The sequence below is a fragment of the Methylophaga pinxianii genome (genome assembly GCF_020447225.1).
Taxonomy (GTDB): domain Bacteria; phylum Pseudomonadota; class Gammaproteobacteria; order Nitrosococcales; family Methylophagaceae; genus Methylophaga; species Methylophaga pinxianii.
Map to the genome: position 1 here is coordinate 1 of NZ_JAJAEO010000170.1, position 57,434 is coordinate 57,434.

Below are 57,434 nucleotides of genomic sequence, written 5' to 3' on the forward strand. Positions count from 1 at the left end.
AAAAAAATGAAACCGTCAGTGTGAGTTTTGAACATTTTCCAGATGGACATAATGCTGAGCCAACCCAGATTGCTTTTGATATTACCCGTCTGGATCATGAAGAACAACGAACCACGGCTGTCATGCGTTTTAATGATTCGGTGGGTGATGATATTCGTCAGGCATGGCAAAACTGGTTAAGCAATCAAAACCAACACAGCCAGACTGAACTCAATAACGAAATTCTCAACTTAACCCAAAACTGCCTATTACGTTTATATAGCCAGCATTTTCCCAGCATTCTCTGCTGGATGGGTGAGTTACTTACCCCAACTGTTACGGCCATACATAGTAGTTCGACTTGTGATCAGATCTTTATCGATACGCCCAATTTACTGTCGACCACAAAAAGAGTACTCACCCATATCGAACAGAGTAAATCAGCTCGTGGATTTGTGGCTCTTCATCCAGATGGCATAATGGTCATAGATGGCAATGACGCTCAGCGTCTTCAGAAGTTTTGGCCTTGGCAGAATCATATCCGTTTATGGTATTTCAGCACGACCGCACTGAATATTGATGAAACGTTATATCACCCACATTTCGACATAATGGCCCAGGTCGATCCACGGATTGCTGATGACTTCTCTCGCAAAATTTCCAATTTAAAAAAACTGGTTGAAATCACTGATATTACGGCCTGTTTACAGCAGACCAGTCGCGATGAAGCGCAGACTGATGCCGATGTGGTAATTGATAATAAGGCAGCAACTTTCGATTTGCCCCCGGTCAGTTCTTTAAAAGCCTTTATCCGACGTCAACAAAGCCGATATACCGTACTGACCCCCGTCAATTTATTTTTAAACAGTCAGGAATACGCTTCGCAGACTAACGAGGTTTCGGTTAACGGATTATCACTCTCGGTAAACGCCGACTTACCGGTGCGCATAGGTAGTCGGGTGACACTGCACTTTACCCGTTGGCAGGCTCACCGTCCGCTATTAAATTTACGTAGCGTGCCCTATGAAGTAAAACGGGTACAGAAGTTTGCCGAGCAAACCGAGCTCGGCTTACAACGGCTGGTCACACAATGTCCACTGGCACTGAATCAATTCTTTGAAAAAGCCATCAGTAATAACCAACAATCACTGGCAAGAAGAGAAGATGATTTATTACAAATGCAGTTCAGCCGGGTATACCTCGATCTGTTGAGTCATGCCCCTCTAAACACGGCATTATTCTTTGGGTTGGGTAACCAGCAAAAACGTATACTACAAGCAGTAGCGGGACATTCTCAGATATTGGATCAGATCGATAACCGGTTATGGCAGGCTATTTCTAATGCGATTCCACGCATTACCTTGCAGTTGAAAACCGTGACGACAGATAATCTCGTCACACATGGCATGGGGCTATACTGCTATCGTTCAAATCAACAGCCCTGGCAAATTATCTGTGAACATGAACTGCAATCCAGCGAAGCCAAAAATCTGTTATTACACCGTCTGTTTAAATCAGAAAGTCACTATGTCTTCCACTGCCAGCTGGTCAATAGCAAAACAGACTGGCTGCAGGATGAGCAGGATTTGATTCGCCAGATCAACGCTTTACGCAGTCACAGCCCTCACCGGATAAAAAACCTGCGGCAGATGTTATTTTCGATATTTGCAGTAGCCTATTTGACGGATATTACGGGTTTGATTCGCGATAGTTTCAACTCGTAAGTTACGCTGCCACCATCATTTTATCTATCCAGACCGAACCACTACGAATATTGCTGCGTAAGTCCACATCATTGGCGACTGCCTGGATACCTTTGAACATATCCTGCAGCTGACCGGCAATGGTAAATTCGTCGATAGCATATTGAATTTCGCCATTTTCTACCCAGAATCCAGCTGCGCCTTGCGAATAATCCCCGTTCACAATGTTGACACCCATGCCCATGGTTTCGGTGACGATGACCCCTTTATCCATGGCTTTGAGCATGTCTTTAAACGACAAGTCATTACTGTCAACCGTCAGGTTATGTACTCCACCTGCATTGGCAGTGGTTGTCATACCCAGACGCCGGGCCGAATAACTGTCCAGCACATAGCCCTGCAATACACCGTCTCGTATGATATCCCGGTTTTGTGTTGCGACACCTTCTGAATCAAAGACAGCACTGCCCAGCGCTTTAAAAAGATGGGGTTGCTCATGAATATGCATAAATTCCGGGAAAATCTGCTCACCGAGTTTATCCAGCAGAAAACTGGATTTACGATACAAGGCACTACCGCGAATACCAGCGACCAATTGACCAAACAATGAAGAAGCGATTTCCGCTGCAAAAATGACGGGATAATGGCCGGTTTCAATTTCTCTTGCATTCAACCTTTTTAAAGTCTGTTCTGCAGCTTTGCGCCCCACTGAAACTGCCGAAACCAGGTCCTGACTATCACGGGCCACATCATACCAATAGTCCCGCTGCATACCCATGTCGTCGCGGGCAATTAATGTGCAGGATAAGCTGTGTCGAGTGGACTGCGTCTGCCCAATAAAACCATGGCTATTTGCATAGATTCGTTGCCCCTCATGTGAAGAAACACTAGCCCCTTCAGAGTTGCTGATCAGCGAATCAAAATCCCGACCGGCCTGTTCACACTCCATGGCTAATGCAATGGCCTCCTCGGGCGACAAGGACCATGGGTAATACAATTGCAAGTCGGGAAATGATGTCGCCATTAATTCAGCATCGGCTAAACCGGCAAATTTATCTTCCTGGGTGTGTTTGGCAATGCTACAAGCCATTGCTACCGTTTCGTGGATGGCTTCAGGTCGCAAATCGGATGTACTGGCAGAGGCCTTACTTTGCCCCAGATAAACCGTGACACCGAGTCCGGTATCCTTGTTATGTTCCAGCGTTTCTATTTCAGCCTGACGGACATTTACCGATAAGCCAAGACTTTGACTGATACCGACTTCAGCAGCGGTCGCACCCAGTTTTTTGGCAGCATCCAGCGCTTGCTGTGCTGCATTTTGAAGTATTGATGCGTCCAGTTTACTCATATGATCAAATTTACCTCTTCGATATTCTCTTCATGCTTTTGAAAACCACGCATTTCTAATACGCCGCGTGTATTCAATGAAATGATGAGATACAGGGCCTCCGGGTAATCCGCCATATCTTCGTCAACCACCGAAGGCAAAGCCGGCGCATCGGGATGTGAATGATAAATAGCAAATAATTCCTGATTCCGTTCTTTCATTTCTTTCAATGCTGCCAACTGCTCGCTGGCGCTCAATGCGAATAAAACGCTCGCATCCGTTTTCACACTGTCCACCGGATAACAGACACACCGCTGCCCATGGCGGCCGATTAATCCGGAAATTTGTTGATTAGGTGAAAGTTGAGCCTGATGTAACAGATCATTCACTAACGTACGCGGTAAACGTATAGTCGTTGTAACTGTCATTTAGTTATTCTCTTTATCGTGACATACCGGGCAAGCCGGATCCTGTTTTAAGTTTATTTCCCGAATCTGCATTGACAAAGCATCGACTATCAGCAACCTACCATTCAATGAAACGCCTGTGTTGGCGAGTAATTTGAGGGTTTCAATTGCCTGTATAGAGCCCATCATACCCAGCAATGGTGAGAGCACCCCGCTCTCGGCACAACTTTGTTGAATATCTCCGCCATTGTCGTCGTATAAGCAACGATAACACGGCGCGTCAGCTTGTCTAGCATCATATACCGAAATCTGTCCTTCCCAGCGTATTGCGGCGGCTGATACCAGGGGTGTTTCGGTTTTTTTACTAATTCGGTTAAGTTGAAAGCGACTAATGAAATTATCCGTACAATCGACAATGACATCCGCCAGTCGGGCTTGCTCGGTTAGTTCGTCATCGCTCAGTCGATGGTCAATCGTCTCAACCTTAATGGTGTCGTTCAAAGTTTGTAAAGTGGTTGCGGCAGAATTGGTTTTGGTTTTGCCTATAGTGGTTTGTCGGTGCACGATTTGCCGCTGCAGATTGGTTAACTCTACAATATCATCATCCACCAGCACCAGATGACCAACTCCTGCAGCAGCCAGATATAATGCGACAGGAGAGCCCAAACCTCCCAACCCGATCACCAGAACACGACTTTCCAGCACGCGCTGTTGACCAGTAATATCAAAACTCGGCAAAAGAATATGTCGACTGTAGCGTAGCAATTGTTCATCATTCATTTGCAGTATCTTACCTGAAATAGCTGCTTATCGAACGTCACGCCCGCTTGCCAATCACCACACGATCTTGCTGACCGTAATCGCGATGGGCTTGAATATCTGTAAATCCATTTTGCTGAAATATCGCTTGAACCGCTGACGACTGATCATATCCATGTTCAACCATTAACCAACCATGAGATTTTAATATCTCTGCAGATTGTTGAACCAACTGACGTATATCTTCCAGTCCATCAGCTCCTGATGCCAGAGCTGACAGCGGTTCAAACCGCAAATCACCCTGCGTTAAATGCGGATCATCGGCACGTATGTATGGCGGGTTGGAGACTATAATATCCAGACTTTGTTGCTGAATCGCTGTCAACCATTGGCCTCGAACAAAATGCACTGATAAGTGATTTTTATCAGCATTGTGTTTTGCCATTTTCAAAGCATTTTCTGAATAATCGGTGGCCAACATCCAGATATCCGGGCAGTCAGATTTAATCGCCAACGCAATGGCTCCACTGCCAGTACCCAGATCAGCTACCCGCATACCCGGCTGAAGTTTGTCCAAAGCCAACGATACCAATAACTCCGTATCCGGGCGAGGAATCAAGGTATGCTGGTTCACTGCAAGATCTAATGTCCAAAAGCCCCGAACCCCGGTTAAATGGGCGACGGGTAGACCTTGCTGACGCTGTTCAAGCAATATGCTGAATTGCTGTTGTTGCTGTAATGTGAGTTTTTGTTGCGGATGGGTGATAAAACGTAATGGCTGACATTGCAGAACATGACATAACAAAACCTCACTATCCATGCGGGCTGTTGGGCTTGCAGCCAACTGAGTTTTGGCCCACTGCAAAGCCTCCTCAATGGTCATTGTTTACCACGCCATCATGTCAAAATAAATTAATTTGTAACAAGGCAAATACAGTTGCCGCCAGAGTGATCATTAGCAATGCGCTGTTCATCCGTTGACGTTTAATTAATTGCTTTTGCATTAACTGTAATTGTGCAAATTCTTCTTGAAGCGTTTCTATTATTGGGTCAACTGAATTTGGAACAGCAGCAAGTTGTTCTGCAATTGCGCTCTCAATCTTCGGAGCTAATGCTGTCATCAACTGCTGCTGAATCTGCTGTTGTTGAAGGGCTAACCAATCTTCTGTCTGCGAGCTGACCTGCTGTTGCCAAAAGGCTGAATGATTCAGGTTTTGCATGGCCGTCTCGGCAGCATCAGCAGCTTTTTCGGAGAGTACCGTCTGCATTTGTAAGGATTGCGTTGCCAGTTGTTGTTCAACCTTGTCTTGAACACTTGTGCTGACTTGCTCTGTCAAACGGGCAGTAATACGCTGCGTTAATTCATCCAGTTTGGCATCTATTTCTTGTGAGACAGCTTCTTCAGCCATGCGCTGACTGATTTGTTCAGACGCATTCTGCGTTTGTTGCAGCCAGTTTGGCAATAACTGCTGCTCTACCTGAGCAAGAATCTCATCAATACTCGGTGCCACGGAAATTTCAGAAACAGGCAATTGTTCAACTAAAGGCTCACGCTTTTCTGTCTCTTCTTTAATCGCGAAGAGATTATTGATAATCGTTTGTAATTGTTGGGCTTCAGGTGGCTTGGATAACAAGGCCAATACACCACTTTCATGAGCAGACAATTTATCTGCTTCACTGTCATTACTGGTACATATAACCACTGGGACAGCTTGCCAGCGTGCCGTTTTTTTGATTTGGCGGGTAGCCGTCAGTCCATCCATTCCCGGCATCATCAAATCCATAAAGATGATCATCGGTAACTGTTCGGCGGTATCCAGCCATGCCAAAGCCTCGTCAGCACTGCCTTGTTCAACCACCACAAATCCGGCCGTTTGCAGCAATTTGCATAACATCATGCGGGCAACCCGAGAATCATCTACCACCAGCGCAAGTTTATCCGTCATACCAGTTCCTCTGATAACTTAGCTGAAACGGTGCGGATCCAACTGGATCGACTTTACCCGTTTCCCTAACATAATGATTTCACCACGATAACGCTGTTGCATATCGCTGGCAAACTCAAAAAAATAGGTCCGTTCCAGTTGCATCCTGCCGTTGGCGCCCCGTTTCAGCCGAATTTTTTGCCAGGCCACCGTATCATTAAGAAAACTGACGCCCATTGATTGACAATACTGACTCGCTACACGGCTGGCATGTTCAGCAGCGCCTCTACTGTCCCACCAAATCCAACCGATAACAGCCAGAATCAACAATACAATGGTGCTGTCATTCATCCGATATCTCCCCAGCCAGCTTGTACCATGGCTAGTGCCGCGGCAGATGCCGTTTCCGTTCGGAGTATTCTCGGTCCCAAACTAATACCGATAAAACCGGCCTCAACCGCTTGCGACACTTCTTCGTCACTCAAGCCCCCTTCAGGCCCAATCAATAATGCAAGTTGATGCGCTTTTTGCAAACTGGAAAAACTTTGCTGTGCATCGGGTGCCAGCACTACTTTGCAGGCATCACTACAATGAGATAAAGATTCATCAAGCGTGGTAACAGGTAATAATTCCGGCAGAAACTGGCGGCCACTTTGCTCACAAGCGCTGATAATCACCCCTTGCCAGTGCTTTAATCTTTTTTCCGCGCGGTCACCGGACAACTGTACGTTACAACGTTCGGTAATGATCGGCATAATCCGTTTGACACCTAATTCCACCGCTTTCTGAATGGCGTAATCCATCCGCTCCCCTCGTGAGATGCCCTGCATCAACAGAATATCAAGTGATGACTCATTATCCGTAACTACCGGATGTTGCAGAACGACACTGGCTTGCCGTCTATCGACCTGCTCTAACTGGACCTGATATTCAAGACCTTGACCATCAAATAAACTTAATAGAGCACCGGGTTTCATTCGCAAAACCTGAATCGCATGACGAAAAACATCATCAGGCAGAATCATGGTTGTGGTCGAGGCCGTAAGGTTGGCGCAATAAAAACGTGGAATACGCATAAACGATTTCAATCTGACAAAATGAATCAGCAGTTTACAGAGTGCGTGGCAGAGTTTGAATAATTATCGGCAAATGGCTGATATACTTTTTGACCATGGATACCGACCTAGCCAAACTGCAACAATGCCTGACTGAGACTGTTCAGCAGCATTTAATGCCATTATTCAATACTGTCAGTCGTCAATACAAACACGATGGCAGTGTGGTTACCGTCGCTGATAAGCTGATGCAACAAACCCTGACCGACGTTTTGCAGCGCGATTTCCCCGGTATCAAACTGCTGGGCGAAGAAATGACCGCCAGCGAACAAGCCGAACTACTGGCTACCGGAGGGCCTCTCTGGTGTCTGGATCCCATTGATGGCACCAGTAACTTTGCCTCCGGCATGCCCTTCTTTTCCATATCCCTGGCATTAATTGAAGACGGCGACGTTACGCTTGGCCTGGTTTATGACCCGGTAATGAATGAATGTTTTGCTGCCAAAAAAGGAGCGGGAGCCTGGCTTAATGGTGAATCCTTGAAAGGCGAAATATCAGGTCTTGCATTAAATCAGACGCTGGCCATTATTGATTTTAAACGTTTACCCATATCGCTCTCGCAAAGACTGGTGGAAGAAAAACCCTACGGCTCACAACGCAGTTTAGGTTCAATTGCTTTAGAGCTTTGCTGGTTGGCAGCAGGTCGTGCTCAGCTCTATCTGCACGGACGCCAGCAAATTTGGGATTATGCCGCCGCTCAATTAATCGTGCAGGAAGCCGGGGCATTTGCCTGCACTCTGGATAATGAAGCGGTTTTCTGTCGCAGTTTACATCCACGATCTACTTGCGCTGCCAGTGACGAAAACCTGTTTGCCGCCTGGCGTGATTATTTACATGTTCCACGTTGCGATGGCTGAATCATTTATATCGGTTAACTGGCCAGCGCCCGATTCTGTTCGAGCAATTATCACCACACGAAATGGTGGACAGAGTCTGACGCCCTACGCTTCATTTAATTTGGCCGAGCATGTCGGTGATAACCCCATCTCCGTTCAGAAAAATAGGCAGGCATTAGTCAGGTCAGCTCAACTACCGGCTGAACCTTTGTGGCTGAGACAAACGCATAGCACCCGAGTAATCGACGCCAGCCAATGGCAAGCTGATGTCGAAGCGGATGCCATTATCTGTGACGTGCCTAATCTAGTTTGCGTTGTGATGACGGCAGATTGTTTACCGGTCTTGATTACTGATAAGTCCGGTTCACAAATTGCAGCAGTACATGCCGGATGGCGTGGATTACTCGATGGAATTATTGAAAATACGCTGGCGAAATTCAACGCACCGGCATCAGAGCTTATGGTTTGGCTGGGAGCCGCTATTGGTCCAGAGGCTTTTGAAGTCGGACCTGAAGTAAAAGAAGCATTCGTCGCAATAGACTCTCTGGCAGAATCAGCATTTGTCCCAAGCCATTCAGATCGTTTTTTGGCAGATATTTATCAACTCGCAAGGCAGCGTCTCTCTGCGCAAGGCGTGAGCGCAATCTATGGTGGAGACTATTGTACCTATACCGAAAAAGAACGTTTTTTCTCGTATCGACGTGATGGAATAACCGGCAGAATGGCAACATTAATATGGATAGCGGCTGAATAAGGTATGATTTGCGCATTGTTTTTGTCGGTCAGGTACATATGGACTTATTAATCTGGATTATCTTTTTCAGTATTCTCGGTGGCGTACTGAGCGTGGGTATCGCATCTAGTTTCTTATTATTGCCTGCCAGCACCCGACAACATGCTGTTCCCTATCTGGTGAGCTTTGCAATTGGGGCCTTGCTGGGAGCGTCATTTTTGGGCTTATTGCCACATGCCATCGAACACGAATACGGCGTGGATCCCCATCATCTTGGGTTAACCCTGTTAATCGGCTTATTAAGTTTTTTCCTGTTGGAAAAAATGGTGCTGTGGCGCCATTGTCACAGCCATCACGGCCACGAACATATCCCCGAATTGGGCGAGGATCATCACCACCATCATCACGAAGATCCTAAAAAAGCAGCCGGAGCATTAATTCTGATTGGCGATGCCATTCATAATTTTGTCGATGGCGTTTTAATTGCCGCAGCATTTCTAACCGATGTTCATCTGGGTATTGTGACAGCCCTTGCCATAGCCGCGCATGAGATACCTCAGGAATTGGGAGACTTTGTCATCTTGTTGCACAGTGGCTTTTCACGCCGTAAGGCGCTGTACTTCAATATGCTCTCCAGTATGGCGACCGTCGTCGGTGCAGTAGCCGCTTATTTCTTACTGGCAGATATGCAGCATATTTTGCCGTATATTCTGGTGGTTGCCGCTTCCAGCTTTATTTATATCGCGGTCGCCGATTTGATCCCGGGACTGCATAGCAAGGTGAAACCTTCAGAAACACTCCAGCAAATCTCACTGATTGCCGCTGGCGTGATATTTATTTATCTGGCTCATAGCACTTTGCATTAATTATTCATGGCGGGACATAAACACGACATCCTGATCATCGGCCCCTCTTGGGTCGGAGATATGGTGATGGCGCAGTCTTTATTTGCCGCCCTTAAACAGCAACATCCCCACACTCATATTGATGTGCTTGCACCTGAATGGACTCGTCCATTACTGGCTCGCATGCCCGAAGTCCGGGAAGCGATTAACATGCCGGTAACGCATGGCGTGTTTGCTTGGAAGTTAAGGCAAGAAATTGGCCATCGTTTGCGCCACAAACATTACCAGCAAGCAATTGTATTGCCCAATTCATGGAAATCAGCCTTGATTCCCTGGTTTGCAAAAATTCCAATTCGTACCGGCTGGTTAGGGGAAATGCGCTATGGCCTGCTCAATGATCCCCGTAAGCTTAACAAAAAGGCATTGCCTTTGATGGTGCAACGTTTTGTCGCGCTTGCCCACCCGGCCTCTCAATCTCATATCGCTCCAGAGTATTTGCCACCCAAAATGATTGCCGAACCGGTTTCAGATATTTTGAATCCCGTTAAAGCAGTTGAGCAAAAACGCTTGGTTCTCTGTCCGGGAGCAGAGTTTGGGCCTGCCAAACAATGGCCAGCCACGCATTATGCCGCACTCGGCGAACAGCTTACACAGCAAGGTTGGCAGGTATTGATTATGGGGTCTAAAGCCGATGCTGCTGTCGGCGAACAAATTGTCTCCGGTATTACTGACAAACAAAACGTCATCAATCTATGTGGTAAAACCCAACTGGGTGAAGCCATTGATTTGATAGCTACAGCCGATCAGGTTGTGAGTAATGATTCGGGATTAATGCATATTGCTGCGGCGCTTAATAAGCCATTAGTCGCGATTTACGGGCCTACATCGCCAGCATTCACACCACCATTATCGGATAACTCTCAACTGGTGCAAATCCCTATTGAATGCAGCCCCTGTTTTAAGCGAACCTGCCCGCTAGGTCATCACAAATGTATGCAGGATCTTCCATCTGCTAAAATTGCAGACTTAATTTCTCCACCTATGGCAGAGATGAAACACTGATGAAACGATTATTTCGCGTCATTAAAAAAAAGACCTCTCTTTTTGGATATTTCTTTTGAAAGAGCTCTCTCATCCCAAACCATATAACTTCCAATAAAGTATTGCTCCATGCCATTGATTCACTCATTGAAATTTAATCATTCCCTCAAAGAAATCCGGATACTCACCGCCATTATCAGCGCTCTGTTTTCTATTATTGCTTTCAGTGTAGATGACCTGATTAATTCTGATGGCGTGCTTTACATGAATATGGTGAGAGCATTTCTTGATGGAGGATTAACGGAAACGGCCCAACTATTTAACTGGCCGTTTTTTTCGATACTGGTCTCGGGAATTCACTTGATAACAGGATTACCCCTCGAAACCTGTGGTGAGATTCTGAACACATTAATGTTTGTTCTTTTTACAGATGCGGTGTTGTTAATTTGTTCAAAAATACTACCCAATAACCGTCAGATTTTTATAGCAGCTTTGTTTATCCTGGGTTTCACCCTGTTTAATGATTACCGTGCCTATTTATTCAGAGACCTTGGATACTGGGCCTTTATGGCTTATGGCATTTATCATTTTATAAATTTTCTCGAAACACCGAAGTGGCTTTATGCGATTTTGTGGCAATTAGCCATGTTAGCTGCTTTTTTGTTCAGAATCGAAGCCATTGTGCTCATGCTATTGCTTCCATTTTTCCTGCTGTCGCAATCCAGAGAGTTAAAAACATCCTTCAAACAAATAGGAATGGTTTTCTCTCTTTTGGCAGGATTAGGTATTCTGGCCATTGCTATATCTTTAGGTATTCAAGGATTCGCCACCGCTTTTGGCAAAGTGTCAGAAATTTTTATCTACCTGGATATCCCCACCTTGATGCAAAACTTCCAGGATAAGAGCGAAATCATTAATCGTGAGGTACTCAGTAAATTCGATAAAGGATCTGGTGGATTAATCCTCAGCTCTGGGCTGGTCATCATGATGATAAAAGATTTAATACTTTCCCTGAGCGGGGTATATATTTTCTTTTATGCATACGCTTATTTATCAAGAACAGGAACGGAGAATGTTCTGAACCCTTACCGGGCCTTTCTAATCTATTTTGTTACCATTTATTTCATTATCCTGCTGGCCTTAGTGTTTACACATTACTTCTTAAGTACCCGCTATGGCATTATGCTGATCACTGGCTTGTTTCTTTTAATGCTTCCCAGAATGTGTCAGTTTGTTGAAAACGCTTGGTTGCAGAGAAGAAAAGGCATTTTGTTTTTTACATTTTTAATACTGGTTGCGGGTCCTGTGGATACGTTCACAGTGTCAGTATCGAAAGGCTATATTAAAGACGCCGCCATATGGGCCGCCGAAAACCTTCCCGAAAATTCAAAGACCCTCACTTCAGATGTCATCATTGACTATTACATGCGTGAGAATAATTCAAAGACACGCGTGAACCTGGATATACAAAATCGGCCGCTGAATATCTCTTCATACGACTATGTGATAGTGACTATCAAAACCAACCGTGATGGTGTTGAGAAGTATTTAGACCGGCCTCTTTCTGAATTTGAAATCGTGCATAGCAATGCCAATAGGAGAGGCGATAAAGTACTTGTTTTAGAGATATCTGAATAACATGCCAGCATCACCATCGGTCGAGTCTCAGCGCTATATACTGCAGTTATGCCACTCTTACTATGATCCATTTCTGGATTGTGCCAGGCAGTATTCCGTTCTTTTCAAGGACACCTCCTACAAAGTCATAACTGTTTTCCTCTCTGGAAAAGCTGATCCTGTCCTTGCTGAAAAAGTATGCTCTGATGAAGTCATTTTTCTTGAACACTCCAGTGAGCAATTGAGTGGGCTAAAACTAAATATCATTAGAGAAATCCGCCGCATCAGTATGCGTTATGATTTCGTAGCATGCATTGCACATAGAGCCAAACCCACTTACGTGGCATTGATTGCAACCAAACTTCCGGTGTTAAGTATCCGACATTCATTCGGTGACTTTGATCGTCTGGGCCGACGTTTATTGGTCAAATGTTTCTATTCCAGATTGAAATTACTTGCTGTTTCAAATGCTGTTCGCGACGAAATTAGACAGCATTTACCTTCATGGCCTCCAGAAAAAATTGAAACCTTATATAACCGAATTAATGTCGCTGATGTTCAAGCACAACAACTGAGTCGCTCAGAGGCCAGAAAAGCATTGAATTTGCCAGAGGATGCCTGGGTAGTTGGAAGCGTTGGTCGTATTCATCCAGATAAAGATCCTCAGAGCCTGATACGTGGTTTTGCCAAAGCTTTACCCCAACTACCTAAAAACTCGCTTTTAGTATTGATCGGTAAAGGGAAGCTGATGGCGGAACTGACCGAATTGATTGAAGAGCTGAATTTAACCGATCACATCTGGCTGTTAGGGCAAATTAATGATGCTAAAAAATTCTTCCGGGCATTTGATGTATTTGCATTAAGTTCTGATCGCGAACCCTTTGGCATGGTCTTACTTGAAGCTATGGCAGCCGAACTCCCAATAATCTGTACGGATTGTGGTGGCGGTGCAGAAATAATTGAAGGTATCGGTAAGCTTTATCGATTCAGAGATTTGGAAGCATTTAGTCATCAGCTAATTGAATTGTCCCAAACCACCTACAGCCAAGAATACAAAAGCAACATTTCAAACAGGCTTATCACCACATTTTCTGATGAGGCTGTTCGCCAGGTATTTTGGCAACGACAATATATCCCATCTTAGAAAACAGAAAGGATTTGTTAAGTAGTCTCGAACAATGAGTGCTTGATATACTGAGCAACATTTTTACGTAACTTGAAGATAACTTATGATCGTTTTAGGCCTTTCTGGCGCAGTCAATCACGACGCCTCAGCTGCTTTATATATTGATGGAAAACTTGTGGCGGCTGCCGAAGAAGAACGTTTTCTGCGTGACAAACATGCTAAGGGCAAGATGGCTTATGAAGCCACCAGATACTGTCTTGAACAAGCCGGCATTCGCCCGGATGAAATCGATATTGTGGCGTTTCCTTACGCGCAAATTGGTCTAAAGTCTCCCGCTCGCTGGCACTACGCCAAACGTCATTGGTATGCACCTGACAGAGCATTAACCGCTTTATTTTCAGGCAATCGTCGTTACTGGCGAAATCACAAAAACGTCATGAAATTACTGGATGATTTAGACATTGATTCCAAACGAGTTAAATTTGTCCCGGTTGAGCATCACCTGGCTCATGCCAGCAGTGCTTATCACCTGAGTGGATTTCAGGAAAAAACGGCTATTATCGGTATTGATGGCAAAGGCGAATATGCGACGACGTTTTTCGGTTATGGCGAAAACGGCAAAATCCATAAAATCAAAGAATTCTATGATCCCGATTCTCTCGGAGGCGTTTATGGTGCAATGACCGAGTACCTCGGCTTTGAAATGCTGGATGGCGAATTCAAGGTTATGGGCATGGCACCGTATGGCGATCCCAACCGATTCGATTTTTCTCGTTTGATTCATTGCGAAAATGGCGAATTCAAGGTAAATACCAAGCTGGTCAATACAGTTGGTTTTCGACGCTATAAAAAGAATGGCAAAGGTTATTTTTTCAGCCCGGAACTCATCGACTGGCTTGGCCCGATGCGTGAAGGCGACGAAAAAGACGAGCCATATATTGATTATGCCGCCAGCATTCAGGCGCTACTGGAAAAATGCGCATTGCATCTGATTGATTATTATCTGGGCGATATTATTCGTGAAACGGGTAAAGTCGCTTATGCCGGTGGTGTGGCATTAAACGTCAAACTGAATCAACGCATTATTGCCATGCCCGGCGTCAAAGAACTGTTTGTACAACCTGCTTCCAGTGATGCCGGTACGGCGATTGGTGCGGCCAGTTATGCTTCGCAATTAGCAGGTGTGCCCGTTGAAAAGATGGAGCATGTTTATCTCGGCCCATCCTATACCACTCAACAATGTATTGATGCCTGTGAGCGTTATACACAGCCGGTTAGCTGGCAATATTTGAATGATGTATGTGCCGACACAGCAAAAATTCTTGCAGATGGCAATCCGGTTGCCTGGTTCCAGGGTCGTATGGAGTTTGGTCCACGGGCCTTGGGTAATCGCAGCATATTGGGTTCGCCTAATCATCCTGGTGTCGCGGATCGTATTAATGCACAGATTAAATACCGTGAACGCTGGCGTCCATTCTGCCCCAGTATGCTGGATAAAGTCGCCCCAGAAATTCTGCAAACCAATCATCCAAGTCCATATATGACGTTTACCTTTGATGTGGCGGAAAGTTGGAAGTCACGCATTCCGGAAGTCGTGCATGAAGATGGCACTGCCCGTGCGCAGATTGTAACCCGTGCCACCAATGCACGCTATTACGAACTGATTGAAGAGATGGAAAAACTCACCGGCAATGCGGTGGTACTGAATACCTCATTAAATCGCCGTGGTGAACCCATGGTTTGCAGCCCGACGGATGCGTTAAATATGTTCTTCGGTTCCGATCTGCAATATCTGGTCATGGAAGATATCCTGATCACCAAATAATCAGTTCGCATGTGATTTAATCTACATGGAATCAAGAAACATTGGGGTTGTTATATTAACAGCCCCATTTTTGTTAATAACTCCGCTGAACGTTGCTGCCAGGTGTAGTCTTTGAGAAACCGTTGATAACCACGGTCAGCAATTTGCTGACGCTCTTCATCATGTTGCAGGTAATACTCAACTTTTTGCTTGAGTTCTTCCATGCCTTTGAAGGTTTCGATTTCCTGACCAATTTCAAATAATTCAGCGATTTCGTCGCAATGGTCCGTTAGTACAAAACACCCCATCGACATTGCCTCGAAGATACGATGGTTAATTCCGGTTTCTGCTCCATAAAACGGAATTCTGGTGATGTTTAATACAATTTTTGAAACACTGAGTGTTAATTGCAGCTGCTTACCCCAGATAGGTTCATCGATCACCTTCTGTTGCAGTTTTTCAGACATTAAAGGCCATTGCCGCTGCCAGCGATTTCCATAAATAGTGACTTTCTCGACAATATTTTCCAATAAAAAGATACGTCGTAAATCTGCACTGCCAACAAAAAGCACATCGATTACCGGTTCTGCTGAGAGTTGACGGGCTTTGATTGTATCGCCGAAAGGGCAAAAAAAGGCATTTAAATTTTTACGCTGGAAAAAATCGGTTACTACCCGCGAAAATGAAAATATAGCGTTGTAAACGATCAGCTCACTTTCAATAAAAAAGATGAATTCCCGGCGGCTTGAATAAAGGTTGCAACTATCGGTGTCGTAGAGAAAAATTTCTATACCCAGTTTATCGGCTAGTCGCTTCAATCTTTTTGGTTCAAAAAACTTATATAAAAAGCCAATAACCAGTATTTTATTTGGTTTAAACTGATTTATTTGTTTTTCGAGCTGCTCAAAGTCGCATTTCGGCAAACAATAAAAACTATCTTTATCATTTTTTTTATTTCGGATTTTGGCGATTGCTGAGCGTGGTTTATGCATCCAGATTTTAGGCATTTCTGCCATATTCTGATACTCGGTAAGAATGCCATGATTTTGGATACTGGCCGCCAGATTTCGACCCAAATCAATACCACCAATACCATCCAGAACTAATAGTTTGTCACTCACATTCATTGTCACTTATTTTGATTCAACTTGTCGGAGCAGCTTTTCTAGTACACGTTTAACACGCCTAACACCAATAAAAGGTCGCCATATCGGACCTTCAGAACCCGGCAAAACTATTCTTGGACAGATAACTCGAGTATCGGACCAGTCTGGTCGCCAGTGAAAGAATGGATTACGTTTTCGATAAATCGTCACAACGGGTATTCCAAGGAATGAAGCCAGGTGGCCATTACCAGAGTCATTGGCAATCACAGCAGCTGATTCGTATATATATTCAGCTAATTTACCAATGTTTTGAAAGGTCAACGTGGAAAAATGATTATTCGGTTTGGCTTGCCATGATGGGTGATTATCTGGAGCGACCACGATGACTGGCTCATAACCTGTCTTAGCGAGTAAAGCACAAAGTTTTAAAAAACGCTCTGGACTCCAGTCCTTTTTTTCAGGCCAGGCAGAATCCGGGCTTAATATAATCCGACGTTTATTTTTTCTGAAGATTAGCCCTTCAGGAGGTGAGAGTTCGACATTGGCGGAAAGTGTCTGCAGCCCCATTTTTTCACGCATGAAATCCAAAGTAATCTCTACAACAGATTCCTTCTTAAACCTTCTATAGTGAATAGAGCCAGCAGAATGACTAAGCTGTTCAATCTCTTGAAAGATGTCCTGAGTCAGATTTTGCTTTAAGCGCGAATGATGATCAAATAACCATGTCTTCGGGACTTTTTGGCATATAAGCAGAAATCGATGACGAATATCCTCTATCTTGATTTCACCCGTTGAATCTCTGATGGTACGTGAGGGACTCATCAACACCAAATCATAACCGTCAAAGGTCGAATAAAATGCCTCAGCTTCTGGATAAGGTTCAATAGACAGCTGAGGTAGCCATTCTTTTAACTGATGGGGCACATTGCCATACAAGCTGATTGCATAACCGTTGCGCCGCAAATTATCAGCCATCATGGTATAAATCAGACTATCCCCAAGTGATTCGAATGATACCAGCGCAACACGGGCATTTTTCATGGTGTTATCTTCAGTGTATTTAAGAAAATGTGTAAAAAAAGCTTAGTGAAAAACTCACGTCTAACATTGTGGAATGGTTTAAATCAGCCAAGAGAATTTTCACCACGTTTTTTTTCAACCATCTCTACAATTAAATCAGCAGCCCGCTGCGGCATGCTATACAAATCATGGGTTGCGGCATAATCCAAGGCATTTTGTGACAACTGTTGCAGGCGTTTTTTATCGAGCATTTTAACCAGTTGTTGACTAAATACTGGTATATCTTCCGGCTGATCAATACATTCACCGCCGTTTGAATCTCTAACATAATTGGCATAACCGCAGGCAGTGCTGACCATACTTGGCAGACCAGCCACCATGGCTTCAAGAATGACGGTGCCAGTATTTTCAGATCGCGCCGGGTGTAAAAACACATCGGCCGACAATAGCCATTTAGCCACATCATCCCGTCCGCCCATAAAACGGGTACGCTCTGTCACATTTAGCTTTTTAGCTAATTGCTCAAAAGGTTTCGCATTATCCTCACCCACTACATATAAATGCGTTTTATCTCGTAATGCTTGTGGCAAGGCGGCCATAGCTTCGATTGCAAAATCAGCTCCCTTGCGTTTAAAGCCTGAGCCGATCATCAGCAGTAAAAAATCCTCTTCCTTTAAGGATAATTGCTGACGAAATTGCTGACGTTGCATTTGCCAGTCATCAGGACGAACCCTGTCGGGATCAATACCGGGTGGCAGGTCGACCAATCTATCGGCAGGTGTCTGGTAATACTGCTCAAACAGTTTGCGTTGCACGGAGGAGATCATCATCGAGACGGTATGGCTTTGCGGGCCAAATACGGCTCTCTCCCATGCCTCGTAAAATCTTACCCGGCCAAAAAACTGTTTAATGATATAGCTTGGCTCTTGTCTGACCCTCGCGAGGTAACAGGGATCAGCAGCATAATACAGATCCAGTCCGGGCATTTTGTTAAAGCCGATCACTAAATCATAATTGCCAGCGGCTATTAAGGGCTGCGATTTATTATAGAAATCGCGCATACGGGCATGATTGGTCAGACCTGAAACCTGAATCGGAATTTGATTAAACCCTGCAATGGGCTCGCCATGCCATTCAATGTAATACACATCAATCTCATCACCCGCATCACGGCGAATTTCCAGAATTCTCCGAAAGTCGCGTGCCAGCCCCCCATAGGCAAAATATTTATACAGGCATACCGCCAGCTTCATAACCCAAATCCAATTAACACGTTATTGTTCTGTCCTTATGCCTTAATCGCTTTGGCTAAAAGGCGGCGTGTTTCACCCTCAGGCCAATTGCGAAGAAATCGTTGCTGATCCTGTTGATGCTGACACGCAAATCCTGTTTTTTTATTTTGCTGTAACGCATCCAAATCAATCAGCCAGATTTTTTGCTGATGATCTACCAGCCAATTGGTGGCTTTTAAATCACCATGATAAATATGATGAAGACGTAATTGCTCAAATATTTCGCTGATTTGCTGCAGCATTTCAGGTTGCTGAATCTCAGAATCTGCCAGCTCGGCTAATGAGCGCCCGGCAATATGAGCACAAATAAAGTAGGCTTTATGCCGCAGCCCGAAAAAACGCTGCTCAATAAAGCCAAGTGGCGGTGGCGTAGCAATCCCCAAAAACTCCAGCAGATTGGCATTGTACCAGGACACACTGGCGCGACTCCGACGCAGACAACGCCGCAAAAAATGCCATGGTGTTTTCATGTTGTAACGCTTGATCACCACTGCCTGTCCAGCCAATTCATTTTTTACCACGGTAGCAGAGTTGCCGTTTTTCAGGGCGATGCCATCCTGCATAGCCTGATGTAATACCTCAACTGGCCGGTCTAATAACGCAGCAGCTAAATTGCCACGCCAAGCTGATTCAAGCCTTAACGATTTTTGATATCGCGTCATGGTGCAGGATCGAAATTGTTTTTTCAGATAATGCGTTTGCCGATAGTCGCGGGCTTTGCTGATCTTACCCAACAATTGCTGTTCCACAATGGGATCGAGAGCCATGTTTCTGGCAGCAAAATATGCTGGCAATGCTGTGACTAACCATTCCTGTTGTTCCAGCGGAAACTGCGCCATCAGCCGCGCCAGATTATCCAGACAAGTCGCCAATTTCAAAGGTTTGTCGAGGCAAACAACGGAGGCCAGATCCAATAAATAGAGCGTGTTATTAGATAACACAAAATTATCCAGATGCGGATCCTGCTGATAACACTGATGTTGATGGCAGCGAGCAAACAGCTCGAATAATGCCGCCAGCGGAAATGCATCCTCCGACAATGCATTCAACGTCACCGCTTGGGGCAAAAAGGCGTAGACAATAAAACTGACGCCCTGCTGGTCTTCAGCATTATTAAAAATCGGCGCCACCGCAATATCTACTCTGGTGCAATGCTGATGGGCGACCAGTTCGCGTTGATATTCCTGCTGCCCTTTACCCTGTGCAGCAAATAACTTGAGCACAAATTCACCGCTATCGTTACTGGCATGCAGAACAATCCGACGCCCGGCCAGAAAACGTAATACCGATAGGATTTGATACTTTGTGCCTCCCAATTCCAACTCAACCGGAAAAGCGGCAGGTAATTGTTTTAGCAGATGTTGAGCCGTCAGCATAACCATTATTCCGCCAGCAACTTCTGTGCACGGCGTTCAACTTCGCGCCATAAATCAGCTTGCTGTTTCAGCAATGTACGCAGTGGCAATCCCGAATATATCTGCATAAAGCGTAATTTGTCCCGCTGGGTCAATGGCACTCGGCTTGCTGAAAAATACAAACTCCCCAGATCTTTGATCTGCCAGCGCCTTGGTGTTTTGTCTCGAATCGTCGCCCGATGTAAGTCGATCAGATATACCGGCGTATTGTCATCAAAGGTATTGTGCTCGGCAAAGCGTTCATCCAGCAGAAAATGACATAGATAAAAATCGCGATGATTCATGCCGTTTTTATGCATGGTGCCTGCTATCTTGGCCAACTTGCGGATCAGCGCCTGTTTGGTGGCAAAACTCGGTGGCCTTTCTTGCCACTGCTCACCAACATATTCCAGGCTCATGGTATTAACCAGATCATCGGTAATCACAAATGAGCGTAATGTCGCTGGATTTATGCCCTTTTCGCCATAAGCTGCCAGCGTCATCGTATCGATGCCGTGCTTTTCAAGAAAATGAATCGCCTGCCATTCATTGCGGGCACTGATGATCGGCAAACGCATTTGCAGTAAATTTTTGATGATTTCCGCCCAGCCGACTCCTTGATGATATTTCAGAAAATACGAGCAGCCATTCAGCTCAAAGCGCAAGGTGCGGCGCCCCTCTTTATCACGAAAGATCTCGCCATCGATGTTGGCCAAAATATCAAACACTGGCTTATCGGCCCAGACCCGAGCCAAATCTTGTCGCAAATAACAGGAATTCTTTTTAAATAAGGCCATCTAAAGGCTTTGCCATGCAGTGAGTTGTGCGATCGCGCACAGCGTTTTGTTACACTGTTTGCAGGAAACCACAAATACTACCACCAGAGCCGAAATGAGGTAAGCCGTGTCATTTAAATCCACCTTGCAACGCCACCAAAAGATGATTGAAAGCTTGTTTGATATGGAGCCTCAATTAAATGATTTACTGGACCTTATCAGCGACTGCGTGCTGAATGACAATAAAGTATTGTTCTTCGGCAATGGCGGCAGCGCTTCCGATGCCCAGCATCTGGCGGCGGAATTTGTGATTCGATATAAAGAAGATCGCAGACCGCTGGCCGCGATTGCACTGACTACCGACACCTCGATTCTCACCGCTCACAGCAATGACTACAGTTTTGAAACCGTGTTTGACCGGCAAATTCAGGCACTGGCACGTCCCGGCGATGTGGCAATTGGTTTATCGACTTCCGGTAACAGTGCCAATGTGATTAACGGCATTAACGCAGCGAAAAAAGCGGGTTGTGCAACGATTGCCTTTACCGGGCAAAGTGGCGGCCAACTCAAAGCCATTGCCGATCACTGTGTCTGTGTCGCCGATACCGAAACCGCTCGGGTTCAGGAAGGCCATATCCTGATTGGTCATTGGTTGTGTGAAGCACTGGACGAGAAACTCAGTAAAGCATGAGCCAAAACATCATCACCGCAGATGTGGTCATTGTCGGCGCCGGTATTGCCGGTCTTTGGTTACATAACCGGCTAAGCCAGCTGGGTTATCACTCACTGTTGCTGGAAAACCAGAAAATAGGCCATGCTCAGACACTCAGTGCTCAGGGCATTATCCATGGTGGCAGCAAATATGCGTTAAATGGCATTTTATCCAACGCCGCGCAAACCATCAGCGGTATGCCGGCTCGCTGGAAAGCTTGCCTGCAAGGCAGTGGTGAAATCGATTTATCTGATGTCAATGTGTTCACCGAACATCAACTGCTTTGGTCCACCCAAAGCCTGTCTTCCAAAATGGTGTCGTTTTTTGCCAGCAAAGCGCTGCAAAGCCGGATGCAGAATATTCCCAAATCCGAGCGCAGCGGTTTGTTTGCCGATGACGGTTTTAAAGGCGCGCTATATCAGTTGGATGAACCGGTGCTGGATGTCAGCAGTTTGCTTAAAGCCTTAATCAAACCGTATGCCGCGACGATTTTAAAAACACCGGACTGCCCACCTGAATGGATTAAGCAGGATGGCAACATCACCGCCATACGCTTTGGCGATGAACTGGAAATTCAGGCGCAGCAGTTTGTGCTTACTTCCGGCGAAGGCACAGGTGAGTTGTTAGAAAGCCTGCAACTGTCACGTCCAAAAATGCAGAAACGGCCCTTGCAAATGCTGCTCTGCAAAGCCAAAGATCCGGCAAATCCTTTACCGCAGATCTATGCGCATAGTTTGGGAAGCGGCAGCAAGCCCATTGCCACCATCAGCAGTCATCCCGATAAAACCAGTAATATTGTCTGGTATCTGGGTGGCAATATTGCAGAAGAAGGTGTCGGCAAAGATCCACAAGTGCTGATTGAAGAAGCGAGAGCTTTACTCAAACAAATTTTGCCATGGTTTACCCTGCCAGAACTGGAATGGGCTACCCATAACGTCAACCGTGCCGAACCGAAACAAAGCGGTTTCGTGCGTCCCGACAGCGCCTATGTCAGCAGTCATAACAATCTGCATATTGCCTGGCCGACCAAACTTGCACTGTCCCCTGATCTGGCCGATAAAGTTATCGAAGCGCTAGCAAAACAAAATGTGCAAAAAACATCCCATCCAGAACAGCATATTTTGCCTTTGGCCCAGCTTGCCGAACCACTATGGGATCGGGCATTTACTAAATGAACAAACTACCCAAGAAAACGATTCCCGGCACCGATTTGGATGTATCTATACTGGGACTCGGTACAGTCAAACTGGGACGCGATAAAGGTGTTAAATACCCCGAATCGTTCACCATTCCCAATGATGAAGCCGCCCTCGCCTTACTACAACAAGCCTGGGATCTGGGCATCAATCTGATTGATACTGCCCCTGCCTACGGCAACAGTGAACAACGCCTTGGCGAGTTATTACCCCAACTACCGCACGACTGGATTATCTGCTCTAAAGCCGGGGAACAGTTTGACGCCACTACTGGTGAGTCACATTTTGATTTTTCCCGTGATGCGATTATCCGCAGCGTTGAACAAAGCCTGCAACGCCTAAATCGAAAAATGATTAATATCGTGCTGATTCACTCCGACGGCAACGATGTACCAATCATCGAACAGCATCGGGCACTGGAAACCCTCAATGAACTTAAACAGCAAGGTCTGATTGCCGCCACCGGCATCTCCAGCAAAACCGTCGACGGCGGCCTACTCGCCCTGCAACAGTCCGATATCGTCATGGTCACCCACAACCTCGCCTATCAGGACGAACAAATCGTGATTGATACGGCCAACCAGCTCAATAAAGCCATCTTTATCAAAAAAGCCTTTGCCAGTGGGCATTTGCCTGCTAACTCAACCAAAGACAGTGTCAGTGCCAGCTTTGAAATGATCTTTGCCAATCCGGCGGTGGCTAGTGTGGTGGTTGGCACGATTAATCCGGTTCATCTTGCGGATAATGTGGCTAAGGCTGTTACGGTTTTTGATAAATAATTAACCACAGAGACACAGAGGGCACAGAGTTTTTTGGGTTTAAAGATTTTATTTTATCCGCAGATTTCGCAGATGGACGCAGATTTAACCGTGATAAATATTCATGCTCATTACCTTCGCTTCCCCTCGCGTTTTCCTGCACACGGCTTTAATTAATCGTGAATGGTTCAATAGTAATTATTTCCGTTATAGTTACCTATCATTGATAAAACAGTTTGTTAAATATTTATCTTTCATTCATGTTAAAAGTTAGAAACCACATACATCATTAATTGATGGTTACAAGAAGATTCATGGCAGAAATAAAAAACCACCCAGGAAGTCACACATCGACTACGGTCATAGCCGTACTTACCTTGATTGCAGCAGTTATCGCTGCTTTACCAGGTTTTTTTGCGCTTAATAAAGAACATGCTGCCATTTACTATGCCGTCGAATCTTCAGGAATTCAGATCCCCGATTCTCTTAATCCAGGTAGCGTAAGAAAAGTACTATCTTCAAATGGAATACCAAGTAATACTCTAAATGTAGACCTAATCAACCAAGGTAACTATCAGGCAGATGAGGTGAAAGTTTCAATTGTAGTTCCTGGAAAGTTCATAACTTTTTCTTCCAAGCCAAAAAATGAAGACAATCCTATTTGGGTAAGACTACCCGAATTGCAACTTCCTCTTAATAAGAACTCAATTCAATTTTCAGTAGAACAGTTAGGTACGACCAAACCTTTGACTCTTTCCTTTGGTTATCAAAGAGAGTCAGATGAAAAACCCTTAGTTCAAGTATTTTATAACGGTAACCCTGCAAGCTTGGTGAATTCAGTTTTAAGTGTCCCTTCATGGTCACCTTGGGATGTTTTTAGAATACCACTGTATATTCTTGGTGGCGGGCTAATACTGGTCTTGATTTGGGCTGCTGGCATCGTCATTGTGAGTACACCAAAATTCAAGGAGCAATTCGAGGTGTTCTTAATAAAGGTTGCAAGAGAGGTAGTCAAAAGTATTTATCCGTTCCACTAAATCTTTTAATAATTATCAGATATTGGTCGGCACTACACGCCGGATATGTAAAACAATTACTGCATAAATTTACTTAGGTGACCATCATGGGCCATTTTAAAGAGCTGTGGCAAGATCTGCAGCAAGAAGACAGAGACGAGTGGATTCGTAACAGGCTTGATAATGATGAATCTGATGAATACGCTGAAGAATGGCAAGAGCTTTCCAGAAAATATGATGATTGGATGGAACACCTCTTGGAAACCGCTCAAATTGATGAAGATTTTGACTGGTACAGAAATCAAGCTTACTCAAGCATATATGAACAATTTCAGATTGAGATATCACGATTAAAGTTAATAATTGGTCAGAACTACAATTACGATGAAGAGCTTACATTTTGCAAAATGGTTTTTGCTCATGCAGTAACACTGTTGGAGACCTATCTCGGCGATTCTGTGAAGTATCTTGTACTTTCAGAGGAAAAATATTTAAAAAATGCAATCAACAAAATAGATGAATTGAAAAAGGCTAAATTCTCACTTATCGATATTCATTATCAAAAAGATGGTGTACAAGGCTTTGTTCTCATAGAGCTATCAAAAGTGATGTATCACAATATTAGTAAAGTAAAAAGGATTCTTGAATCGATAATAGATACTCCTTTGGAAATCGATATCAGCATGGTTGGATACATAGCTTCGGTTCGGCACGACATCGTTCACCGTAATGGAAGATCAATTGATGGAGAATCGATAGATCTCCATCCAGAACTAGTGAATGAAGCGATTTCAGGTATTGAGAGTTTCGCAAAACAACTGCAATTTAAAATTAACGAGGCTATCACTGCTTAATAAGCAAAGTACATTGGTTGAGCCTATGAAACACAAGTTTTTTATCCCGGATGTTTGATATTTGTTGGGTTTCATTGCATTCAACCCAACCTACCAAAAACACCCAATAATCTACAGATAATTTTTTTAAACCTCCGTGCCCTCTGTGTCTCTGTGGTTTATCTATCTTGATAAATAATCTGCGTCCATCTGCGTAATCTGCGGATAAATTTCTATTATCTATCCTGATGAATCTTATTCACTATCGCCGTGGTGGAGCAGTTTTCAGTTAAACCCATCACTCTGACTTCGCCGCCGTAACCTTCGACGATTTCCCAGCCAACCACGCCTTTTTTATCGTAATCGCCACCTTTAACAAGAATATCCGGCTGGATTTCTCTGAGCAGGTCTTCCGGCGTATCACCTTCAAATACGGTAACCCAATCAACATCCGCCAGTCCCGCCAATACGATCTGACGGCGATCCGCGGTGTTAATCGGACGGCCTTTGCCTTTTAGTTTGGTGACCGATTCATCGCTGTTAATGGCAACAATTAATCTATCGCCCTGAGTCCTGGCCTGATGCAGATAGCTGACATGACCGGCATGTAGAATATCGAAACAGCCATTGGTAAAAACAATTTTCTCGCCACGTTTTTTGGCTTGATCGACAGCAATTTTTAATTGCTCGACAGTGACTGCACCGGCAAAGGAATGATCGCTTTGATGTTTGCCCTGATGGCGTTGGTATTCAGCAAACAGTTCAGGTTCGCTGACAGTGGATGTGCCGAGTTTGCTGACCACAATACTGGCGGCAACATTGGCCAAGGTCACAGCTTGTTGCAAAGATTGTCCGGCGGCCAGTGCTGCTGCCAACGTGGCAATCACGGTGTCCCCTGCTCCGGTGACATCAGCGACTTCTTTGGCAATGGCCGGTAAATGGAATTCAGTATTGTCATTGGTAATAAGCGACATACCCTGTTCGCTGCGAGTAATCAGCACGGCTTTAATATCGTAGTCGGCAATCAGCTTTTTGGCTTTTTCTATCAGGTCAGCTTCTGACTGGATTTCGCCTGCTACCGCTTCAAATTCGGTGAGGTTAGGTGTGATTAAATCCGCGCCACGATATTTACTGAAATCATTACCTTTTGGATCGACCAGTACGGTCATTGCGTTGGTTTTTGCCAGGTTAATCCACTGCTGAGGGTCGTGCAGCGTGCCTTTATCGTAGTCCGACAGAATCATCACCCCGTCTTTGCTCAACAAAGGTGTGACTTGTTGCTCCATGCCGACGCCACTTTCCACAGTAAAGCGGCTTTCAAAATCCATCCGAAGCAGTTGCTGATGCGCACTGATAATACGGGATTTAATAATGGTCGGATGTTGTGTGGTTTGATGAAACGCACATTCGATGCTGACACAGCTAAGCCGCTGTTGTAATACCTTGGCGGCTTCATCCTGACCGGTAATGCCGGACAAACTGCATTTGGCGCCGAGTGAAGCAATATTCATCGCTACATTGGCGGCACCGCCCGGAATATCTTCCAATCGTTCAATGTTCACCACCGGCACCGGCGCTTCAGGTGAAATACGCTTGGTTTTGCCGAAATAGAAGCGATCCAGCATTAAATCGCCTATTACAACGACATTTGCCTGCCGAAAATCCGGGAATGCATTTTTCATAAGGTTTGATTTATTGATTAGAGAAAGCGGTTATTGTGCGGCTAAAAGCGGTTTCAGTCCATGCCAGACCATTTCCGGCGTCAGCTCAGTCATACACACAGGTTCGCCATTACGAGATGCAGGTAACGGGCATTTACGTTTGTAGCACGGGGCACAGTTAAATTCACTGACCAGATGCTGCTGATGTTTGCCATAGGTGCCAATGAGCGCTGTATCGGTGGCTCCGTACAAGGTTAATGCAGGTGTTCCGGCTACGGCTGCAAGATGCGCTAATCCGGTATCACTGCAGACGGCGGCTGTCGCGTGGTGCATGATTGCTGCAATATCGTTTAAGCCTAACCGCGGTAAGGCATACGCCATGGCATCAACCGAGGCAATCTGTTGAGCGCGTAAATATTCTTCCTTATTACCGCACGGTAACAGTACGGCATAACCTTCCGACCGCGCCTGCAATACCAATTGCTGCCAGAAATTAATCGGCCAGAGCTTGGTCAACCAGCTGGCATTGTGCACAAATATCAGATAACGCTCGGGTAAGGCAAACTCGAGCTCCGGTAACGGATATTTACTGAAATTCGCCGCGTATTTGGCGGGTGTTTTGGGCAGCGGATAATCCAGCGCCTGTGACAGGATCTGCCGCATCCGATCCACGGCATGTTGCTGTGGATTGACCGTTATCGGATATTGATAAGCCAGATGAGCGGGGCGTTCCCGACAGGATTGTTTATCCAGACCATAGACCGGACCACGGCGTAACTTGCTGACCAGCGCACTTTTCAGATTATTCTGCATATCAACGACGGCATCATAATCGTCCAGATTCAGTTCCCGATAGAACTGGCGTAATTCACCACCGGTCAGGGTTTGCCAGGCCGACTGTTTCCAGCGTCGATGTGAAGTAGTAATCACTTTACGAACATTGGGATGCCATTTAGGGACTTCAGCAAATGCCTCATCCACTACCCAGTCAAACTCAATGCCGGGGAAAGCTTTTGCCGCATCGGTCAATGCCGGCAGCGCATGCATTAAATCGCCCATGGAGGTGAGCTTAATAATTAATACTTTCATAAACGGAACAATGCCTGATGGATGAACATCAGGCATTTTGCAAGGTATTTAAGGACAAAGGGTTATGCCGATGCTGTTGCAGGATCTTCAGAAACGCATCAGGGTTCTTAATCTGTGTCATCTCACCTTCTCGCGGGAAAAGCTGATCCTGCAGACGTGATAGCCAGAAGCGTAATGCTGCAGCACGACAAACCAGATTCCAGTTGGATTGTTCGGCTTCATTGAGTTGGCGGCGTTGCAGATAGGCGTTCATTAATCGCTGGTAGCGTTCATTATCAATCAAGCCCTGTTCGTTAACACACCAGTCATTAACCGCAACAGCCAGGTCATAAATCAGAAACTCATCGCAGGCAAAGTAAAAATCAATAATGCCCTGCAAAGCGTTGTCGACAAATAGCGCGTTATCACGGAATAAATCGGAATGGGTGACGCCCCAAGGTAATTGCAGATCACTGTAAGGACGTTGATAATCCAGTTCGGCTTTAAGCATGTCGGCCTGTTCAGCAGACATATGTGGCAGCAGGGTTTCGGCCATTGATTCACGCCAATCGGCACCTCGTTGGGTGGCACGACGATGTTTGAATTTATTACCAACCAGATGCATTTGTGCCAGCATATCGCCTATTGCTTCGCATTGGCCCAGCGTTGCGAGCTCATCAACTGTATGGCCTTGCAGACGCATGACTAATGCAGCCGGCCTTCCACACAATGATTTCAGATAATTCCCTTGTTTATCTTCCGCGGGATGTGCTGAAGGGATGCCATGCTTAAAGAAAAATGTCATGACTTCCAGGAAATAGTCCAGTTCGGCAAATTCATGCTGTTCGAACAAGGTGAGTACAAACTCGCCCTGATCGGTGGTCACAAAATAATTGGTGTTTTCAATTCCAGCAGAAATGCCCTGGTAATCAATCAGATTACCAACCGCATACTCGCCGAGGAACGCCATTAATTCATCGCGCCCAACTTCGGTATAAACAGACATGAAAATCTCAGTTAACGGGAGTTTTTGTTACCATTCCAACAGGATCCAATTTGGCACTTCCGGGTTGGCGAGGTTATTTTTTTGGGTTTCCAACGAGCCATCGCCATCAGTGTCCATCAGATAATAGGCTGGGCCAATATCCGGTGTGATTTTGATCATATAAAGCTGACCGTTGACACGATATTCTTCAATGGTGCGATCATCTTCCTGGATGATGCTGATTTCGGGCTCAATACTATCACCACTTTGTAATGGTGGTGGTATGACAGGAGGTTCAGTCAAATCTGGACCGGCAGCCCCTGCCCAGGCACTTCCTGTGATCATCGCGCTGATTGCGCATACAATGGCGAACGGTTTTAACATGACTTAGCTCCACTAAATTTCCGATAAAGATAGCATTTCCGCTACGATGATAAAAGCAATCTGTTTGCCACTAATTTCAGGCCTTATGAACTATGACTCAAACTGCACCACTTATTCTTGTTGATGGCTCTTCTTACCTGTATCGCGCTTATCATGCCATGCCGCCACTAACCAACAGTGATGGCGAATCAACTGGCACCATTTATGGTGTTATTAATATGTTGCGTAAACTGATTCGGGATTATCAACCTGAACATATGGCAGTGGTATTTGATGCCAAGGGTAAAACCTTCCGTAATGATCTTTATGCAGAGTATAAAGCCACACGCCCTCCCATGCCCGACGATTTACGTGAACAGATTGCGCCAATTCATGAAATTGTAAAAGCAATGGGGTTGCCGCTGTTATGCATTGATAACGTGGAGGCTGACGATGTGATTGGCACCCTGGCAAAACAAGCCACTGCCGCGGGGATTGAGACGGTGATCTCCACCGGTGACAAGGATATGGCACAACTGGTTAGTGAGCATGTGACCCTGGTCAACACCATGAACAACACGAAAACTGATATTGCCGCCGTGCAGGAAAAATTTGGCCTGACGCCACAGCAAATCGTCGATTATCTGGCACTGATGGGTGACAAGGTAGATAACATTCCTGGTGTGGAAAGTGTCGGCCCGAAAACCGCGACGAAGTTACTGCAGCAATATGGCAGTTTGCAAGGCGTTATTGAAAATGCCCATGAGGTTAAAGGCAAGCTGGGGGAAAAACTGCGAGCTGCTGTCGATGCATTACCCCTGTCTTATCAACTGGCAACCATCAAGATGGACGTTGAATTGGATTTCACACCGGAAACGCTGGATATGCAGGCAGCGGATAACCAAAAACTGGCAGAACTCTACCGCCGATACGAATTCAAGAGCTGGCTACAGGAGTTAGACTCTGCTCCTGTCACTGCGACGTCGACAAAAACGGATGAACCAGCCATCAGTAATGAAACCCATTACGAAACTATATTGACCCAACAGCAGCTGGATAACTGGCTGGCAAGGCTGCAAAAAGCCGAGCTATTTGCTTTTGATACCGAAACGACAAGTCTGAATTATCTTCAGGCTCGGATAGTCGGTATGTCATTTGCCATTAAAGCCGGTGAAGCTGCCTATCTGCCGCTGGCACATGATTATCCCGGTGCACCGGATCAACTGGATTTTGATAACACGCTGGCATTGATGAAACCGTTACTTGAGGATCCCAAGGCACTGAAAGTAGGTCAAAACCTCAAATATGACCGGCATATTCTGCTCAATCATGGCATTGATTTGCAGGGCATTGCACATGACACAATGTTGCAATCCTATGTGCTGGATAGCACAGCCACTCGCCATGATATGGATTCGCTGGCCGAAAAATACCTCAACCGTAGCACTATTCATTTTGAAGACATTGCCGGTAAAGGCAAAAAACAGCTGACTTTCAATGAAATTGGTCTGGAAGAAGCCTCACCTTATGCTTGTGAAGATGCTGATATCACACTGCAATTGCATCATATTCTATGGCCAAAAATTCAGGCGATTCCCTCTTTGGAAACGGTATATCGTGAATTGGAAATGCCTTTGCTACCCGTGTTGAACACATTGGAGCGCAATGGCGTGCATATCGATATTTTTATGCTGCAACAGCAAAGCGATGCCTTGGCACATGATATCGATCGACTGGAAAAACAGGCACATGAATCTGCCGGTACCAAATTCAATTTGGGTTCGCCTAAGCAATTACAGGAAATTCTCTACGATCAGCAACAATTGCCGGTTCGCAAAAAAACGCCCAAAGGGCAGCCTTCAACCGCAGAAAATGTGCTGCAGGAACTAGCAGATGATGGTTATGAATTACCTCAAATCATCATGCAATATCGTAGTTTAAGTAAGCTGAAATCCACTTATACCGATAAATTGCCACAACAGGTGAATCAACAGACTGGCCGTGTGCATACTTCATATCATCAAGCGGTCACGGCTACCGGGCGATTATCGTCTTCGGATCCGAATCTGCAGAATATTCCAATCCGGACTGAGACGGGTCGTAAAATTCGTGAAGCTTTTGTAGCCGGAAAAGGTGCCAAGATCCTGGCCGCGGATTACTCTCAAATTGAACTGCGTATCATGGCGCATTTATCTGGTGATAAAAGCCTGCTGACCGCGTTTGCCCAAGGTGAAGATATTCATCGCCATACCGCTTCTGAAATCTTTGGGGTGGAACCGGAAAACGTCACTGGCGATCAACGTCGCAGCGCAAAAGCCATCAACTTCGGTTTGATTTATGGCATGTCCGCCCACGGGCTTTCTAAACAACTCGGTATCGAACGTCATCAGGCTGCCAAATACATGGAAACCTATTTCGAACGTTACCCCGGTGTCAGAAACTACATGGACAATACCCGTGAACAGGCCAAAAAAGATGGATATGTCGAAACCATTTTTGGACGACGTTTATATTTGCCGGAAATCAACTCCAGCAACGGCCTGCGCCGCCAATATGCCGAACGCACTGCGATTAACGCGCCAATGCAAGGCAGCGCTGCGGATATTATCAAACGCGCCATGATCTCCATCCATGACTGGCTGCTCGAAGCCGATACCGGTATTCGTATGATTATGCAGGTACACGATGAATTGGTCTTTGAAGTACCCGAAGATCAGCTTGATTTGGCTAAAACCGAAATTGAGCAGTTTATGATTCAAGCCGCTGATCTCGAAGTGCCGTTAGAAGTGGGGATTGGAGTTGGGGATAATTGGGAACAGGCGCATTAACTGGATTATTAACCACAGAGAGACAGAGGGCATGTAGGTTCTTAAAAATATATCCGCAGATTACGCAGATTTTTAGATAGAAATTAAGAAGGGATTTAGAAAAGGGCACAGATCCCAAAGGCTTCCCTTGAATCCCCTTTTGTGTTGCCGGAAAAAATGGTTATCGCAGGATTAGAAATCGGAATGTTTGAGCGAAGCGACAAATTTGTATGGAACAAATTTGGACGACGGAGGCACCCGTAGGGTGAGCGGCAAGGATGCCGCTCATCAGTTTTTTCGATTTCCCTGCGATGGCCATTTTTTTCGGGGAGCCGCAGGCCAACACAAGGGGTGCCTTTTCTTTTGGTTCGATTTCTTTGATTCGCGACATCCATGTAGCTCACCCTGCGGGTGCCTCCGGCATCCAAATTCGTTCCTGATGAAGTTGTGGGCAAGCAAAGAAAATGAACTCGCCCTTAGGCGAAATTATGCTTTAGGTTCATTTTCCCTATTTAAGCAGATCTTTCGCTCACGCGAGTCAGGGGCTTGCGTGCCCAAGCCCCTAACAACCCAAGGGCACCCCTTATGCTGGCCTGCGGCTCCACTGCGTTGCTCGATTTATCTGGGGATTGGTCAAAACTCGCTGCGCTCAGACACTGACCAATCCTTATCCAGATAAACCTCCGCTACTCGTCAGCACAAAAGGGGATTTAGGGGCGGCCTCTGAGCTTTGTGTCCGCATATATCTTCTCTTTTATATTTCTCTCTAAGAAATCTGCGCCCATCTGCGTAATCTGCGGATAGATTTTTAAGAACCTCCCTGCCCTCTGTGCCTCAGTGGTTAATATCTTAAGAACGCTTCTTAGCCCGAGGATGCGCAGCATCATAAACCTTCGCCAGATGCTGAAAATCCAGATGGGTATAGACCTGCGTAGTGCTGATATCCGAATGCCCCAGCAACTCCTGCACGGCTCTTAAATCGCTGCTGGATTCGAGCATATGCGAGGCAAATGCATGGCGCAGTCGATGCGGATGCACGTGCTCGGAGATACCGTGTTTTTTACCCCAGAAAGCCAGACGCTGCTGAATCGAACGCACCCCAAGTCGTTTGCCTTGTTGGGTGGTGAATAAGGCCTGTTGCTGATAAAGACCATTCTGATCACGTTTGTCGAGCCAGACTTTCAATGCCTCAATCGCGGTACGGCCAATTGGCAAAATTCGTCCTTTGTTGCCTTTACCAGCGATGATATGCACTAGTTGCTGGCCGAAATCGACGTCGCGTAAATCCAATGCGGCCAGCTCTGCCAACCGCAGACCGGAGGAATAGAATAATTCCATAATTGCCCGATCCCGACAGGCGACGAAGGTATCGGCCGGGGTACTATCGAGCAATGAATTCATTTGGTCTACATCGAGAGTTTTCGGTAGACGCTTTTCGGCTTTGGGAGCCTGCACTGATTGGGCGGGATTATGATCCACCAGCCCTTCTTTGAGCAGATAACGATAAAAACTGCGGACAGCAGACAACAACCGGTGAATACTCCGAGCCCCAAGCCCTTTACGATGCAACCGGGCAATAAATAAACGGATATCTGCCGGTTTGAGTTGCTGCCAGTCAGTAAATGATTGCTGTTGGCAATATTCTACTAATTGCTGACAATCGCGCTGATAATTGAGTACGGTATGCGGCGAAACCCGGCGCTGCTGCTCCAGATATTGCAGAAAATCCTGCAGCGGTGTTTGTAACTCAGCTGTCATTTTGTCCGTGACAGAAACGCCGTAGCAAGCGCATAAATACCTCGCCAAGGAAGCTCAGATATTCCGTTCCCATATCGGCATGAAAACGATTGGCATCGCTGCTGGCAATGGCCAGCAAACCAGCACAGGGTTCATGGCCTAAAGGCAGGCAGGCGACTGAGTGAACGTCATCGGCTTTTTCACCAAACAGTAACTGTTTCTGTGCTTTGGTCAGTCGACCACAAACCGGTTGCTGTTTACCCAGAATATGATCAAATGCTTTCAGTTGGCTGTCATCAGCATGCATTTCGACAATATTGCCTTCAACTTGCGGTAGTTTCGGTTTTTGATCGCCGCTGTAAAACAATCTTAACGCGACTTCGTCTGCCGAGAATTCTTGCTGTAACTGTTGAATCAATGCTGCCAAGAGGCTCTGCAGATCCTGACAATCCATCAAATGCAGACAAAGTTTATGGACCCGTTGTTGCAGCGCGGCATTGCTATGGGCATTTTCAATTAAGGCATGCAATTGATCATGTAAATGCTGATTTTTCTGGCGTAATTGCTGCCGCTGACGTTGTGCCAGCGAAATGGTGCCTTCAGGCGTTTTATCAAACTCCAGCTCAGACAATAATTCCGGCTGTTCGATCAGAAAATCTGTATGCTGCCGTAAAAATTCACTGACCTGCTCTGCGCTTACAGATTGTTGAGTGTTGCCCACGCAATTTCTCCATCAAATACATGTTGTGCTGGTCCGGTCATCCATACCGAAGATGCTTCATCGGGCCAGCTGATTTCTAATGTGCCACCCGGTAATAAAACATTGACTTGTCGACCCAATAAGCCGCGCCGTATTCCACTGACCACGGCTGCACAGGCACCGGTACCACAAGCCGTGGTTTCTGCAGAGCCACGTTCATAAACTCGCAGTTTAATATTTTCATTATCGATTAACTGCATAAAGCCAACATTGACCCGTTCGGGGAACTGATCATGATGCTCGATTTTTGGTCCTAATTCACCGACCGGTGCTTTAGTGACATCATCTACCAACAACACCGCATGGGGATTACCCATCGATAATGCTGAAATTTCTACCCGGCGCCCCGGTTCTACTGTCAACATATAAGTATTGCTGATTTCGGGTGTTTTAAAAGGAATTTGTGCAGGTAAAAAGCGTGGTTTACCCATATCAACAGAGACTTGTCCATCTACCTGCAATGTAGGATATATCACTCCGGAAGCGGTTTCGACCGCAATCGAATCTTTGTCGGTCAGACCATTATCGCGTACATATCGGGCAAAACAACGTGCGCCATTGCCACATTGCGAGACTTCACCACCATCAGCATTAAAAATACGATAGCGAAAATCCACATCGGGCAGATCAGTTTTTTCCACCAGCAATAATTGATCACAGCCGATGCCGATATGCCGATCCGCCAAAAAACGAATCTGCTCGGTCGTCAGCTGCACGGATTGATTAATGGCATCAATGACCACAAAATCATTACCCAGACCATGCATTTTGCTGAATTTCAACATAGGATTATTCCTGCAATATCTGCTCGCCAGCATAGAGACTTTCAACTGATTCCCGTTGACGTGCCACATGCATTTTCGCGCCATCGACCATAATTTCAGCCGCCCTTGGTCGCGAATTATAATTGGAGCTCATAGTAAAACCATACGCTCCAGCGGACCGAATCGCCAATAAATCTCCGCTTTGAATTGCCAAGGTACGATCTTTGCCTAAAAAGTCCCCAGTTTCACAGACGGGGCCGACTATATCGAATGCTTGCTCGGCTTCATCATTGCGAGGGATAACAGCTTCAATCGCCATCCATGACTGATACAACGCCGGTCTTAATAAATCATTCATGGCCGCATCAACAATGGCGAAATTTTTGGCTTCGGTTGTTTTGATGTATTCCACTTTAGTCAGCAGAATACCGGCATTTCCTGCAATGGCCCGGCCCGGCTCCAACATAATTTCCAGGTCACGATCTTTTAACAATGCCTGCATTGCTTTGGCATATTCAGCAGGCGTCGGCGGAGTTTCATCGCGATAACAAATCCCCAGACCTCCACCAATGTCGAGATGTTTAATGGTGATGTCATGTTCAGCCAAGGCATCTATCAAGGCTAAAACCCGTTCCAGTGCATCCACAAATGGGGTCACAGAAGTCAGCTGGGAACCGATATGGCAATCCACACCAATGATTTGCAGGTTAGGCAACGAAGCTGCTTGTTGATAAACGCTTAACGCATCATCAATGGCGATGCCGAATTTATTCTCTTTCAATCCGGTGGAGATATAGGGATGGGTTTGAGCATCAACGTCTGGATTTACCCGAATAGAAATTGGTGCTGTTTTCCCAAGGTTAGCTGCGACATCACTGATCCGTTGCAACTCGGCAATTGATTCGACATTAAAGCAGCGAATTCCGGTTTTTAATGCATAATCAATCTCTTCAACTGTTTTGCCAACCCCCGAAAAGACTGTTTTTTCTGCTTTCCCCCCCGCTGCAATAACCCGAGCCAGTTCGCCAGCCGATACAATATCAAAACCTGAACCCAGTCTGGCTAATACATTCAGTACCGCTAAATTTGAGTTGGCTTTTACGGCATAACAGACCAAATGAGGGTAAGCACTGAAAGCATCATCAAAAGCCCGCCAATGTTGTTCTAATGCTGCTCTGGAATAGATATAAGTTGGTGTACCAAACTGCGCCGCCAATTCTCTCAGTGATTGCTGCTCAGCATGTAATTCACCATCTTTTTGTGTGAAATAATCTTGCATATTTTTAGGCAACCTTCACTGTGTCAGCCTGACCTTCAGGCAGGTATAAATCACCTTTCAAACCACATGACGTCAGAATTGATACGGTACACAGAACTAAAGCCAGAACTTTCCAGCCAGGTATTTTTCGCATGATGTCTTCCCCGATGCTTTAATGGCAGGCAGTATACACAGGAATATCCGCGACAGGCCCACATTGGAAACTAGAATTTATTATTTAACTTACATACTATTAGGGACTGATTACTTTTCATAGTTGAAAGAAAAATAGTCCCTAGTGCATTGAAAAATGCATTATATTAAGGAATCGCGTCCAGTAATGGCAAATATGACAGCACCAATCAGATTAAGCGGTCTGGCGAGGCGCCTTGTGAGTGAAGGGTTGCTGAGTGAAGACCAGGCCCAAGCGGCTCAAGCAACGGCTAAACAGGCTTCTCAATCCTTTGTAACCTATCTCGTAAACAATAAATTACTTAAGAGTGATGTCATCGGTGCGATTGCCTCTCAGGAATTTGGCGTACCGCTGTTTGACCTCGACAGCATGAATATGGAACTGGCACCAACCAGTCTGTTTCAGGAAAAACTGATCCGACAACATAACGCCCTGCCATTATTTCAACGTGGCAAACGCCTGTATGTGGCCGTATCCGATCCAACGAACTTGCAAGCGCTGGATGAGTTCCAGTTCAACACCGCACTAAATACCTACCCTGTTCTGGTTGATGAACAAAAACTCTCCGTCACTATCGAAAAGGCTCTTGATAATAAAAATCAGGTATTGGATGAGTTCGACGATGCTGAGCTGGACGATATTGATTTAGGGCCAGATGATGATGCGGATCGTGCCGCCGAGTTGTCTGAGAAAAATATTGATGATACGCCGGTTGTTCGGTTTATCAACGGCATCCTGACGCAGGCGATTAAAGCTGGTGCCTCGGATATTCACTTTGAACCCTATGAGAAAAAATACCGTGTCAGGGTACGTATAGACGGTATTTTGCATGAAACTAAAACAGCTCCCGTGGCATTAGGTGGTCGGATTGCGGCCCGTTTGAAAGTTCTGTCTCGGATGAACATCGCAGAACGCCGGGTGCCTCAGGACGGCCGGATGCGGCTGAAGGTGTCCAAATCCAAAGCTATCGATTTTCGTGTTAGTACCTGTCCGACGTTGTTCGGCGAAAAGATCGTCCTACGTATTCTCGATCCCACCAGTGCCCAATTGGGTATTGATGCCTTGGGATATGAAGAAGATCAGAAAAAAATCTTCCTGGAAACCATGCACAAACCTTATGGCATGGTGCTCGTCACGGGCCCGACGGGAAGTGGTAAAACGGTTTCGTTATATACCGCGTTGAATATTCTGAATACCGATGACCGCAATATTTCAACCGCAGAAGATCCGGCAGAGATCAATCTGCCAGGTATCAACCAGGTCAATGTGCATCCACAAATTGGTTTGGGCTTTACTGAATGTTTAAGAGCCTTCTTACGTCAGGATCCTGACGTTATCATGGTCGGTGAGATCCGCGATCTGGAAACGGCTGAAATTGCTATCAAAGCTGCGCAGACAGGACATATGGTGTTTTCAACATTACATACCAATGATGCTCCGCAAACGCTTACCCGTCTCGCAAATATGGGGGTTCCGGCCTTTAATATTGCTTCTGCTGTCACGTTGATTATTGCCCAGCGTCTGGCGCGTCGTTTGTGCCCACATTGCAAGGCCGTCGAGCCATTACCGAGGGAAACGCTGATTGAAGAGGGTTACACTCCCGAACAAATTGCGACAGATTTCAAAGTTTACCGTGCTGTAGGTTGCGAACAATGTACCGAGGGGTATAAAGGTCGGGTAGGTATCTATCAGGTTATGCCCGTTTCCGATGCCATGGGACGTTTGATCATGGAAGGTGGAAACTCGATGCAATTAGCTGATCAGGCTAAAGCTGAAGGTATTGCCGATCTACGGGCTTCCGGTCTGAAAAAGGTAATGGCCGGTTTAACCAGTCTGGAAGAAATTAACCGCGTTATTAAGGAATAAACCGTGGCCACAGCAAGTAAAGCGAAACTCAAACCTAAAAAAGCTGAATTACCCACACTTTACATATGGCAAGGCACCAATAAAGCTGGCCGTAAGGTAAAAGGTGAGCAGGCTGGTGAGAGTGTTCAAGCTGTGCGAGCAGATTTACGTCGTCAAGGTATTACGCCGGGGAAAGTACGTCGTAAACCCAAAGATTTATTTGCCCCTCGTAAACCCAAGATAAAACCCGTCCATATCGCGATTTTCAGTCGTATGTTGGCGACCATGATGTCTTCCGGTGTGCCGATGATGCAATCTCTGCAAATCATTGGTGAAGGCCATGAAAACGCCAGTATGCAGGAAATGATTCTATCGATTAAAGCTGATGTGGAATCAGGTACCAGTCTGGCAGAATCGTTAGCCAAATTCCCGTTACATTTTGATGATCTGTATATCAGCCTTATTAATGCCGGCGAACAATCCGGTACCTTGGAAGCACTGTTACACGAAATTGCTACCTATCAGGAAAAAACTGAAGCGCTGAAGTCCAAAATCAAAAAAGCACTGGTTTATCCTACTGCCATTATGGTGGTGGCTTTTATCGTCACCGCGATTTTAATGATATTTGTTATTCCCCAGTTTCAGGCGTTATTTACCGGCTTTGGAGCGGACTTACCCGGCCTGACCAAAATGGTTATCAGTATTTCCCAGGTCTTTCAGGATTACTGGTGGTTAATTTTTGGCACGATAATCGGTTCAGTCATGGGGTTTATGGCTGCGCGCAGACGTTCACGCAAGATTCAACATTTTATGGATCGGATGCTATTAAAACTGCCGGTTATCGGTGACGTATTGACCAAAGGCGCGATTGCACGATTTGCCAGAACATTTTCGGTCATGTTTAAAGCCGGTGTCCCCATGGTGGAAGCCATGACCTCAGTGGCTGGTGCCACTGGCAACATTGTCTATAACGAAGCCACACTTGAAATGCGTGATGATGTGGCTACCGGTACCCAATTAAACAAAGCAATGACTGATACCGAGTTATTTCCAAATATGGTCATTCAGATGGTATCGATTGGTGAAGAATCCGGTTCGCTGGATGCGATGCTGGCAAAAGTAGCTGATTTCTATGAACGTGAAGTGGATGATGCCGTAGACAACATGACAGCATTAATGGAGCCTTTTATTATGGCTTTCCTGGGAGTATTAATCGGTACGTTGGTTATCGCCATGTACTTGCCGATATTTAAACTCGGCGCAGTCGTTTAACCCTATGTCGCTTATTTATCTGCTGGAAACATCCAGTGCTTTTTTTATTGCCAGTATTTTTATTCTGGGGTTACTGGTGGGCAGTTTTCTCAATGTGGTGATTCACCGCCTGCCACTGATGATGCAACGCGAATGGGCTCAACAATGCAATCAGTTAATTGGAACCGCAGAACCCGAGACAGATGAACTGACATTAAGTACGCCTCGCTCGCGCTGTCCACATTGTGGTCATGCCATTACGGCTCTGGAAAATATTCCGGTACTCAGCTATCTGGCGCTAAAAGGTCGTTGCCGTGAATGCAAAGCACCGATCTCCAAACGTTATCCTCTTATCGAACTATTCTCCGCGATAATATCGGCCGTTATCGCATGGCACTTTGGTTTCGGTGTGGCGGTTATAGGTGCATTATTACTGAGCTGGGCTTTACTTGCTTTGACCTTTATTGATGTGGACCACCAGTTGTTACCAGATAGTATTACTCTGCCCCTATTATGGTTAGGGCTGATCTTCAATCTGTTTGGTACATTTACCGATATCAACTCTGCTGTGACGGGGGCTATCGCAGGTTATCTCGCGCTCTGGTTGGTGTATCATGCCTTTCGCCTTGCTACCGGAAAGGAAGGTATGGGTTATGGTGATTTCAAACTTCTGGCAGCCTTGGGCGCCTGGATGGGATGGCAGGCACTTCCCATGATTATTTTGCTGTCATCTCTGGTCGGAGCACTGATTGGGATTAGTTTAATTTTGTTGAAACAACAGCACCGCGACATCCCCATTCCTTTTGGGCCATATCTGGCAGCCGCTGGCTGGTTAGCACTGGTTTGGGGTGAAAGCCTGACTCAGGGATACCTCAATTGGAGTGGATTAAGCTGAAATGGTGTTTCGGGTAGGACTGACCGGGGGCATCGCATCAGGCAAATCAACTGTCTCATCATTATTTGAAACTCTGGGAGTAGAAGTGATTGATGCGGATATAATTGCCCGCCAACTCAGTCAGCCAGGTACCAACGAATACCAGTCTATTGTTCAACATTTTGGTACCGATTATCTTCTTGCGGATGGGCAGTTAAATCGTCGAGCTCTGCGGACACTGCTCTTTTCGGATGCCAAAGCCAAACAGACTTTAGAACATATTCTGCATCCAGCGATTCGCCAACAGCTGGTATATCAAGCAGCCAAAACCAAGGGTCACTATTGTATTTTAAGTGTTCCATTGTTAATCGAAGCGAATATGCAGTCATGTGTTGATAGAATACTGGTCGTTGATGTAGACCCTGATATTCAGTTAGCTCGCCTGCAGCAGCGGGATCAGCTCTCAGTTGAGCAGGCCAATCGACATCTTGTGGCTCAATCCAGCCGTGCACAGCGATTGCAATATGCGGACGATATCATCGACAATAGCAATGGGATGGAAAAATTGAAGTTTCAGGTCACGCAACTGCATGCGTTATATTGTCAGTTGGCTGAGACAGCGCAAAATTAATCCAGGTCACAATCTGACCTTATGAGTAAATGATAAAAACACTATGTCTGACGTTATCACATACGAACAACCACTGAATGAACGCATTAGAACATTCCTGCGGCTGGAGTTTTTGTTGGCCCGTGTGGATTACGCTATGCAGCATGATGATGAAATGAGTCATCGTGAAGCCATTGATGCCATGTTAAGTATGTTGTTGGTATTTGAGCGTGGTGATATGAAATCGGAAGTGACCAAGGAAGTTGAACGGTTGATTACCAATTTGTCTGCGCTGGAAAACTCGCCCGGCGTCGACAAAGCAACATTGGATGCATTACTGGCTGAACTGGATCAGACACTGGATGCCCTGCAAATTCGTAAATCAGCTATTGGCCAGGTATTAAAAGAAAATGAATTTCTCTACAGCATTCGCCAACGTTCCAGTATTGCCGGTGGCACCTGTGATTTTGATTTACCGGCCTATCACTACTGGTTACAACATTCCTCGCTTGAACAACGCCAGCAACAATTAAATTATTGGCTGGAACAATTTGTAGCGGTACGGGGAGCAATCAATATATCGCTACAACTGATTCGTGGCAGTGCTGCTTTCAGTAGTGCTCAGGCCGAGAAAGGTTTTTTTCAACGCAGCCTTGATAGTAATTTACCAACCCAGTTAATCCGGGTTCGCATACCAGCTACCACAAGTTACTATCCGGAAATCAGTGGCGGTAAACATCGGTTCACTGTCCGTTTTATGACGTTTGATATTAATCAACGTCCTCAACAAATTAACGAAGATGCAGATTTTCAGCTTAGCTGTTGCACAATGTAATTATGGTTTTGAAAGTGAATTGTCCCCAATGTGGACGTAAAGTCGAGTGGACCCCTGAAAATAAATGGAAGCCGTTCTGTTGTGAGCGCTGTAAACTGATCGATCTGGGTGAATGGGCGGCAGGTAATCATCGCATTCCCGGCGAGCCGGTTATTGATCCGGAAGAGGATCCGAACGCGTTTCACTAAACAGTATAAAGGTATTGTAAACGTTCAACAATCTGCTTATTGGCCGCCGGAAAATCCAAGCCGGAAAGTTCAGCTAATTTGCACCAGACCAATGGTTGTCCTTCTTTGCTCATAGCTTCACCGATAAATTCGGTGATTAGCCAGACATCAAGCTCAACTTGCAAATCCGCATAATCATGAGCGATTTGCATAAACGGTTCCGCATGATCAATCTGTAATCCAACCTCTTCCTGAATCTCACGTTGCAAAGCCTGAAACCGGGTTTCATTGGCTTCCCGCTTGCCTCCCGGAAACTCCCAAAGATCACCTTGATGCTGATGGGCATGTCGACGGGCAATAAGCACTTCTTCATCAGAATTGAGAATAATTGCGACAGCAACTTGCAGACGTTTTTTCATTTCTTAATTTTTCAGCACAAACAGCGTGCCGCAGTATGGACACAGCACTTCACCATGGCTTTTTATTTCAAGATACACTCGCGGATGAGCATTCCATGCCGGCATATCCGGCATGGGACAACTGATAGGCAGATCTTTTTTGGTTACTTCATAGCGTCGCTGTGTACAGGCTTGTTTGATCTCCGACATAACGCGCTATCTCCTTATTTAAATCGGTAAAGCAAGCATCCGATCCAACGCCAGTTTGGCTTCTTTGGCGATAATCGGATCGACGGACACCTGGTTAACCACGTGACCTTCCACCAGGTTTTCCAATACCCATAATAAATGCTGAGGATCGACCCGGAACATGGTCGAACACATACATACCGTCGGGGACATAAAGTGAACCGATTTACCCTGCTCTTGGAAACGCTCATGCAAACGATTCACCAGGTTCAACTCGGTACCCACTAACCAGCGGGTATTGGGTTCACTGTTGGCAATGGTGTTCACAATATATTCTGTCGAACCGACATAATCTGATTTCTGGCAGACTTCAAAACTGCATTCCGGATGTGAAATGACTTTGGTTTCCGGGTATTTCTCCAGAAAATTATCAATCTGTTGAGGCTGGAACATTTGATGAACTGAACAAAAGCCTTTCCATAAAATGATTTTGGCTTTTTTCAATGCTTCAGGCGTCAAACCACCGAGTGGTTTATCAAAATCCCACACCACCATCTCTTCCAGTGGAATACCCATTTTGTAACCGGTATTGCGTCCGAGATGCTGATCCGGGAAAAACAGTACTTTTTCGCGCTGGGCAAATGCCCATTCCAGCACATGGGGTGCATTGGTCGATGTACAGACAATACCACCATGTTTTCCACAGAAGGATTTCAAATCAGCAGCTGAATTGATATAGGTGATCGGTGTGATCATCTCATCAGGATCCAGCACTTCGCTCATTTCCTGCCAGGCGCGATCGACATTTACCCGGTTTGCCATATCGGCCATTGAACAGCCGGCCGCCATATCAGGCAGAATGGCGATTTGATCAGGGCGGGAAAGAATATCTGCTACTTCCGCCATAAAATGTACACCACAGAACACAATGTACTGAGCATCTGATTCGGCAGCATTTCGTGACAACTTAAGTGAATCACCTGAGAAATCCGCATGCTTGAAAACTTCATTACGCTGATAATGATGCCCCAGAATAACCAAATCATCGCCCAATTTTTGTTTAGCGGCAGCAATACGTTGGTCGCAGACCTCATCATCAATTGAGAAATACTGTTCAAACGGGATTGCCGTTGTTGCTAGTTTTGTAGCCACTTCGCTTTCCTCTTAAATCCGGTTTTGCTATGTCGCTCAGGCCTCAATTGTTGGTACTTTTCGCAGACGAATATTTAATTCTTTCAACTGCTCATCACTAACAGGACTTGGCGCATTGGTTAACAAACAAGCTGCTGATTGTGTTTTCGGGAAGGCCATGACATCGCGGATGGACGATGAACCGGTCATTAACATCGCCAGGCGATCCAGACCAAAAGCCAAACCACCATGTGGTGGGCAACCATATTTCAAAGCTTGTAACAGGAAGCCAAACTTCTCTTCCGCCTCTTCAGCTGGAATGCCCAGCATTTCAAATACTTTCTGTTGTACATCGGTTTTGTGAATACGAATCGAGCCACCGCCCAATTCAGTACCATTTAACACCATGTCATAAGCCCGTGAGAGACATTTTCCTGGGTCATTACTTAATAAATCGATGTCTGACTCCCGTGGCGCAGTAAATGGATGATGCAAGGCATACCAACGCTGCGTTTTGTCATCCCATTCAAACATCGGGAATTCAATCACCCATAATGGACGCCAGCCATGTTCTACCATGTTCAAATCATGGCCGATTTTGACACGTAAAGCGCCCAAAGATTCATTCACCACTGTGGATTTGTCTGCACCAAAGAACACTAAATCACCCGTCTCTGCTGCCGTCCTTTTTAAAATGGCATCCACCGCTTCATCGGGCAGGAATTTTAGAATCGGAGATTGCAAGCCTTCGCGGCCAGCACTAAGGTCATTCACTTTGATATAGGCAAGACCTTTAGCGCCGTAGATGCTGACAAATTTGGTGTAATCATCAATTTCTTTTCGGCTTAATGCGTTACCGCCAGGTACACGTAAAGCAGCCACCCGGCCATTTTCATCATTAGCAGGGGCAGAGAATACTTTAAAATCAACGTCCTGCATCAAGTCACTGACTTCAACAAGCTCAAGTGAAATCCGCAAATCCGGTTTATCACTACCAAAACGATCCATGGCCTCCGCATACGTCATGCGTGGGAAAGGATTTGGTAATGGTTGTTCTAATACGTTGGAAAACAGTTCACGAATCATTTCTTCCATCAACTGCATTAAATCCTCTTCTTCAACGAAAGAGGTTTCAATATCCAATTGGGTAAATTCTGGCTGACGGTCAGCACGTAAGTCTTCGTCACGGAAGCAGCGAACAACTTGGTAATAACGGTCCATACCCGCCACCATCAGTAATTGTTTAAATAACTGTGGCGATTGGGGCAAGGCAAAAAAATCACCTGGATGGGTACGGCTTGGAACCAGATAGTCACGCGCCCCTTCAGGGGTAGCTTTAGTCAGGATAGGCGTTTCAATATCCATAAAGCCGTGATTATCAAGGTATTGACGTAACTGACGGATAATCTGCGAACGAAAACGAAGTTTTTGCAGCATTTCTGGTCGGCGTAAATCGATATAACGATGGCGCAAACGAATATCTTCATTGACTTCGGCTTGCTCAGTCAGAGGAAAGGGTGGTGTTTCAGAACTATTCAGAATGGTGACACGCTTGGCGATGATTTCGATTTTACCGCTTTTTAAGTCGGGGTTTTCACTGCCAGCCGGACGCGGATTTACGACGCCTTCAATTTGTAACACATATTCACTGCGAACTTTTTCAGCGACGGCAAAGCTTTCGGCATCTTCAGGATTACACACAATTTGCACCAGACCCTCACGATCACGCAAATCGATAAAGATGACACCGCCATGATCTCGGCGTCGATGCATCCAACCTGCAACGGTTACCGTTTGTTCAACCAAAGATTCGTTTACATCGCCGCAGTAATGGCTACGCATAATTATTCCAACATTCCAAAAATACTGTTTAACACTACACCATTCATTTTATATAGAAGGTGTCCGAAATTTTTAATCAATAAATTGCTGATCCTGACGTTTCTTTTGATAGGCTTGTGAACTCGGTACGATACCACCCATCGAAATAATCATTTTCAGTTCTTCTTCAACCGCATGTCTAGTTCAATCACATCAGACTCCGGTTCATCAACACAAATCCTGATGTCGGGTCTGCTGTGGTTGGGATAAAAACACCGCTCACATTGGCAACGGTCAATCCTGCACTTCACCCAACTCATCAGACATCATAAAAACTAAGCTTCAAACGTGGTTATTCCACATTTAGAAACGACTTGGCATCCCTTGCCAGAACCGCTTCTATACTCTGCTTAACCGCTGAATAGAGTGATCTAACCAGCGCAATGGCTATTAATACGTCAAGGCCTGGAATATGAAACCCAATTACCCTTCAGGCTGCAAGACATCCGGCATGCAACCACAGACATTTATCTAAAAAGCCAACAGTAGCCCGTAGCATCAGAAAAGTTACTCCAAGTGATACCCTGACCAACAGGCCTGCGATTAAATATTTACGTATCTAAATGTTTAATGACTGCACCCTGTTCCACAAGTATGTCCAGCAGCAGTTGAACTATCTGAGGCTCCACCATCAGCAAGGTTTCGTTTTGAACCCGATTTAAAGTCAGTCTCATACCAACCCTGACCTTTCAGTCGAAAACCCGCTGCTGAAATCAGTTTTTTCAGGCTCGGTTGTTGGCAGGCTGGACAATCCACCAATGCGTCATCACTAATCTTTTGCAAAGCTTCAAAATTATGATTGCAGGCATCACAGCGATATTCATAAAATGGCATGAGGTTACTCCCTAAAAATGAATCAAAAAACAACGCTGCTTATAAATGCGGCAAGAAAAGTTTGTTTCAAGCTTAAAACCTGCTGATTATACCGAAAATATACTATTTCAGTCTTTGCCATTTTTACTGATGGTAGTTAATCCACATGAAATACACGATTTTGCCTGGTCAAAAGCAAGAATCATTCGGACTTACTCAATTATCTGAGGCAATAATTGCCCCCCTTACTTAATGTCTGTAATGCTGGCTGCAGAATTTTGCTCTCGATATTTATAGAAAGTTCCGCTTGTTAAACCAGAACATCGGCTCAACCTCATTAAGTGCCATGGCAATCTCCCTCACGCAATAAAAAGGCTAATATCAAGATTGAATCAAGGAAATACCTCTATATATACGAGGCGTTTTATAGCTTCATTACCGTGAAAAAAACATTGCGCCATATGACACAAAATTTCAAATTATCATGGACATATCACATAAACCATCAGTATAGTTAAGCGTTTTTGTGCTGGTATTGCCAAGAAAATTGTGTGGAAAACACGTGACTAACTGCGTTCAGTGTGTGTTCAGGTTCATTATGGGAGACTGGCATCGCACTGAGGCAAATAACTCAATAAAAGAGAGGAAATATTCATGAAATATGGTAAATCACTGATCGCGGCTGCATTAGGTGCTGCATCTTTGTTTTCTGCGGCTGCAATGGCTGAAAATCATGTTGTAACTGCATCACTGACATCTTTTGATCCTATGGTTATCAAAATTCAACCAGGCGATACCGTTTCTTGGGATAAAATGAATGGCCATCTGGTTAATACAACATTCACAAATTCAGATGGTGAGCACGAGTACATTCCAGAAGGCGCTGAAGGTTTTATGTCTCAAATGGGCGAAAACTTCCAAACCAAACCATTAACAGTTGAAGGCGTTTACATGTACAAATGTGACCCACACTGGGGCGCAGGTATGGGTGGTGCTATCATCGTTGGTGAACCAACCAACTTACAAGCAATTGTAGATTCTAAACCAAAAGGCGCTTTGAAACGTCTCGTGAAAAAAACTGAAAAAGCTGCTGCAGAATAATTTTCACTTTCTGCTAAGTAACCCTAAAAGCCCGCATATAAATGCGGGCTTTTTTGATCCAAAACATTCCTTGCTATGCTAAAATTTACTGGTTTTATCTCAGCAATCCCGAGACCTTGATGCTCTGCTGAATTCACATTAAATAACATATCAGGGGATATTCATCTGATGAGCGACTCTATAGATACTGGCAAAAGACGGTTTTTAACTGCCGCAGCTAGTGTAGTAGGCGGTGCCGGTGTAGTGGCTGTTGCCATTCCTTTTGTTTCATCAATTGCGCCCAGTGCCAAGGCTGAAGCGGCTGGTGCCCCAGTACAAATTGACATTAGCCAACTCGAACCAGGTCAATTACTAACGGTTGAATGGCGCGGCAAACCGGTATGGATTTTCCGCCGCACAACTGAGGTTTTAGAGAATTTGACCTCTTTGGATGACCAGCTTCGTGATCCTCAGAGTGAAATCGACCAACAACCTGAATATTGTCAGAATGAAACACGTTCAATTCGTGAAGAATTGATGGTCATGGTTGGTATCTGTACCCATTTAGGATGCTCGCCAACCTATCGTCCTGAAATTGCTCCTGAAGATTTGGGTGCTGAATGGAAAGGTGGATTTTTCTGTCCCTGTCATGGTTCTCGTTTTGATTTAGCCGGCCGCGTGTTTCAAGGCGTTCCTGCCCCGACTAATCTAGAAGTACCTCCATATCACTTCCAAGGTGACAACGTTGTTATTGTTGGTGAACACGCCCAAGGAGCCGCATAATGTCGATGATGGATTGGATTGATGCTCGCTTTCCAGCAACCAAAATGTGGAAGGAACACCTTTCAGAATATTACGCACCAAAAAACTTCAATTTTTGGTATTTCTTTGGCTCTCTAGCCTTACTGATACTGGTACTGCAAATTGTCACCGGTATCTTTTTAACCATGAATTACAAACCTGATGCAAAACTCGCTTTTGCTTCAGTTGAATACATAATGCGTGATGTCGAGTGGGGATGGCTGATTCGATATCTTCACTCTACGGGGGCTTCCGCATTTTTTGTTGTCATCTACCTGCATATGTTCCGCGGATTGATCTACGGCTCATTTAAACAACCTCGTGAACTGGTATGGATATTTGGCATGCTGCTTTATGTGGTATTGATGGCCGAAGCCTTTATGGGCTATCTGTTACCTTGGGGCCAGATGTCTTACTGGGGTGCACAAGTAATCATTTCGTTATTTGGTGCTTTACCAGTCATTGGTGAAGATCTGGCGTTGTGGATTCGTGGTGACTATGTAGTTGCCGACGCCACATTAAATCGATTTTTCGCTATGCATGTTATTGCTCTGCCAATCGTTTTGCTTGGACTGGTCGTAGCTCATATCATCGCCTTGCACGAAGTCGGTTCCAATAATCCCGACGGTGTGGAAATCAAGAAAACAAAAGATAAAAATGGTAAACCATTAGATGGAATTCCCTTCCACCCTTACTACACGGTTAAAGATCTGGTGGGTGTTGTGGTATTCCTGTTTATCTTCTCACTGGTTCTCTTCTATTTGCCGGAATTTGGCGGTTGGTTCCTGGAGAAAGATAACTTCATTCCCGCCGATCCTTTAAAAACGCCGGAACATATTGTCCCGCTTTGGTACTTCACGCCGTTTTATGCCATTTTACGCGCGGTGCCAGATAAGCTGTTTGGTGTTATTGCCATGGGCCTCGCCATTGTCATGTTGTTCCTGCTGCCGTGGCTGGATAGAAGCAAAACCCGTTCAGTTCGTTATAGAGGGCCTTACTTCCGGACAGCTCTGGTTGTATTTGTCATCAGCTTTTTAGCGTTAGGTTACTTAGGCACCCAGCCTGCAACCTCACTTTACACTTTGTTGGCACAGATATTTACGGTTCTGTATTTTGTCTTCTTTATCCTGATGCCGATTTACACTAAATTTGACAAAGATAAACCTGTGCCAGAAAGGGTGACGACCAAATGAGAAATCTGACTTTTGCTGCTCTCGTTTCTATAATCAGTATGTTCTCGACTCTCGCTTTTGCAGCGGGATCGTCATTACAGCTGGATAAAGTGGATATTGATTTGAATGACAAGGCATCATTGCAGCGTGGTGCCCATACATTCATGAATTATTGCTTGAGCTGCCATGGTGCGTCGTTAATGCGCTATAACCGTATGGCAAAAGATTTAGGCTTAACCGATGAACAGGTTGCAGAGAATTTGATGTTTACTACCGATAAAATCGGTGAAACCATGCAAATAGCAATGCGTCCAGAGGATGCCAAAAAATGGTTTGGCGTTGCACCACCTGACCTTTCAGTTATAGCCCGTGCACGAGGCACTGATTGGTTGTATACCTATTTACGCACCTTTTATCTGGATGATAGTCGTCCAATGGGAACCAACAATCTGGCTTTTAAAGATGTAGGTATGCCCCATGTACTTTGGGAGCAACAAGGATATCAATCAATTGATGAACATGGACAACTGAGTGTTACACAAGAAGGAGCACTGACTCCTCGGCAATACGATACTATGACTCGAGATCTAGTCAACTTTCTTGCCTATATCAGTGAACCATCTAAATTACAGCGTTTAGCGTTAGGTAAATGGGTATTACTCTATCTTGCGATCTTCTTTGTTATCGCACTGGCACTGAAAAAAGCGTACTGGAAAGACGTTCACTAACGCTATATTCCGAACTATAAGCAGTACTGCTAATGACAACACGTAATCGTAAACCACTGATGACATTGTACTCAGATGTACAATGTCCATTCAGTCATCAAGCCCGTATCGTCGTTCAAGAAAAACAGATTGAATGTCAGCTGGTCGACCTTGTTGATGGCCACTGGCCAGAAGAAGTTGCGTCGGCGAATCCATATGCACACGGCCCAACATTGTTTGACCGGGATATTGTGATCTTCCATTCACGTATTATTATGGAATATCTCGACGAGCGATTCCCGCACCCTTCTTTAATGCCCAATGACCCGGGGGCTAGAGCGCAGATGCGGCTGATGCTACATCGCCTCGAAACTGATTGGTTTTCAATGTGGCCGCAATTGTCAGGTCGTGATAAAGCACCGGCGACGAAAGCCAAAAAGACGTTGCGAGAAGATCTCACGGTTCTGGCACCACTGTTCGAACAACATGAATATTTGATGAGTGACGAGTTTTCACTGATCGATTGTTATATCGCGCCCCTGTTATGGCGATTACCACATCTGGGCATTAAACTGCCTGATTCTGCCAAAGCAGTTGAACGTTATGCCCAAAGAATATTTAATAGAGACACATTTAAAGCGAGTCTGAGTTCTGCAGAGAAAGGAATGCGTTAATGAGCATGTCTTCACAAAAACCTTATCTGGTCAGGGCAATATATCAATGGTTGCTCGATAATCAATGCACGCCCTATTTGTTGGTTAACACCAATCATGAAGGTGTAGTCGTGCCGGAGCAGTATATTCGAGACGCACGCATTGTGTTAAATCTGGCGCCTGATGCTATTAATGCTCTGAGTATGGATAATGATTGGGTGAGTTTTTCTGCCCGATTTTCAGGCAAGGCTATGGATTTATTTATTCCGGTCATTGCGATTCAGGCCATCTATGGAAAGGAAAATAATGAAGGTATGTTCTTTCCTGAAGAAGAGCATCCTACCCCGCCAGCTCCACCAACCACAGAACCCAAAAAACCAACACAAAAACCTAATAGCGGGAAGCCCAGTTTGAAACTGGTGAAATAAAGCTAGAGCTTGTACTTTTCCATCCGATAACGCATTGCCATACGAGTCAATCCAAGTTGTCTTGCCGCTCGTGATACATTACCTGAACTTCGATTTAACGCACTTTCCAATAAGTATTTCTCTACCTCGTCAATTGTCATTTTCTCCAATGCTGACAAAGCGGTCTCACCAGCTTCATTATTAGAAAATGCTCTCAAAGATAAATCTGCCATTTCAATAACGCTTTGTTTGCACAGCATAACTGCACGTTCAATCACATTCTCCAGTTCTCTGATATTGCCAGGCCATTCATACTGTTGCATCTGGCGCATAGCGTCATAAGCCAGCCGCGGCCGATCGATCCCATAGCGCTTGGCGAATTGTTCAATAAAATGCTGTGCCAGTTCGGCAATGTCCTGCTGACGCTCTCTAAGCGGTGGAAGTTTTACTTCAACAACGTTTAGCCGAAAATATAAATCTGCCCGGAAAGCACCGGAGGTGACCAATTGATGTAAGTCACGATTGGTTGAAACAATCACCTGTGAATGTACTGGTATTTCTTTGGTCGAGCCTAATCTGCGTAACTGGCGCCTTTCAAGTACATTTAAAAGCTTGGTTTGGGTTGATAGAGATAATTCAGCAATTTCATCCAGAAATAAAGTACCGTTTTCGGCTACTTCCAGAAGCCCTGGACGTGTTTTGGCATGTTCATCGATGGCAATGATTTCTTGTCCGAATAATTCGGTTTCAACAGAATCCTCAGGCAACGCAGCACAATCAACATGTACAAAAGGCCGATCATGTCGCTGACTGATTTGATGAAAATACTTTGCTAATACACCTTTTCCACTGCCAGTTTCTCCCGTTATCAATACAGCGGGGGTTGTATCTTTGTTTTTATCCAATAAATCAGACAGCTGTTTGGCTTGATCGCGAATAGCCAGAATTTGCTTGCTGCTGCCAATAAGATTGACGGGCTGAATACTCTTTTGAGCGCGCTGTTCAGAATATTGCAATTGACGGCTAATGCTGTGGTTATGGACCACTTTATCTATTGTTAATATCAACTCATCCAGATCGACAGGTTTTTTAAGATAATCAGAAGCACCGAATTTCATAGCGCTTACGGCATCTTCCAGCTCTCCATATGCCGTCATCATAATGACCGGCAAATTCTGAAGTGGGTGCCCGTCAGCACGAATTTCAGCTAATAAATCCAGTCCATTACCATCTGGCAACCGAACATCGAGTAGCAATACATCAACAGCTTCATTCTCTAAAAACTTTTTCCCTTCATGGATATTGCCGGCAATGATTGCGTTATGTCCTTCCCTCTCCAGCCGTCGTTTCACCGATTTAGCAAAAAGATTTTCGTCTTCAATTAAAACAAAATTCAGCATTTAACTATCCTATTCATCTGATGGCATATTATCCAGTTCTAAGATAAGTGACACCCGGGCACCACCAGCCGAAATATTTTCAAAAGTCAGCTCACCCTGATGCTGATTAATGACTTTTTGAGCAAATGGAATTCCTAACCCGCAATTCAATTTTTTATGTAATTGACTGTTTTCTGCTTGAGGTGACGCAGAAAAACCTGGTCCCTGATCTTCAATCTGTAAACCAATCTGCCGTGCGGTCTCCCAATAACGGATATAAATTGTTGAATGGGTTGGAGCTGCTTCGATCGCATTCTGAATCAAATTGAAGACGGCCTGTTCCATAAGATTATTGTCCATATACGTCAGGCGAGCCGTCTGTAGCCAACCCTCACGTTGTAATTGGAGTGATTTATCTTTGAGTTGTAACTCAATTAGGGATAAAGCATTATCTGTCAGTTCCGTTAATGTCGTCTCAATCAGGCTGGGTTTTAACGGATGCAAATACATTAATAAAGACGTAACCCAGTTTTCCAAGCGGTCAACCGCAATAATAATATCTTTTAACACCGCCCGGCTTTCTTCATTTGCCTCATCAATAGAGACTTGCGCTGCGGCACGGATCCCAGCCAGGGGATTACGGATATTATGGGCGACCAGTGGCACTAACTCACCCAAGGCGGCCTGCTTTTTGGTTTCAATCAATTTGTCGCGATTGCTGGCTAATTCATCTGCCATGCTGTTGATAGCTTGTGACAATCTCTGCAGCTCATCCAATCCCTTAAGCGGAATGTGATGCTGAAAATCCCCTGTGCTGATGATTTTTGCCCCCTTGGTCACATTTCGAAGTGGGGCCAACATATTGCGGCGTACAAACCATTTGGAGATGCTGAGTAAGACTAATGCCAAAATAATGGGTAATGCTTCACTCAAAACCATTTGGCCAAACATACGTTCATCTGAATCGGTTAATTGCTGCTGTTGCTGTTGCAGGTAGTGCTCGATATCCCTAAAAACCTTTTCCAGCTGACGAAAAGTTTGATCCTCTAGTTGTTCATCAAGCCAAACCTTGTCTCCACTTGTGAGTTCATCAACTTCTAGAAAACGTCGCGTTTCCTGATAAAATTTACTGTAGGCATATTCAATTCTGACAATCAGAATTTCTTCACTTGGAGACTTCGCTAAGGCTTTTAAACGTAATAAATAACGATTTATTTGATTGCTGAATTGATAATACTCTTCGATCGCCAAGGCATCGTTAAGAAACACAACATCAAAGACTTCTTTTAATTGACGATAAAGATCACCACGAAGATGTTGTACATGAGTATTCATCGAGCTTAATCGAAGCGATTCTTCTGAGCTTTTCTGCCAGGCAAGCGCCCAGTTAAAACTCATTAAAGCCGTCATCACAATCAGCACAACAAAACTCAGTTCATGAAAGCGTAAAGCTCCCTGAATGGACTGCAGTTTTTTAAAAAGTCGTTTCATTCAAAAAAACGGGCTAAAAGCCCGTTTTCAGAAGATAATTTCCACACATCTTACTCAGGTTCAAATCCTGTAAAGGTAACTTTTTCCTCAACCAGGACGGGATCGCCTTCTTTCCAGGTTTTACCATCTGGAACGACCGTTTTAACTTGATAAATTTCGCCCGGGATCTCTTCAGACATAGTGAAAATATAATATTTTGAGGAATATAATTTATAACGATCATTTTTCGGATCATTGATATATGGCTGCACAGTGTACTGCCATGCTTTTACTTTCTTGCCATTATAATCGACTTCAACCTGCTTTTTATCTGCTCCCTCAGCAAAAGCCCAGCGTAAATAGCGTTGAAAATATCGCCACTCACCGCCCGTGAGACGCTTCATTTCATGTACGTCATATTCCAAAAACAAGACAAAAACACTGTTACCACGCTGATCAAGTCGTTCCTGATAAGGCCGTTTATTCTCACCGGTGAAAAACTCAAAATAGGTATCCGCTCGTCCAGTGTTGCGAATGTTTTTAACGACAACCTCAATCGTGTCCTCGCGGTCACCGTCAATAAAACTGGTTTTTGAAAACGTATATTTCAAGGTTCCGGGATTTTCAATATTTTTAAGGTGCGCTTTATCGAATAATTCATTATTAATTTCTGACATTCCTGGTGCTGCATAAGCTTTTCCCATGATCACCAGCATCAATCCAAGTAAAAACATGGCGTATTGGTTTGTTCTCACTATTGTTACCTCTCTATTATTTTTATAGGTGTTATGCTTAACTTATATTTCACTATTATTATTTTTATCTGTTTATGACTCTATTTGATCATTTAAAGATTCCTGGAATTTTAATTTCCAGTTTGTTTCTTATTATCGCATGTCAGGCGACGGACACTAACCGTATAATTGAAAAAAATAGCCCTTATAATTATCAAGATACCTTGGCTAATCTGGAGATTGCCATCTCTGAATATAACTACCGGATTATTCACAAAAGTGAAATTGGTTCGGCTATTCGAGAACGCGGTGATGAAACATTTCCGTTATCGATTGTAGTCAGTTTTTGTAATATCACATATGCCAAAGAAATGATGTTAATTAATGAGCAACTTATCAATGACATGCCTTGCATCATCACTGTCCGTGAAACTCAAAATGGCACCATTATTGGTACCCGTTTAATGGATGAAAATGTTGCTGATACAGAACAGGCTGAATTTGCAAAAAAAATAAACAATAATCTGAAAAAAATAATGGAGGCTACCATTTTGTAGCCTCCATTAAATTGTATTATCCCAAGTTGGGATTAATCGTCATCATCTTTACGTGGTTTTTTAGCCGGTGTCGGGCTGACATTTTCTAATGATGGCAAATTGTATTCAGCAATGATTGCATCAATCTCATCTTTGTTCTGATCAATAAACTTATTCAGTAATTTATTCCAATCTCTATTTGAATAACGAGTCGCCATACTGAAACTAAATACGTGTAATTGACCTAACTCATTCAATGGGTTTACTGTGATTGGTACTTCGGAAATCTTGGCATAATAACCAGCGACTGGTCCCCACATAGGGATGACATCAATTTTGCCAGCTGCTAAATCTTCAATCGCCCGGCCTGGACTTGCATTTACATCACCACTCATCAATTGATAATAAACAATATTATCTCCCAGCCCCATATCGATTAAAGCTTTGGTAGAAATGGCTCGATCAAATAAACCAATTTTCAATGGTCCATGTTTTTCATTAACTTCCTTTAAGTCGGCAAGCTTGGTGATTTCATAACCTTCACCACTACGATAAGCAATGGCTTCAATTGAACTGAAATAGGGTTTAGTCGGCAACATAAAATCGGTGTGTTCCGGCACACTCATTGCCAAATCGCACATATAACCGCCGCGTTCCGGGTGTTCTTTTTTGATGGTGTTGCGGGCAAATCCAATTCGTTGTGGGAACCAGTAATATTCGACTGGAATACCGAGCTCTTCACCCAACAATTCGGCGATTTTATTATCAAACCCCTCTTTATTTTTATTGGAATAAGGCATGTTGTTCGGGTCGGCACACACCCTTAACACTTCTTGACCTGGTAGGGGTTTAAGATCTTCTGCATTAACAGCAAATGAGGCACCCATTAAAGCAGACGCCAGGATTGCCCATTTTTGTAGTTTGATCATTCTCTCTTCCTTATTTCTTGTGGGAATATATGTGACATTTCCTATGCCGATTTTGTTCAAAAAAAAACCCGGCATCCTTAAAAGATACCGGGTTTTTAAACTTAACTTAAGTATATTTTTATAATACTTAATGGTCTTACAAGCTAAATACGCTCAGAACACCACCCAGGTTAGTCCAGCTAGACAGTGCTTTGTAAGCACCAACTGCGCCCAGACCGTCTGAATCATTTTCCAAACTTGGGATAGCCATACCGATACCAGCCCAACCACCTACACCTGACAGTACAGAGATATACTGTTTGTTGTCATGTTTGTAAGTGTTGACGTTACCGATAATGCCTGAAGGTGTTTTGAATCTCCACAGTTCACGACCAGATTGGGCATCAACTGCTTTCAGGTAACCTTCCAGTGTACCGTAGAACACAACATCAGAGGCAGTGGCTAACGCACCTGACCATACTGAGAAACGCTCTGGGTTTGACCAGACGATTTTACCTTCACGTGCATCCCATGCGATGAAGTTACCCAAGTGTGTATCACCTTCTGGTGGGTACATGCTCAAGGTAGCACCAACGTATGGTTGACCCGCTACGTATTCAACTTCAAACGGTTCATAGTCCATGCAAACATGGTTGGTCGGAACATAGAACAGACCG

The 57,434-nt window shown here is 44.9% G+C and carries 59 protein-coding genes; 28 read left to right on the top strand and 31 right to left on the bottom strand.

Features of this window, described 5'->3' with window-relative positions:
* On the top strand, nt 1-1,703 hold a 1,703-nt coding region (locus LGT40_RS08070; RefSeq protein WP_226343189.1), incomplete at its 5' end, for a PilZ domain-containing protein.
* A 1-nt stretch (nt 1,704) separates the two neighbouring features.
* Here the strand turns inward: LGT40_RS08070 and pmbA are convergent.
* Genes pmbA through LGT40_RS08105 form a run of 7 tightly spaced genes read right to left on the bottom strand, consistent with a single transcriptional unit; the run spans nt 1,705 to nt 7,176 of the window.
* The gene (gene pmbA / locus LGT40_RS08075) at nt 1,705-3,030 is read right to left on the bottom strand and encodes a metalloprotease PmbA (RefSeq protein ID WP_226073002.1); all 1,326 of its coding nucleotides are present in this window, start codon (nt 3,028-3,030) and stop codon (nt 1,705-1,707) included.
* Nucleotides 3,027-3,437: a M67 family metallopeptidase gene (locus tag LGT40_RS08080; protein ID WP_226073000.1), complete on the bottom strand. Its 411-nt coding sequence runs from the start codon at nt 3,435-3,437 to the stop codon at nt 3,027-3,029. Before LGT40_RS08080 ends, pmbA begins: the two co-directional genes overlap by 4 nt.
* Nucleotides 3,438-4,196, bottom strand: a complete 759-nt coding sequence (locus LGT40_RS08085; protein WP_226072999.1) for a HesA/MoeB/ThiF family protein — start codon at nt 4,194-4,196, stop codon at nt 3,438-3,440. It lies immediately after the preceding gene.
* Between the two features lie 37 nt (nt 4,197-4,233).
* On the bottom strand, nt 4,234-5,058 hold the full coding sequence (gene prmC, locus LGT40_RS08090; RefSeq protein ID WP_226072997.1) for a peptide chain release factor N(5)-glutamine methyltransferase: 825 nt from the start codon (nt 5,056-5,058) through the stop codon (nt 4,234-4,236).
* Nucleotides 5,059-5,077: 19 nt separating this feature from the next.
* A complete protein-coding gene (locus LGT40_RS08095; RefSeq protein ID WP_226072995.1) occupies nt 5,078-6,121 on the bottom strand; it encodes a response regulator in 1,044 nt (347 codons plus the stop codon).
* 18 nt (nt 6,122-6,139) lie between these two features.
* Entirely contained in the window at nt 6,140-6,451 is a 312-nt protein-coding gene (locus LGT40_RS08100) for a DUF3301 domain-containing protein (RefSeq protein ID WP_226072993.1), read from the bottom strand.
* Nucleotides 6,448-7,176 carry a 16S rRNA (uracil(1498)-N(3))-methyltransferase gene (locus tag LGT40_RS08105; protein ID WP_226072984.1) on the bottom strand — a complete coding sequence of 243 codons (729 nt, stop codon included), beginning with the start codon at nt 7,174-7,176 and terminating at the stop codon, nt 6,448-6,450. The genes LGT40_RS08100 and LGT40_RS08105 overlap by 4 nt, the downstream gene beginning before the upstream one ends.
* Before the next feature lie 95 nt (nt 7,177-7,271).
* Between LGT40_RS08105 and LGT40_RS08110 the strand changes: the two genes are divergently transcribed.
* From LGT40_RS08110 to LGT40_RS08140, 7 genes are all read left to right on the top strand, one after another.
* Nucleotides 7,272-8,072: an inositol monophosphatase family protein gene (locus LGT40_RS08110; RefSeq protein ID WP_226072982.1), complete on the top strand. Its 801-nt coding sequence runs from the start codon at nt 7,272-7,274 to the stop codon at nt 8,070-8,072.
* On the top strand, nt 8,065-8,805 hold the full coding sequence (gene pgeF, locus LGT40_RS08115; protein WP_226072980.1) for a peptidoglycan editing factor PgeF: 741 nt from the start codon (nt 8,065-8,067) through the stop codon (nt 8,803-8,805). Before LGT40_RS08110 ends, pgeF begins: the two co-directional genes overlap by 8 nt.
* A 38-nt stretch (nt 8,806-8,843) precedes the next feature.
* Entirely contained in the window at nt 8,844-9,650 is an 807-nt protein-coding gene (locus LGT40_RS08120) for a ZIP family metal transporter (protein ID WP_226072978.1), read from the top strand.
* A gap of 6 nt (nt 9,651-9,656) precedes the next feature.
* Nucleotides 9,657-10,691, top strand: coding sequence for a lipopolysaccharide heptosyltransferase II (waaF, locus tag LGT40_RS08125; RefSeq protein WP_226072976.1), 1,035 nt, complete (start codon nt 9,657-9,659; stop codon nt 10,689-10,691).
* A 126-nt stretch (nt 10,692-10,817) separates the two neighbouring features.
* Nucleotides 10,818-12,308 (top strand): hypothetical protein, encoded by a 1,491-nt coding sequence (locus LGT40_RS08130; RefSeq protein ID WP_226072974.1) that lies wholly within the window; start codon nt 10,818-10,820, stop codon nt 12,306-12,308.
* A 1-nt stretch (nt 12,309) separates the two neighbouring features.
* Nucleotides 12,310-13,431 carry a glycosyltransferase gene (locus LGT40_RS08135; RefSeq protein WP_226072972.1) on the top strand — a complete coding sequence of 374 codons (1,122 nt, stop codon included), beginning with the start codon at nt 12,310-12,312 and terminating at the stop codon, nt 13,429-13,431.
* Between the two features lie 85 nt (nt 13,432-13,516).
* The gene (locus LGT40_RS08140; protein WP_226072970.1) at nt 13,517-15,238 is read left to right on the top strand and encodes a carbamoyltransferase family protein; all 1,722 of its coding nucleotides are present in this window, start codon (nt 13,517-13,519) and stop codon (nt 15,236-15,238) included.
* Nucleotides 15,239-15,288: 50 nt separating this feature from the next.
* Here the strand turns inward: LGT40_RS08140 and LGT40_RS16360 are convergent, their stop codons facing one another.
* The 5 genes from LGT40_RS16360 to rfaP form a co-directional block, all read right to left on the bottom strand.
* Nucleotides 15,289-16,338 carry a CgeB family protein gene (locus LGT40_RS16360; protein WP_226072968.1) on the bottom strand — a complete coding sequence of 350 codons (1,050 nt, stop codon included), beginning with the start codon at nt 16,336-16,338 and terminating at the stop codon, nt 15,289-15,291.
* A gap of 12 nt (nt 16,339-16,350) precedes the next feature.
* Complete coding sequence (locus tag LGT40_RS08150; protein ID WP_226072965.1) at nt 16,351-17,364, bottom strand: glycosyltransferase family 9 protein; 1,014 nt, start codon at nt 17,362-17,364, stop codon at nt 16,351-16,353.
* 83 nt (nt 17,365-17,447) lie between these two features.
* A complete protein-coding gene (locus LGT40_RS08155; protein ID WP_226072963.1) occupies nt 17,448-18,596 on the bottom strand; it encodes a glycosyltransferase family 4 protein in 1,149 nt (382 codons plus the stop codon).
* A 35-nt stretch (nt 18,597-18,631) separates the two neighbouring features.
* A complete protein-coding gene (locus LGT40_RS08160; protein WP_226072962.1) occupies nt 18,632-20,011 on the bottom strand; it encodes a lipopolysaccharide kinase InaA family protein in 1,380 nt (459 codons plus the stop codon).
* A gap of 5 nt (nt 20,012-20,016) precedes the next feature.
* Nucleotides 20,017-20,826, bottom strand: coding sequence for a lipopolysaccharide core heptose(I) kinase RfaP (gene rfaP / locus LGT40_RS08165; RefSeq protein ID WP_226072960.1), 810 nt, complete (start codon nt 20,824-20,826; stop codon nt 20,017-20,019).
* Nucleotides 20,827-20,932: 106 nt separating this feature from the next.
* Here rfaP and LGT40_RS08170 point away from each other — a divergent pair, with 106 nt between their 5' ends.
* The 5 genes from LGT40_RS08170 to LGT40_RS08190 all read left to right on the top strand — a co-directional run bounded on the left by LGT40_RS08170 (nt 20,933) and on the right by LGT40_RS08190 (nt 25,341).
* On the top strand, nt 20,933-21,496 hold the full coding sequence (locus LGT40_RS08170; protein ID WP_226072958.1) for a D-sedoheptulose-7-phosphate isomerase: 564 nt from the start codon (nt 20,933-20,935) through the stop codon (nt 21,494-21,496).
* Nucleotides 21,493-22,692, top strand: coding sequence for an FAD-dependent oxidoreductase (locus LGT40_RS08175; RefSeq protein WP_226072956.1), 1,200 nt, complete (start codon nt 21,493-21,495; stop codon nt 22,690-22,692). The genes LGT40_RS08170 and LGT40_RS08175 overlap by 4 nt, the downstream gene beginning before the upstream one ends.
* Nucleotides 22,689-23,492, top strand: coding sequence for an aldo/keto reductase (locus tag LGT40_RS08180; RefSeq protein ID WP_226072955.1), 804 nt, complete (start codon nt 22,689-22,691; stop codon nt 23,490-23,492). The genes LGT40_RS08175 and LGT40_RS08180 overlap by 4 nt, the downstream gene beginning before the upstream one ends.
* A gap of 293 nt (nt 23,493-23,785) precedes the next feature.
* Nucleotides 23,786-24,508: a hypothetical protein gene (locus LGT40_RS08185; RefSeq protein WP_226072952.1), complete on the top strand. Its 723-nt coding sequence runs from the start codon at nt 23,786-23,788 to the stop codon at nt 24,506-24,508.
* Between the two features lie 86 nt (nt 24,509-24,594).
* Nucleotides 24,595-25,341: a hypothetical protein gene (locus LGT40_RS08190; protein WP_226072950.1), complete on the top strand. Its 747-nt coding sequence runs from the start codon at nt 24,595-24,597 to the stop codon at nt 25,339-25,341.
* Between the two features lie 215 nt (nt 25,342-25,556).
* On the opposite strand, the gene hldE is transcribed toward LGT40_RS08190, so the two are convergent.
* Genes hldE through LGT40_RS08210 form a run of 4 tightly spaced genes read right to left on the bottom strand, consistent with a single transcriptional unit; the run spans nt 25,557 to nt 29,418 of the window.
* Entirely contained in the window at nt 25,557-27,002 is a 1,446-nt protein-coding gene (hldE, locus tag LGT40_RS08195) for a bifunctional D-glycero-beta-D-manno-heptose-7-phosphate kinase/D-glycero-beta-D-manno-heptose 1-phosphate adenylyltransferase HldE (RefSeq protein ID WP_226072948.1), read from the bottom strand.
* A gap of 30 nt (nt 27,003-27,032) precedes the next feature.
* A complete protein-coding gene (gene waaC / locus LGT40_RS08200; protein WP_226072946.1) occupies nt 27,033-28,070 on the bottom strand; it encodes a lipopolysaccharide heptosyltransferase I in 1,038 nt (345 codons plus the stop codon).
* A gap of 28 nt (nt 28,071-28,098) precedes the next feature.
* Nucleotides 28,099-29,055 carry a homoserine kinase gene (locus LGT40_RS08205; RefSeq protein ID WP_226072944.1) on the bottom strand — a complete coding sequence of 319 codons (957 nt, stop codon included), beginning with the start codon at nt 29,053-29,055 and terminating at the stop codon, nt 28,099-28,101.
* A gap of 27 nt (nt 29,056-29,082) precedes the next feature.
* Nucleotides 29,083-29,418 (bottom strand): DUF2782 domain-containing protein, encoded by a 336-nt coding sequence (locus LGT40_RS08210; protein WP_226072936.1) that lies wholly within the window; start codon nt 29,416-29,418, stop codon nt 29,083-29,085.
* A 92-nt stretch (nt 29,419-29,510) separates the two neighbouring features.
* Between LGT40_RS08210 and polA the strand changes: the two genes are divergently transcribed.
* Both polA and LGT40_RS08220 read left to right on the top strand, forming a co-directional pair.
* Nucleotides 29,511-32,225 carry a DNA polymerase I gene (gene polA / locus LGT40_RS08215; protein ID WP_226072934.1) on the top strand — a complete coding sequence of 905 codons (2,715 nt, stop codon included), beginning with the start codon at nt 29,511-29,513 and terminating at the stop codon, nt 32,223-32,225.
* A 257-nt stretch (nt 32,226-32,482) separates the two neighbouring features.
* Nucleotides 32,483-32,644 carry a hypothetical protein gene (locus LGT40_RS08220; RefSeq protein ID WP_226072932.1) on the top strand — a complete coding sequence of 54 codons (162 nt, stop codon included), beginning with the start codon at nt 32,483-32,485 and terminating at the stop codon, nt 32,642-32,644.
* 409 nt (nt 32,645-33,053) lie between these two features.
* Here the strand turns inward: LGT40_RS08220 and xerC are convergent, their stop codons facing one another.
* From xerC to lptM, 5 genes are read right to left on the bottom strand one after another with little or no spacing between them, the layout of a single operon-like run.
* Complete coding sequence (gene xerC / locus LGT40_RS08225; protein WP_226072930.1) at nt 33,054-33,962, bottom strand: tyrosine recombinase XerC; 909 nt, start codon at nt 33,960-33,962, stop codon at nt 33,054-33,056.
* Entirely contained in the window at nt 33,952-34,662 is a 711-nt protein-coding gene (locus tag LGT40_RS08230; protein WP_226072928.1) for a DUF484 family protein, read from the bottom strand. The genes xerC and LGT40_RS08230 overlap by 11 nt, the downstream gene beginning before the upstream one ends.
* On the bottom strand, nt 34,638-35,486 hold the full coding sequence (gene dapF, locus LGT40_RS08235; RefSeq protein ID WP_319000263.1) for a diaminopimelate epimerase: 849 nt from the start codon (nt 35,484-35,486) through the stop codon (nt 34,638-34,640). The genes LGT40_RS08230 and dapF overlap by 25 nt, the downstream gene beginning before the upstream one ends.
* Before the next feature lie 4 nt (nt 35,487-35,490).
* On the bottom strand, nt 35,491-36,744 hold the full coding sequence (lysA, locus tag LGT40_RS08240; protein WP_226072926.1) for a diaminopimelate decarboxylase: 1,254 nt from the start codon (nt 36,742-36,744) through the stop codon (nt 35,491-35,493).
* A 4-nt stretch (nt 36,745-36,748) separates the two neighbouring features.
* Complete coding sequence (gene lptM / locus LGT40_RS08245; protein WP_226072924.1) at nt 36,749-36,877, bottom strand: LPS translocon maturation chaperone LptM; 129 nt, start codon at nt 36,875-36,877, stop codon at nt 36,749-36,751.
* A gap of 186 nt (nt 36,878-37,063) precedes the next feature.
* Here lptM and pilB point away from each other — a divergent pair, with 186 nt between their 5' ends.
* From pilB to LGT40_RS08275, 6 genes are read left to right on the top strand one after another with little or no spacing between them, the layout of a single operon-like run.
* Nucleotides 37,064-38,782 carry a type IV-A pilus assembly ATPase PilB gene (gene pilB, locus LGT40_RS08250; protein ID WP_226072922.1) on the top strand — a complete coding sequence of 573 codons (1,719 nt, stop codon included), beginning with the start codon at nt 37,064-37,066 and terminating at the stop codon, nt 38,780-38,782.
* A gap of 3 nt (nt 38,783-38,785) precedes the next feature.
* On the top strand, nt 38,786-40,033 hold the full coding sequence (locus tag LGT40_RS08255; protein WP_226072920.1) for a type II secretion system F family protein: 1,248 nt from the start codon (nt 38,786-38,788) through the stop codon (nt 40,031-40,033).
* A 4-nt stretch (nt 40,034-40,037) separates the two neighbouring features.
* A complete protein-coding gene (locus LGT40_RS08260) occupies nt 40,038-40,907 on the top strand; it encodes a prepilin peptidase (RefSeq protein ID WP_226072910.1) in 870 nt (289 codons plus the stop codon).
* 1 nt (nt 40,908) lies between these two features.
* Nucleotides 40,909-41,517: a dephospho-CoA kinase gene (coaE, locus tag LGT40_RS08265; protein ID WP_226072902.1), complete on the top strand. Its 609-nt coding sequence runs from the start codon at nt 40,909-40,911 to the stop codon at nt 41,515-41,517.
* Between the two features lie 43 nt (nt 41,518-41,560).
* Entirely contained in the window at nt 41,561-42,331 is a 771-nt protein-coding gene (zapD, locus tag LGT40_RS08270) for a cell division protein ZapD (protein WP_226072900.1), read from the top strand.
* 14 nt (nt 42,332-42,345) lie between these two features.
* On the top strand, nt 42,346-42,519 hold the full coding sequence (locus LGT40_RS08275; RefSeq protein ID WP_432758068.1) for a DNA gyrase inhibitor YacG: 174 nt from the start codon (nt 42,346-42,348) through the stop codon (nt 42,517-42,519).
* Here LGT40_RS08275 and mutT read toward each other — a convergent pair.
* From mutT to LGT40_RS08300, 5 genes are all read right to left on the bottom strand, one after another.
* Complete coding sequence (gene mutT, locus LGT40_RS08280) at nt 42,516-42,917, bottom strand: 8-oxo-dGTP diphosphatase MutT (RefSeq protein ID WP_226072898.1); 402 nt, start codon at nt 42,915-42,917, stop codon at nt 42,516-42,518. The genes LGT40_RS08275 and mutT overlap by 4 nt on opposite strands.
* Nucleotides 42,918-42,920: 3 nt before the next feature.
* Nucleotides 42,921-43,106 (bottom strand): zinc-finger domain-containing protein, encoded by a 186-nt coding sequence (locus LGT40_RS08285; RefSeq protein WP_226072896.1) that lies wholly within the window; start codon nt 43,104-43,106, stop codon nt 42,921-42,923.
* Nucleotides 43,107-43,124: 18 nt separating this feature from the next.
* On the bottom strand, nt 43,125-44,237 hold the full coding sequence (gene nadA / locus LGT40_RS08290) for a quinolinate synthase NadA (RefSeq protein WP_226072895.1): 1,113 nt from the start codon (nt 44,235-44,237) through the stop codon (nt 43,125-43,127).
* Between the two features lie 36 nt (nt 44,238-44,273).
* A complete protein-coding gene (gene aspS, locus LGT40_RS08295; RefSeq protein ID WP_226072893.1) occupies nt 44,274-46,058 on the bottom strand; it encodes an aspartate--tRNA ligase in 1,785 nt (594 codons plus the stop codon).
* Between the two features lie 606 nt (nt 46,059-46,664).
* The gene (locus LGT40_RS08300; protein ID WP_226072891.1) at nt 46,665-46,931 is read right to left on the bottom strand and encodes an FmdB family zinc ribbon protein; all 267 of its coding nucleotides are present in this window, start codon (nt 46,929-46,931) and stop codon (nt 46,665-46,667) included.
* A gap of 633 nt (nt 46,932-47,564) precedes the next feature.
* Here LGT40_RS08300 and LGT40_RS08305 point away from each other — a divergent pair.
* From LGT40_RS08305 to LGT40_RS08330, 6 genes are all read left to right on the top strand, one after another.
* Nucleotides 47,565-48,011 (top strand): plastocyanin/azurin family copper-binding protein, encoded by a 447-nt coding sequence (locus tag LGT40_RS08305; RefSeq protein ID WP_226072889.1) that lies wholly within the window; start codon nt 47,565-47,567, stop codon nt 48,009-48,011.
* Between the two features lie 168 nt (nt 48,012-48,179).
* The gene (petA, locus tag LGT40_RS08310; RefSeq protein WP_226072887.1) at nt 48,180-48,773 is read left to right on the top strand and encodes a ubiquinol-cytochrome c reductase iron-sulfur subunit; all 594 of its coding nucleotides are present in this window, start codon (nt 48,180-48,182) and stop codon (nt 48,771-48,773) included.
* Nucleotides 48,774-48,778: 5 nt separating this feature from the next.
* Nucleotides 48,779-49,984, top strand: coding sequence for a cytochrome b (locus tag LGT40_RS08315; RefSeq protein WP_226073223.1), 1,206 nt, complete (start codon nt 48,779-48,781; stop codon nt 49,982-49,984).
* Entirely contained in the window at nt 49,981-50,691 is a 711-nt protein-coding gene (locus LGT40_RS08320; protein ID WP_226072884.1) for a cytochrome c1, read from the top strand. Before LGT40_RS08315 ends, LGT40_RS08320 begins: the two co-directional genes overlap by 4 nt.
* Nucleotides 50,692-50,723: 32 nt before the next feature.
* Nucleotides 50,724-51,344, top strand: coding sequence for a glutathione S-transferase N-terminal domain-containing protein (locus LGT40_RS08325; protein ID WP_226072882.1), 621 nt, complete (start codon nt 50,724-50,726; stop codon nt 51,342-51,344).
* Nucleotides 51,344-51,751 (top strand): ClpXP protease specificity-enhancing factor, encoded by a 408-nt coding sequence (locus tag LGT40_RS08330; RefSeq protein WP_226072881.1) that lies wholly within the window; start codon nt 51,344-51,346, stop codon nt 51,749-51,751. Before LGT40_RS08325 ends, LGT40_RS08330 begins: the two co-directional genes overlap by 1 nt.
* Before the next feature lie 2 nt (nt 51,752-51,753).
* Here LGT40_RS08330 and LGT40_RS08335 read toward each other — a convergent pair whose 3' ends face one another.
* Genes LGT40_RS08335 through LGT40_RS08345 form a run of 3 tightly spaced genes read right to left on the bottom strand, consistent with a single transcriptional unit; the run spans nt 51,754 to nt 55,334 of the window.
* A complete protein-coding gene (locus tag LGT40_RS08335) occupies nt 51,754-53,130 on the bottom strand; it encodes a sigma-54-dependent transcriptional regulator (protein ID WP_226072879.1) in 1,377 nt (458 codons plus the stop codon).
* A 9-nt stretch (nt 53,131-53,139) separates the two neighbouring features.
* Nucleotides 53,140-54,600 carry a sensor histidine kinase gene (locus tag LGT40_RS08340; protein ID WP_226072877.1) on the bottom strand — a complete coding sequence of 487 codons (1,461 nt, stop codon included), beginning with the start codon at nt 54,598-54,600 and terminating at the stop codon, nt 53,140-53,142.
* A 50-nt stretch (nt 54,601-54,650) separates the two neighbouring features.
* Nucleotides 54,651-55,334, bottom strand: coding sequence for a hypothetical protein (locus LGT40_RS08345; RefSeq protein WP_226072875.1), 684 nt, complete (start codon nt 55,332-55,334; stop codon nt 54,651-54,653).
* A 74-nt stretch (nt 55,335-55,408) separates the two neighbouring features.
* Here LGT40_RS08345 and LGT40_RS08350 point away from each other — a divergent pair, with 74 nt between their 5' ends.
* Nucleotides 55,409-55,870, top strand: coding sequence for a DUF302 domain-containing protein (locus tag LGT40_RS08350; protein WP_226072873.1), 462 nt, complete (start codon nt 55,409-55,411; stop codon nt 55,868-55,870).
* A gap of 32 nt (nt 55,871-55,902) precedes the next feature.
* Here LGT40_RS08350 and LGT40_RS08355 read toward each other — a convergent pair whose 3' ends face one another.
* Both LGT40_RS08355 and LGT40_RS08360 read right to left on the bottom strand, forming a co-directional pair.
* Nucleotides 55,903-56,778, bottom strand: a complete 876-nt coding sequence (locus LGT40_RS08355; RefSeq protein ID WP_226072870.1) for a quinoprotein dehydrogenase-associated putative ABC transporter substrate-binding protein — start codon at nt 56,776-56,778, stop codon at nt 55,903-55,905.
* Between the two features lie 136 nt (nt 56,779-56,914).
* Nucleotides 56,915-57,434, bottom strand: a 520-nt coding sequence (locus tag LGT40_RS08360) for an outer membrane protein assembly factor BamB family protein (RefSeq protein WP_226072869.1), incomplete at its 5' end; no start/stop codon positions are given.

Coding starts and splice junctions, on each gene's coding strand:
- pmbA (WP_226073002.1), bottom strand. CDS start 3,030: ATGAGTAAACTGGACGCATCAATACTTCAAAATGCAGCACAGCAAGCG.
- LGT40_RS08080 (WP_226073000.1), bottom strand. CDS start 3,437: ATGACAGTTACAACGACTATACGTTTACCGCGTACGTTAGTGAATGAT.
- LGT40_RS08085 (WP_226072999.1), bottom strand. CDS start 4,196: ATGAATGATGAACAATTGCTACGCTACAGTCGACATATTCTTTTGCCG.
- prmC (WP_226072997.1), bottom strand. CDS start 5,058: ATGACCATTGAGGAGGCTTTGCAGTGGGCCAAAACTCAGTTGGCTGCA.
- LGT40_RS08095 (WP_226072995.1), bottom strand. CDS start 6,121: ATGACGGATAAACTTGCGCTGGTGGTAGATGATTCTCGGGTTGCCCGC.
- LGT40_RS08100 (WP_226072993.1), bottom strand. CDS start 6,451: ATGAATGACAGCACCATTGTATTGTTGATTCTGGCTGTTATCGGTTGG.
- LGT40_RS08105 (WP_226072984.1), bottom strand. CDS start 7,176: ATGCGTATTCCACGTTTTTATTGCGCCAACCTTACGGCCTCGACCACA.
- LGT40_RS08110 (WP_226072982.1), top strand. CDS start 7,272: ATGGATACCGACCTAGCCAAACTGCAACAATGCCTGACTGAGACTGTT.
- pgeF (WP_226072980.1), top strand. CDS start 8,065: ATGGCTGAATCATTTATATCGGTTAACTGGCCAGCGCCCGATTCTGTT.
- LGT40_RS08120 (WP_226072978.1), top strand. CDS start 8,844: ATGGACTTATTAATCTGGATTATCTTTTTCAGTATTCTCGGTGGCGTA.
- waaF (WP_226072976.1), top strand. CDS start 9,657: ATGGCGGGACATAAACACGACATCCTGATCATCGGCCCCTCTTGGGTC.
- LGT40_RS08135 (WP_226072972.1), top strand. CDS start 12,310: ATGCCAGCATCACCATCGGTCGAGTCTCAGCGCTATATACTGCAGTTA.
- LGT40_RS08140 (WP_226072970.1), top strand. CDS start 13,517: ATGATCGTTTTAGGCCTTTCTGGCGCAGTCAATCACGACGCCTCAGCT.
- LGT40_RS08150 (WP_226072965.1), bottom strand. CDS start 17,364: ATGAAAAATGCCCGTGTTGCGCTGGTATCATTCGAATCACTTGGGGAT.
- LGT40_RS08155 (WP_226072963.1), bottom strand. CDS start 18,596: ATGAAGCTGGCGGTATGCCTGTATAAATATTTTGCCTATGGGGGGCTG.
- LGT40_RS08160 (WP_226072962.1), bottom strand. CDS start 20,011: ATGCTGACGGCTCAACATCTGCTAAAACAATTACCTGCCGCTTTTCCG.
- rfaP (WP_226072960.1), bottom strand. CDS start 20,826: ATGGCCTTATTTAAAAAGAATTCCTGTTATTTGCGACAAGATTTGGCT.
- LGT40_RS08175 (WP_226072956.1), top strand. CDS start 21,493: ATGAGCCAAAACATCATCACCGCAGATGTGGTCATTGTCGGCGCCGGT.
- LGT40_RS08180 (WP_226072955.1), top strand. CDS start 22,689: ATGAACAAACTACCCAAGAAAACGATTCCCGGCACCGATTTGGATGTA.
- LGT40_RS08185 (WP_226072952.1), top strand. CDS start 23,786: ATGGCAGAAATAAAAAACCACCCAGGAAGTCACACATCGACTACGGTC.
- LGT40_RS08190 (WP_226072950.1), top strand. CDS start 24,595: ATGGGCCATTTTAAAGAGCTGTGGCAAGATCTGCAGCAAGAAGACAGA.
- hldE (WP_226072948.1), bottom strand. CDS start 27,002: ATGAAAAATGCATTCCCGGATTTTCGGCAGGCAAATGTCGTTGTAATA.
- waaC (WP_226072946.1), bottom strand. CDS start 28,070: ATGAAAGTATTAATTATTAAGCTCACCTCCATGGGCGATTTAATGCAT.
- LGT40_RS08205 (WP_226072944.1), bottom strand. CDS start 29,055: ATGTCTGTTTATACCGAAGTTGGGCGCGATGAATTAATGGCGTTCCTC.
- LGT40_RS08210 (WP_226072936.1), bottom strand. CDS start 29,418: ATGTTAAAACCGTTCGCCATTGTATGCGCAATCAGCGCGATGATCACA.
- polA (WP_226072934.1), top strand. CDS start 29,511: ATGACTCAAACTGCACCACTTATTCTTGTTGATGGCTCTTCTTACCTG.
- LGT40_RS08220 (WP_226072932.1), top strand. CDS start 32,483: ATGCCGCTCATCAGTTTTTTCGATTTCCCTGCGATGGCCATTTTTTTC.
- xerC (WP_226072930.1), bottom strand. CDS start 33,962: ATGACAGCTGAGTTACAAACACCGCTGCAGGATTTTCTGCAATATCTG.
- dapF (WP_319000263.1), bottom strand. CDS start 35,486: ATGTTGAAATTCAGCAAAATGCATGGTCTGGGTAATGATTTTGTGGTC.
- lysA (WP_226072926.1), bottom strand. CDS start 36,744: ATGCAAGATTATTTCACACAAAAAGATGGTGAATTACATGCTGAGCAG.
- lptM (WP_226072924.1), bottom strand. CDS start 36,877: ATGCGAAAAATACCTGGCTGGAAAGTTCTGGCTTTAGTTCTGTGTACC.
- pilB (WP_226072922.1), top strand. CDS start 37,064: ATGGCAAATATGACAGCACCAATCAGATTAAGCGGTCTGGCGAGGCGC.
- LGT40_RS08260 (WP_226072910.1), top strand. CDS start 40,038: ATGTCGCTTATTTATCTGCTGGAAACATCCAGTGCTTTTTTTATTGCC.
- coaE (WP_226072902.1), top strand. CDS start 40,909: ATGGTGTTTCGGGTAGGACTGACCGGGGGCATCGCATCAGGCAAATCA.
- zapD (WP_226072900.1), top strand. CDS start 41,561: ATGTCTGACGTTATCACATACGAACAACCACTGAATGAACGCATTAGA.
- mutT (WP_226072898.1), bottom strand. CDS start 42,917: ATGAAAAAACGTCTGCAAGTTGCTGTCGCAATTATTCTCAATTCTGAT.
- LGT40_RS08285 (WP_226072896.1), bottom strand. CDS start 43,106: ATGTCGGAGATCAAACAAGCCTGTACACAGCGACGCTATGAAGTAACC.
- aspS (WP_226072893.1), bottom strand. CDS start 46,058: ATGCGTAGCCATTACTGCGGCGATGTAAACGAATCTTTGGTTGAACAA.
- LGT40_RS08300 (WP_226072891.1), bottom strand. CDS start 46,931: ATGCCATTTTATGAATATCGCTGTGATGCCTGCAATCATAATTTTGAA.
- LGT40_RS08305 (WP_226072889.1), top strand. CDS start 47,565: ATGAAATATGGTAAATCACTGATCGCGGCTGCATTAGGTGCTGCATCT.
- petA (WP_226072887.1), top strand. CDS start 48,180: ATGAGCGACTCTATAGATACTGGCAAAAGACGGTTTTTAACTGCCGCA.
- LGT40_RS08315 (WP_226073223.1), top strand. CDS start 48,779: ATGATGGATTGGATTGATGCTCGCTTTCCAGCAACCAAAATGTGGAAG.
- LGT40_RS08320 (WP_226072884.1), top strand. CDS start 49,981: ATGAGAAATCTGACTTTTGCTGCTCTCGTTTCTATAATCAGTATGTTC.
- LGT40_RS08325 (WP_226072882.1), top strand. CDS start 50,724: ATGACAACACGTAATCGTAAACCACTGATGACATTGTACTCAGATGTA.
- LGT40_RS08330 (WP_226072881.1), top strand. CDS start 51,344: ATGAGCATGTCTTCACAAAAACCTTATCTGGTCAGGGCAATATATCAA.
- LGT40_RS08335 (WP_226072879.1), bottom strand. CDS start 53,130: ATGCTGAATTTTGTTTTAATTGAAGACGAAAATCTTTTTGCTAAATCG.
- LGT40_RS08340 (WP_226072877.1), bottom strand. CDS start 54,600: ATGAAACGACTTTTTAAAAAACTGCAGTCCATTCAGGGAGCTTTACGC.
- LGT40_RS08350 (WP_226072873.1), top strand. CDS start 55,409: ATGACTCTATTTGATCATTTAAAGATTCCTGGAATTTTAATTTCCAGT.
- LGT40_RS08355 (WP_226072870.1), bottom strand. CDS start 56,778: ATGATCAAACTACAAAAATGGGCAATCCTGGCGTCTGCTTTAATGGGT.